Below are 56,161 nucleotides of genomic sequence, written 5' to 3' on the forward strand. Positions count from 1 at the left end.
CACGCGCATCGTGCGCCGGCATGAAGCGCCCGCCGCCGGCCGAGGGCGGCAGCAGCAGCTTGCCGCCTTCGCCGCGCACGGCCTCGGTGATCAGAAAAGATTTGGCCTCGGGGTGGTAAAGGCAGGTCGGGTGGAACTGGATGAACTCCATATTGCCCACGCGGCAACCGGCACGCCAGGCGGCGGCAATGCCGTCGCCAGTGGCGGTGTCGGGATTGGTGGAATAGAGGTAGACCTTGCCCGCACCGCCGGTCGCCAGGATGGTCTGGCCGGCACTGAAGGTCAGCACCTGGCCGCCGGCCGTGTCGAGCACATAGGCGCCGTGGCAGCGTTTGCCGGGCCGCTTGAGTTGGCGGTCGGTGATCAGGTCGACCAGCATGTGGTGCTCAAACAGCGTGATGCCCGGCGTGGCGCGTACCCGCTCCATCAACGTGCGCTGCACGGCTGCGCCGGTGGCGTCGGCCGCATGCACGATGCGGCGCTGGCTGTGGCCGCCTTCGCGGGTCAGGTGCAGCTCGCCCGGGTGTTCGCCGTCTTCCGAAAACGCCACACCCAATTGACGCAGCCAGGCGATGGCCTCGGGCGCACCGTGGACCACGGCCTGCGTGGCCGGCAGGTCGCACAGGCCGGCTCCGGCGATCAAGGTGTCTTCAACGTGCTGCGCCAGCGTGTCGCCCTCGGCCAGTACCGCGGCCATGCCACCCTGGGCCCAGGCGCTGGAGCCGTCATTGAGTTCGCGTTTGGTGACCACCGCCACGCGCCGTCCCGGGGCCAGCAGCAGCGCGGCGGCCAGGCCGGCCAGGCCGCTGCCGATGATGAGGACGTCGAATGTACGCAAATCCGGGTTGTGAGAGCTCATGGTGTCAGGTACCTAAACCAGCAGGGGCCGCGGAACCGGCTTTGCCGGGCCGCAGGCGCAGCGGCACCCTCGGGGGGCAGGGAGCTACACGCAGTGAGCGACCGTGGGGGCAATATCAGGCCGGCGTGTACGCGAGGCGCACATAAATGGGTGCGAAGGCCTCGGCCTGCGTGACTTCCAGCAGGCCTTCTTTGGAGAGCTCGAGCAGCGCGATAAAGGTCACGACCAGCACCGGCATGCCTCGCGCGGCGTCGAACAGCTCTTCGAACTCCAGGAACTTGCGGCCCTGCAGCTTGCGCAGCACGATGCTCATGTGCTCGCGCACCGAGAGTTCTTCGCGGCTGATCACGTGGTGCTGGATCAGGCGCGCGCGCTTGACGATGTCGCGCCAGGCTTCCTGCAGGTCGACCACGTTGACGTCGGGAAAGCGCGGCTGCAGCGATTGCTCGACATAGACCTGCGCGCGCAGGAAGTCGCGGCCGAACTGCGGCACTTCGTTGAGCTTGTGGGCGGCCAGCTTGATCTGCTCGTACTCGAGCAGACGGCGCACCAGCTCGGCGCGCGGATCTTCGGGCTCCTGGCCCTCGGCCACTTTTTTGGGCGGCAGCAGCATGCGCGACTTGATCTCGATCAGCATGGCCGCCATCAGCAGGTATTCGGCCGCAAGCTCGAGATTGGTGGCGCGGATCTCGTCGACGTAGGTCAGGTACTGGCGCGTGACCGCCGCCATCGGGATGTCGAGGATGTTGAAGTTCTGCTTGCGGATCAGGTAGAGCAGCAAGTCCAGCGGGCCCTCGAAGGCCTCGAGGAAAACCTGCAGCGCATCCGGCGGGATGTACAGGTCGTGCGGCATGGCAAACAGCGGCTCGCCATACAGGCGTGCCAGCGCGACCTGGTCTATCACCGCGGGCATGTCCGCGCCTGGCGCCTCAGGCTGCGCCAGGCCGGCGGGCGGCGGCAGTTCCTGGGGAGCGGGGGGGAAATGGGGCTGGGACATGAAAAAAGCAGCGGCTGCGGTCGTCGCGAAGGGCTGTGGCGCCCTTATTTGCCGTTGGGGTGGCTGCTGGTGCCGTAGACGTAAGGCTGCTGGGGCACGCGGGCCTCGCCGTACTCGGCCTGCTCGGTCCGGTCCAGGTTCTTGTCCCACAACAGGGCGCGCCCGGCGCGCTGTTCGGCCTCCAGCGTGGGCTTTTGGGCCTTGAGCTGGTCGATGAATTGCGTCGTGTCGGAGGTGTAGTCGGAGCGGCGGAAGATGTTGAGGAGGGCCATGGGGTCTAAACTGCCTGAAACGTATAGTGGGCTGATTTTACCGGGGTCTGCCATGCCTTCCTTGTTTTCGTCCTTTTCGGCCTTGTTACCAGGCCAAAAGGGCTTTCCCCCCGCCTTTTTATCAAGAAGGGTGCTTGCCTGTATGGGTCTGCTGTCATTTGTCCTGGGCCTGGTGGGCTGCGACCCGCAGCGCATCGCCGAACTCGAGGAAGGCGTGGCCACCGAAGCCGACGTGCGCGCCCGCTTCGGCGAGCCCGAAAAAATCTGGAGCGCGGCCGACATGGCCGAGACACCCCTGCCCGGCGCGGCCGCGGCGCCCGGCGCCCGCACCTTTGAATACAACCGCCAGCCGCAGGGCCAGGTCAATTACATGATCACGATAGGCGCCGACGGCAAGATGAGCGCGCTCAGGCAGGTGCTGACGCCACAAAACTTTGAGAAGGTGCTGCCCGGCATGCGCATGGAGCAGGTGCGCAAGATGCTGGGCAAGCCGATGAAGGTCACGCCTTACGCGCTCAAGCAGGAAACCCACTACGACTGGCGCTACCTGAACCCGCCATCGACGGCGCGTATCTTCACCGTGGTGTTTGACCCCGACCTCAAGGTCAAGGGAACGGCGTCGGTTGACGAGGAGAGCCTCAACCCCTCCGGCGGCACGCGCTAAAAGGCCCTGGCCCTAAACGATCTCGATTTTTGCCAGGAAGCCGGATCGCTCCATCACAGCCAGCGGCTGGGCATTGAGCCCGGCGACCACCAGCCGGCCGCCGCGCAGCACGATGGCCTTGTGCAGCTGCTCGAGCACATCCAGCCCCGAGGTGTCCAGCGACTGCAGCGATTGCACATCCAGCCGCACGACCAGGCCTTTGGGCGCGCTTTCCACCACGCTCAAAATCGGGTCGAGCTTGGCCACCGCGCCGAAGAACAGCGAGCCGTAGAGCCGGAAGCTCGCGGTGTCGGCGTCGCGCGAGACCTCGACCACCTGGAACAGGCTGCTCATGCGCTTGACGAAGAGCACGCAGGCCAGGATCAGCCCGACCTGCAGGGCCACCGTGAGGTCGAACACCACGGTCAGGAAAAACGTGCCCAGCATGATGAGCCGGTAGTGGTTGCTGGCCTGGGGCAGGCGGGCGAACTCGCGCCATTCGCCCATATTCCAGGCCACATAGAGCAATATGCCCGAGAGCACGGCCAGTGGCACGTGCACGGCAAGCGGCGCGGCGGCCAGCACGATGACGACCAGCGTGAGCGCATGCACCAGGCCGGAGACCGGCGACGTGGCGCCGGAGCGCACATTGGTCACGGTGCGGGCAATCGTGCCGGTGGCCGGCATGCCGCCGAAAAAAGGCACGACGAAGTTGGCCACGCCCTGGGCCATCAGCTCCTGGTTGGGGTCGTGGCGCGGCAGGCCCGAGACCTGGTCGGCCACGCGCGCGCAGAGCAGCGACTCCACCGCGCCCAGCATCGCGATGGTGATGGTGGGCGCCACCAGCAGGCGCACCGTTTCCCAGGAAAAATCCGGCAGCGCGAAGGAGGGCAGGGCGCGCGGGATGCCGCCGAAGCGCGTGCCTATGGTCTCCACCGGCAGCGACAGCGCGTAGGTGAAGGCCGTCAGTGTCACCAGCGCCACGATGGGGCCGGGCATGCGCGAGGCCATGCGCGTGGCGCGCTTGAGCTGCACGCCCTCGACCGCCTGCATCATGCGTATCAGTCGCATGGTGAAGCCGCCGGCTCCGCGCGCTTGCGTGTCGAACAGCCGGGGCCAGATGAACAGGCCCAGCAGGCAGATGAGGCCCAGGCCCAGCGCATAAGGGTTGAAGCTGTCCAGGTGGCCGCCGAGGACCTTGATCTGCGAGAAAAAATCGGCCGGCATCTTGGGCACGACCAGGCCCAGCAAATCCTTCACCTGCGACAGCGCGATCAGCACCGCGATGCCGTTGGTGAAACCCACGACGATGCTGACCGGCACATAACGCACCAGCGTGCCCAGCTTCAGCAGGCCCAGCAGGAACAGCAGCACGCCGGCGCAGGCGGTGGCGATCAGCAGGTTGGCCAGGCCGTAGCGCTCGAGGATGCCGTAGACGATCACGATGAAGGCGCCGGCCGGCCCGCCGATTTGCACCGCCGAGCCGCCCAGTGACGCGATCAGCGCGCCGGCGATGATGGCCGTCCAGATGCCGGCCTCGGGCTTGAGGCCGGACGCGATCGCAAAGGCCATGGCCAGCGGCAAGGCCACAATACCGACGGTGACGCCGGCCCCGGCGTCTTTCAGAAAGCGCTCCCGCGTGTAGCCCGCCAGCGCTGAAAACAGGCGAGGACGAAAGGACGCGAGGTAGGCGGGCCAGTGCATGGGTCCCCGATTGTGGCGCTGTGGGTGGGTGGACGAAGCGTCCTTTGCGTGACTTTTTTCCATTGTTCGCAATGTAAAGATTCGTTACATTAAAGGTATTAATTAGTTCTAATTAGTTACTTTTTTGGGGGCTTACGGACTCAAAGCTTGCCGCTTAGGTCAGGATACGCCTCGGCATGTTCGACATGCTTTTCTCGGGGGACGTGATTGCCTGTTGTTGTTTCTTCGCTGGTACTGCCGCGCTTGCCATCCCTTGCCGCCTTCCTGGCCGCTTTGCTGCTGGCCCACGCCATGGCGCTGGCGCAGGAAGTTCCTGTTTCCCCAGCGGTAGACGTTCCCGCCGGTATCCCCGCCGCAAACCCCGCAGCCGCGGTGACTGGCCCTTTCAAGGCCGGGCGCGGCGTCATGGGCGAGGGCCGGGTGCTGGTCGACAGCGTGGGCACCCTCAGCTTCGAGCAGGTACGCAGCAAGTTTGATGCCGGTGAGGGCAGTCCCGTCGAGTCAGGGGCCATCATGCCCACCGGGGGCGGGGCGGCGCTCTGGTATCGGCTGGCCTTGCCGGCGGTCGGTGAGCCCACGCCACTCATGCTCACAGTTCCCCATCCCAATATGGACAGCGTGGACCTGTACCGACCCGCGGCCGGGGCATCCGGCGCCGGCGCCTGGCAGCTCGAGCGCTCCGGCGACGCGGTGCCCGTCTCGGCCTGGCCGGTGCGCCATCTGACGCCGGCGTTCGAACTCCTGCTGCAGCCCGGCGAAACCCGGCCCACCTACCTGCGCGTGGCGCACAACTATCCCATCAGCGTGCCGTGGCAACTGTCCGACCCCGACAGCTTCCACGAACAGTCCAAGGAGGCGCACCTGCTGCTCGGGGTGTACATAGGCCTGGTGCTGCTGATCGCGCTGATGAGCGCGTTGCATGCCGTGTCCTGGCGCGACGGCATCCATCTTTTTTTCGCGGGCTATGTGCTGGTGGTGGCCGCGGGCCAGCTGGCGCTGACCGGGCTGGCCGGTGAATTCCTCTGGCCGGGCAGCGCCTGGTGGAACGACAGCGCGCCGGTCGCCATGACGCTGGCCACCGCCGCGCTGCTGCACCTCTTTTTACGGCAGATGGTGGTTGACCGCGACGCACCCTGGCTGTCGCGCGGCCTGCTGATGATGACGCTGATAGGCGCGGGCATCCTGGCGGCATTCCTGGTGATGGGCAACAAGTCCTCTTTCAACCTGGCCACGCCCTACTACCTGGGCAGCATGGCCGTCTATCTCAGCGTGGCCGGCTGGTATGTGTGGCGCCGGCCCCTGGTCGGCATGTGGGTGCTGGCCGCCATGGTTTGCCTGACGGTGGGTTCGGTGTTTCCCATCCTGCGCACGCAGGGCCTGCTGCCGCTGGGTGTCGCCACGCAGTACGGCGCGCAGATAGGCGCGGCATTCGAGATCCTGCTGCTGGTGGTGGCCTTGTACCTGCGCAGCCGCGAAAAGCGAGACAACCAGGCCCGCGTCGGCGCGCTCACGCGCGTGGACCCCTTGACCGGGCTGGGCAACCACCGCGTGTTGCTGCTGCGGCTGGACGCCCTGCTGGTGCGCCAGCGGCGCGACCCGGGCGCCGGCGCGGTGATGCGCGTGCGGCTGGGCAATGCCATCGACATCCGCCAGGATTACGGCATGGAAGCGGCGCAAAGCGCGGTGGTGCAGGCCGGGGCCTGCGTGGCGGGCGTGGCCAGCGACGGCGACACCGTGGCGCGGCACCGCGACGGCGATTTTCTGCTGATCCTGCAGGGCCACCTCACGCGCGACGAACTCACGCAGATGGCGCAGCGCCTGATCGCCCGCGGCCTGGCCGACAGCCCCAGCCTGCCGCCCGGCACCATGATGCAGTTCAGGATTGCCGTGGCTGAGGCGCCTTTCAACCAGCCCGACGCCGAGCAGTTGCTGCACGCCATGGGCGATGTGCTGAGGGAGCTGTCGGGCCGTTCCGGCACCGGCCTGCGCTTTATCAGCGCGGCGGCAGGCCGAAGCCCGGGCAGCGAAAACGCCCGACTGTCCGGGATTTAGTGGATGCGCATGCCCGGCATCGCGCCCGGCAAAGGCTCCAGCACATAAATACCCGGCTGGGCTTTTTCATCGGCATGGCTGGCGGCCAGCACCATGCCTTCGCTGATGCCGAACTTCATTTTTCGCGGCGCCAGGTTGGCGACCAGCACCGTGAGCTTGCCGACCAGGTCTTCGGGTTTGTAGGCCGAGGCGATGCCGCTGAACACATTGCGCATGCGGCCTTCGCCGGCATCCAGCGTCAGGCGCAGCAGCTTGGTCGAGCCTTCGACCGCTTCGCAGTTGACGATTTTTGCAATGCGCAGGTCGACCTTGGCGAAGTCGTCAATCGTGATGGCAGGGGCGATGGCCTCGCCGCCCGGCAAATCCGCAGGCGCGGCCGGCGCGCCTTCGGGCTGGGCCGGCGGTTCGAACAGTGCCTCGAGCTGCTTGGGGTCGACGCGCTGCATCAGGTGTTGATAGGGAGAGATCTTTTCAATCATCCCAACGACGGTCCAGTCCCTCATTGACGAGCCAACAAAGCTTTCAGCGAACTTTGCAACGTTTGGAAGAATCGGTGCCAGGTACCGTGTCAAAACAGCAAAACAATTGATCAGCACGGAACATGATTCGTGCAAGCGATCTTTATCTTCAATCTTTTTGGCAAGCTCCCACGGCTTCGTGGCATCTGCGTAAACATTGACAGCATCCGTAAGAAGCATGATTTCGCGAATCGCTTTGCCAAACTCGCGTTGTTCGTACAGAGCAGCGATCACATCTTTGGAAGCATGAAGGCGTTCAAGTAGAGCTGTGCCGTCTTGGCCAAAATGGGTGAGCAGATTTCCCTCAAATCGCTTGGTCAAAAAACCTGCCGCGCGACTCGCAATATTGACGTACTTGCCGATCAAATCGCTGTTCACCCGCGCCATGAAGTCATCCGCATTGAAGTCAATGTCCTCATTCTTCGCATTGAGTTTGGCGGCCAGGTAGTAGCGCAGCCACTCGGGGTTCATGCCCAGGCTCAGGTACTTGAGCGGGTCCAGCCCGGTGCCGCGGCTCTTGCTCATCTTCTCGCCGTTGTTCACGGTGAGGAAGCCGTGCACGAACACGTTGTCGGGCGTCTTGCGGCCGCTGAAGTGCAGCATGGCCGGCCAGAACAGTGTGTGGAAGGTGACGATGTCTTTGCCGATGAAGTGGTACTGCTCCAGGCCGGGCGTGGCCATGTAGGCGTCGTAGTTTTCGCCGCGCTTTTCGAGCAGGTTCTTGAGCGAGGCCAGATAGCCGACCGGCGCGTCCAGCCAGACATAAAAATACTTGCCCGGCGCGTCGGGGATTTCAATGCCGAAGTAGGGCGCGTCGCGGCTGATGTCCCAGTCGCCCAGGCCTTCGCTCTTGGTGCCGTCGGCGTTCTCGCGCACCGAGAACCATTCCTTGACCTTGTTGGCCACCTCGGGCTGCAGCTTGCCGTCCTGCGTCCATTTTTCGAGGAACTCCACGCAGCGCGGGTCGGACAGCGTGAAGAAAAAGTGCTCCGAGCTCTTGAGCACCGGCTTGGCGCCCGACAGGGCCGAGTAGGGATTGATCAGGTCGGTAGGCGCATACACCGCGCCGCAAACCTCGCAGTTATCGCCGTACTGGTCCTTGGAGTGGCAGTTGGGGCATTCGCCTTTGATGAAGCGGTCGGGCAGGAACATGTTCTTCTCGGCGTCGAAGAACTGCTCTATGGTTTTGGTGGCGATCAGGCCGGCTTTTTTGAGGTCCAGGTAGATCTGCTGCGCGAGCTGGTGGTTTTCCGGGCCGTCGGTGGAATGCCAGTTGTCGAAGCTGATGTGGAAGCCGTCCAGGTAGGGCTTGCGGCCCGCGGCGATGTCGGCCACGAACTGCTGCGGCGTCTTGCCGGCCTTTTCGGCGGCGATCATGATGGGCGCGCCGTGGGCGTCGTCAGCGCCCACGAAGTTCACCGCATTACCCTGCATGCGCTGGAAACGCACCCAGATGTCGGCCTGGATGTATTCCATGATGTGGCCGATATGGAAATTGCCGTTGGCATAGGGCAGGGCGGTGGTGACGAACAGGCGGCGCTGGGACATGGTTATCTTTGTGGCTTTTGGGAAGGCTAATCCTCGATTTTAAGTCGCCCGGGCGCCTCGCTGCCCTGCCAAGCCCCCATGACCCCAGTGGGCGCCGCCACGGCGTTAGACTTCAGGCCACCCCCGCCACGTCAGATTCAACGGAGTATTTCCCCATGTCCCTGGACACACAGGCAGTCCTGAATGCCGCACAAACCGTGCTCGACCCGAATACCGGCAAGGATTTCGTCAGCACCAAGGCCTTGAAAAACCTGCAGCTCAGCGGCAGCGATGTGTCCTTTGATGTCGAGCTGGGCTACCCGGCCAAGAGCCAGATTGCCGGCCTGCGCAAAAGCCTGATCGCCGCCGTCAAGGGCGTGCCTGGCGTCGGTAACGTCTCGGTCAATGTCACGGTGAAGATCGCCAGCCACAGCGTGCAGCGCGGCGTGCAGCTGCTGCCCAACGTCAAGAACATCATCGCGGTGGCTTCCGGCAAGGGCGGTGTCGGCAAAAGCACCACCGCCGTCAACCTGGCGCTGGCCCTGGCGGCCGAGGGTGCCAGTGTCGGCCTGCTCGACGCCGACATCTACGGCCCCAGCCAGCCCATGATGATGGGCATAGAGGGCCGGCCCGAGAGCGTGGACGGCAAGAACATGGAGCCCATGGAGAACTACGGCATCCAGGTGATGTCCATAGGTTTCCTGGTCGCCCAGGACGAGGCCATGATCTGGCGCGGCCCCATGGCCACCCAGGCGTTGGAGCAACTGCTGCGCCAGACCAACTGGAAAGACCTGGACTACCTGATCGTCGACATGCCGCCCGGCACCGGCGACATCCAGCTCACGCTGTCGCAGCGCGTGCCCATGACGGGCGCCGTCATCGTCACCACGCCGCAGGACATCGCGCTGCTCGACGCCAAGAAGGGCATCAAGATGTTCGAGAAGGTCGGCGTGCCCATCCTGGGCATCGTCGAAAACATGGCGGTGCACATCTGCAGCAACTGCGGCCATGCCGAACACATCTTCGGCGAGGGCGGCGGCAAGAAGATGGCGGCCGACTACAAGATGGACTACCTGGGCGCGCTGCCGCTGGACATGCAGATCCGCCTGCAGGCCGACAACGGCCGGCCCACCGTGGTGGCCGACCCCGACGGCGAGGTCGCCGGCATCTACAAGGCCGTGGCGCGCAAGATGGCCGTCACCGTGGCGGCCAAGGCCAAGGACTTCTCCGCCAAGTTCCCGACCATCACCATCAGCAAGAACACCTGAAGCGCACCAGGCGGCAAGGCGCACCCCCATGAACCTGCTGGCATCCCTGCGTTACCTGGCCGCGCTCGACGAGCACAAACATTTCGGCCGAGCGGCTCAGGCTTGCCACATCACGCAGCCGGCGCTGTCCAATGCGCTGCGCGCGCTGGAGCGCGAGTTCGGCACGGTCATCGTGCGGCGCGGGCGCAACTTCGAAGGCCTCACGCCCGAAGGCGAGCGCGTGCTGCTCAGCGCCCAGCGCATGCTGCATGAGCGCGAAATGCTGCAGCAGGAGCTCGACAGCGGCATCGGCAAACCGCAGGGCAGCCTCAGCATAGGCGCCGTGCCCACCGCCATGCCGGTTGCCGCGCGCTTTTGCGCGCTGCTGCAGGCGCGCTATCCCGGCATCTCGCCGACAGTGCGCTCCATGAGCTCCAACGAACTTGAAGCCGGCCTGGAAAGCCTGTCCCTGGACATGGGCCTGGGCTACACCGACCGGCTGCGCGCCAACGGGCCCAGCCTGCGCCAGATCAAGCAATACACCGAGCATTACTTCTTTGTCCGCCGCGCCGCCAAGGCGAGCAAGGACCTGATGCAGATAGGCGCCAAGATCACCTGGGCCGAGGCCGCGAAACACCCCCTGTGCCTGCTCACGCGCGAGATGCACAACCGCACCATCGTCGACAAGGCCTTCCAGGAAGCCGGCGAGGCCTGCGAGCCCGTCATCCAGACCAACTCCATCCTCACACTCGCGCTGTCGGTGGCCGAGGGCAATGTCTGCACCGTGATGCCAGGCGCGCTGGTCGGCGCGGTGCGCGGCTACCGCGAACTCGAAGCCCTGCCCCTGGTCAGCCCCGAGGTGCGCACCAGCATAGGCTTCATGGCCCAGGGCGGCGACCCCTCCCGCACCCTCGAAGCGGCACTGGCCCTGGCCCAGGACGCAGGCTGGCTGCGCCACGCAGCGGCCCACAGCGGCCTACTGAGCGTCTAGCTCCCCACAAACCCCAGCAAGGGGTTTCCCCTAGCCAAGCCAGGGCCGCGGAACCGGCTTTGCCGGGCCGCAGGCGCAGCGCCCCCTCGGGGGGCAGCGCATTACACGAAGTGAAAAGCGTGGGGGCTCTATTGATTTAGTTTTTGAATCGAGGCATGTCTCGATTCAATTTGACCGTGTTGCCGTGTGGCCGCGACACTTCGCGCACCTCGATCAGGGTGGGAAATACATAAGCAATAACACGGAGATGAAAGACATGTCAGGTTTCCTCGATAAAGAGCGCATCATTGCCGGCCCCGGTTTCAACCGCTGGCTGGTTCCCCCCGCCGCGCTGGCGATTCACCTGTGCATAGGCATGGCCTATGGTTTTTCGGTGTTCTGGCTTCCGCTGTCCAGGGCGCTGGGCATCAAGGAATCCATCAAATGCGGCCCTGAAGTCGGCTTTTTCGCCGAGCTGTTCACCACCAGCTGCGACTGGAAGATCTCCACGCTGGGCTGGATGTACACCCTGTTCTTCGTGCTGCTGGGCATTTCAGCGGCCACCTGGGGCGGCTGGCTGGAACGCGCCGGCCCGCGCAAGGCCGGCGTCGTCTCGGCCGTCTGCTGGTGCGGCGGCATGCTGATCTCGGCGCTGGGCATTTACCTGCACCAGTTCTGGCTCATGATCCTCGGCTCCGGCGTCATAGGCGGCATAGGCCTGGGCCTGGGCTACATCTCGCCGGTCTCCACGCTGATCAAGTGGTTCCCGGACCGCCGCGGCATGGCCACGGGCATGGCCATCATGGGCTTCGGCGGCGGCGCGATGATAGGTTCGCCGCTGGCGGCCGACCTGATGAAATTTTTCGCGACACCGACCAGCGTTGGCGTGATGCAGACCTTCGTCGTCATGGCGCTCGGCTATTTCGTCTTCATGATGGCCGGCGCTTTCGGCTACCGCGTGCCAGAAACCGGCTGGAAGCCCGAAGGCTGGACGCCGCCGCCCGCGAGCAACAACACCATGATCACGCAGCGCCACGTGCACGTGAAAAAAGTCTGGGGCATTCCCCAGTTCTGGCTGATCTGGATGGTGCTGTGCATGAACGTGAGCGCCGGCATCGGCGTGATCGGCATGGCCTCGCCCATGCTGCAGGAAGTCTTTGGCGGCTCGCTGATCGGCGTCGCCAAGAAGTTCGGCGAACTCGACAAGACCCAGCTGGCCGCCATTGCCGGCGTCGCCGCGGGCTTTACCGCGCTGCTGAGCCTGTTCAACATCGGCGGCCGTTTCTTCTGGGCCAGCCTGTCCGACAAGCTGGGCCGCAAGATGACCTATGTGGTGTTCTTCGTGCTGGGCGGCGTGCTGTATTTCAGCGTGCCGGGCAGCGCGGCGGCCGGCAGCATTTTGCTGTTCGTCGGCGCCTTCTGCGTGATCCTGAGCATGTACGGCGGCGGCTTTGCCACTGTGCCCGCCTACCTCGCCGACATCTTCGGCACCCAGATGGTGGGCGCCATCCACGGCCGCCTGCTGACGGCCTGGGCCACGGCCGGCATCCTGGGCCCGGTGGTGGTGAACTACATGCGTGAATACCAGCTCGGCCTTGGCATCCCGCGTGAACAGGTCTATAACCAGACCATGTACATCCTGGTGGGCATGCTGGTGATAGGGCTCATCTGCAACCTGCTGGTGCGCCCGCTGAACCCCAAGTGGTTCATGACGGACAGCGAACTCGCGGAAGAAAAACGCCTGGCACACGAAAAAGCCGCAGCCTCCGAATTGCACCGCACAAATGGCGGCAATGGCGGCAACAGCAGCACGGTCAGCCCCGCGATGGTGGTGCTGGCCTGGCTCGCGGTGGGCATTCCCCTGGCCTGGGGCATTTACCGCACGCTGCAAAGCGTGGCCAAGTTTTTTGCCTGAGCATTTCTTTACCGATTGATTGACGATTTTTAGTTTCAAGCCAAGCCGTCCCCGCGCCCGCGCGCGGGGACGTCGGCCAAGCCAACAATGAACCATCCTGGCCGCAGTCCTGAAGTCAAAGCCGTTGCCGTCGCCACGGTCGACGAAATGCGCGAGCGCATACGCCGCAAGAGCAAACTCAAGGGCCGCCAGGCGGACGACACGTCCCTGGACGAGGTGCGCGCGCTGATAGGCGCGCGGCCCCAGGCGGGCCACAGGCGCGACCTGCTGATCGAACACCTGCACACGCTCAATGACACTTACCGCTGCCTGCACGACAGGCACCTGGTGGCGCTGGCCAAGGAGATGAACATCCCCATGGCCGAGGTCTACGAGGTCGCCACGTTTTATCACCACTTCGAGGTGGTGCGCGGCGACGGCCAGGCCCCGGGCCTGACGGTGCGGGTCTGCGACGGCCTGGCCTGCGAGCTGGCCGGCGCGCAGGATCTGCTGGCGCGCCTGCCGGCACTGCTGGGAAGCCAGGACGTGCGTGTGATCGCCGCGCCCTGCATAGGCCGCTGCGAGCAGGCGCCCGCCGTGGCGGTGCACCAGCAGGCCGTGCCCTTTGCGACGCTGGAGGCTGTGCTTTCCGCGGTCGGCCAGGCCCCGGCGCCCGCGAGCATGGCGCAGGCCGCCGCCCCCTTTGTCGCCGCCGATTTCGCTGAACACAGCGTGACCGGCACCGGCGTGGACGCCATGCCCGAGTACACCGGCTACGCGCTATACCGCGCGAACGGCGGTTACGCGCTGGCCGCTGCTGTGGTCAACGGTGAAGAAGATGCCGAACGCATCATCAAGTCCATGGAAGACTCGGGCCTGCGCGGCCTGGGCGGCGCAGGTTTTCCGGCCGGCCGCAAATGGCGCATCGTGCGCGAGCAGCCGGCACCGCGCCTGATGGCCGTCAACATCGACGAGGGCGAACCCGGCACCTTCAAAGACCGCAGCTACCTCGAGCGCGACCCGCACCGCTTCCTCGAGGGCCTGCTCATCGCGGCCCAGGTGGTCGGCGTGGAAGCCTGCTACATCTACCTGCGCGACGAATACCATGACTGCCGCGCCATCCTGCAGGCCGAGCTGGCCAAATTGCGCGCCGACCCACCTTGCGAGCTACCGCTGATTGAGCTGCGGCGCGGCGCGGGCGCCTACATCTGCGGCGAAGAGTCCGCGATGATCGAAAGCATTGAAGGCAAACGCGGCGAGCCGCGCATGCGCCCGCCCTACATCGCGCAGGTGGGCCTGTTCGGCCGGCCCACGCTGGAGCACAACTTCGAGACCCTGTACTGGGTGCGCGACATCGTCGAAAAAGGTCCGCAGTGGTTCAGCGGCTTCGGCCGCAACGGCCGCAAGGGCCTGCGCAGCTTCAGCGTGAGCGGGCGCGTGAAACACCCCGGCGTCAAGCTGGCGCCGGCCGGCATCACCGTGCGCGAGCTGATCGCCGAATACTGCGGCGGCATGGCCGAAGGCCACGACTTCTACGCCTACCTGCCCGGCGGCGCCTCAGGCGGCATTTTGCCGGCCTCCCTGGGCGACATCCCGCTGGACTTCGACACGCTGCAGCCTTATGGTTGTTTCATAGGCTCGGCCGCCGTCATGGTGCTGGGCCACCAGGACCGGGCGCGCGACGCCGCCCTCAACATGATGAAGTTCTTCGAACACGAAAGCTGCGGCCAGTGCACGCCCTGCCGCGTCGGCACGGCCAAGGCCGCGAAGCTGATGCAGGCCGAGCACTGGGACGGCGACACACTCGAAGACCTCAACATCGTGATGACCGATGCTTCCATCTGCGGCCTGGGCCAGGCCGCGCCGAATCCGGTGCGCAGCATCCAGAAATATTTCCCGCACGAGATTGGAGCCACGGCATGAACGCTCCCGCGAAACTGGTTGAAGTGACGCCGCAGACCATCGAGTTCAAGCTCGACGGCAAGACCGTCCATGCCTATGAGGGCGAAACCATCTTCAAGGCCGCCGCGCGCCACGGCGTGGACATTCCCCATCTTTGCTACAAGGACGGCCTGCGGCCCGACGGCAACTGCCGCGCCTGCGTGGTCGAGGTCAAGGGCGAGCGCACGCTGGCTCCCAGCTGCTGCCGCAGCGCCACGGCCGGCATGGAAGTGCAGGCGCAGAGCGAACGCGCGCTCAAGAGCCAGAAGATGGTGGTGGAGATGCTGCTGTCGGACATGCCCGATACCGGCTACAAATGGAATGAAAAAGACGAGTCGCTGCAGCACGGCGAACTCAGCGAATGGGCGGCCCGCATGGAGGTGCAGGTGCGCCCCGAACTCAAGGCCCTGCGCCGCGAGCAGCCAAAGGCCGACGTCTCGCATCCCGCCATGGCGGTGAACCTCGACGCCTGCATCCAGTGCAACCGCTGCGTGCGCGCCTGCCGCGAAGAGCAGGTCAACGACGTGATCGGCTACGCCATGCGCGGCTCGCACAGCGAAATCGTGTTCGACCTGGACGACCCCATGGGCGACAGCACCTGCGTGGCCTGCGGCGAATGTGTGCAGGCCTGCCCCACGGGTGCGCTCATGCCGAAGTCGCAGGTCGGCTCACAGGTCGTCGACAAAAAGGTCGACTCGGTCTGCCCCTTCTGCGGCGTCGGCTGCCTGCTGACCTACAACGTCAAGGACAACAAGATCGTCAGCGTGGACGGGCGCGACGGCCCGGCCAACCATTCCCGCCTGTGCGTCAAGGGCCGTTTCGGCTTTGACTATGCGCACAGCCCGCAGCGACTGACGGTGCCGCTGGTCCGCAAGGCCGGTGTGGCCAAGGACCCCGAGGCGCTGCAACACCTCAACCGCGACAGCGCCGACTGGTCGGAAGTGTTTCGCGAAGCGACCTGGGAAGAGGCGCTGGCGCTTTCCGCCGGCAGCCTCAAGGGCCTGCGCGACACGCACGGCAAAAAAGCGCTGGCCGGTTTCGGCTCGGCCAAGGGCAGCAACGAAGAGGCCTATTTGTTCCAGAAGCTGGTGCGCATCGGCTTCGGCTCCAACAACGTGGACCACTGCACGCGGCTGTGCCACGCCTCCAGCGTCGCGGCGCTGCTTGAGGGCGTGGGCTCGGGCGCGGTGAGCAACCAGGTCAACGACGTGGAGCATTCGGACCTGATCTTCGTGATCGGCTCCAACCCCACCTCCAACCATCCGGTGGCCGCCACCTGGATGAAGAACGCGGCCAAGAACGGCGCCAAGATCGTGCTCGCCGACCCGCGCATCACCGACATCGGTAAACACGCCTGGCGAACGCTGCAGTTCAAGGCCGACACCGACGTGGCCATGCTCAACGCGCTGATCCACACCGTGATCGACGAGGGCCTGGCCGACCAGGACTTCATCAGCAAACGCGCCAGCAACTACGAGGCCTTGAAAGAGAACGTCAAGGGCTACAGCCCCGAGGCCATGGAGCCCATCTGCGGCATCCCGGCGCAAACCCTGCGCGAAGTGGCGCGCGAATTCGCCAAGGCCAAGGGCGCGATGATCCTGTGGGGCATGGGCATCAGCCAGCACGTGCACGGCACCGACAACGCGCGCTGCCTGATCGCGCTGGTCACGGTGACCGGCCAGATCGGCAAGCCCGGCTCCGGCCTGCACCCGCTGCGCGGCCAGAACAATGTGCAGGGCGCCAGCGACGCGGGCCTGATCCCCATGATGTTCCCCAACTACCAGCGCGTGGACAACGCCGGCGCGCACGCCTGGTTCGAGAAATTCTGGGACACCCCGCTGGACGAAAAGCCCGGCTACACCGTGGTCGAGATCATGCACAAGGCGCTTGCGCCCGACAGCGACCCGCACAAGATACGCGGCATGTACATCATGGGCGAGAACCCGGCCATGAGCGACCCCGACCTCAACCACGCGCGCCACGCGCTGGCCAGCCTGCAGCACCTGGTGGTGCAGGACATCTTCATGACCGAAACCGCCTGGCTCGCCGACGTCGTGCTGCCGGCCACCGCCTGGCCCGAAAAAACCGGCACCGTCAGCAACACCGACCGCATGGTGCAACTCGGCAAGCAGGCGGTCACGCCCCCCGGCGAGGCCAAACCCGACCTCTGGATCATCCAGCAGATCGCCCAGCGCATGGGTCTTACCTGGAACTATGCGGGCGAGCATTCGGGCGTCGCGGCCGTCTACGAGGAAATGCGCCAGGCCATGCACGCGGCCATCTCGGGCATCACCTGGGAGCGCCTGGAGCGCGAATCCAGCGTGACCTATCCTTGCCTCACCGAAGACGATCCCGGCGCGCCCACCGTCTTCATCGATCGCTTCGCCACCAACGACGGCCGGGTCCACCTGGTGCCCGCCGACATCATTCCGGCCAACGAGCGGCCCGACGCGGACTACCCCTTTGTGCTGATCACCGGGCGGCAGCTGGAGCACTGGCACACCGGCAGCATGACGCGCCGCGCCACGGTGCTCGATGCGATAGAGCCCATGGCCACGGCCTCCCTGTGCGGCGACGACCTGGCGGAACTCGGGCTGCAGGCCGGCGACGTGATCACGGTGCAGTCGCGGCGCGGCCAGGTCGCCATCCACGTGCGGCGCGACGACGGCACGCCGCACGGCGCGATCTTCATTCCCTTTGCCTATTACGAGGCGGCCGCCAACCTGATGACCAATGCCGCGCTCGACCCCTTCGGCAAGATCCCGGAGTTCAAGTACTGCGCGGTCGCGATACGCCGCGGCGGCCAGGTGTCGGCCACCCAGGGTTATGGCGAAGGGGTCGGCTCCCGTTAGGGTCTTTGCCGCGGGGAAGAAGGCCCGGCCGTACACTGCGGGCATGCCTGACTTCCAGCTGCGCTCTCCCGAAACAGACGCCGCCACGCCCCGGCCCTGCACGGCGGTGGCCGTCGTCATGCGCCGCGAGCGCCTAGACAACCGCTGGCAGCCCTGGCGCTGGGTGCTGGCCGACGTCGTGCCCCATGAGGACGGCTTCGGCGCTGCGCCGCGGTTGCTGCTGAAAGACGAACGCGAGGAGCGCTGGCTGCACCCGGGCTTCGGGGTCGAGCTGTTCACCGACGACGCCGAAGGTTATTACCTCAACGCCAGCACCGCGCAGCCCTGCTTCTGGGTGGTGTGGCGCATGGAAGAAGAAGCGCGGCTGGCCGACGAGCCCGTCGCCGTGCCCCAGATCGTCACCTTGAGCTACCACGATGCCGGCCGCTGGCTGGACGCGCAGGAAACCGTGGAGCAGGTGCCCGCGCCGCCCGAGGTCGTGCAGTGGCTGCAGGCATTCGTCGATAAACATCACGTGCTGGAGCCCAAGCGCCGGCAACGGCCGCAAAGTTTCAAGCCGCTGAGCGACCGCTTCGGCAACCCCGCCAGTGTGAGCACCGGCAAAAAAACCGGCGGAGGCGGCCATGGCTGAGGAAGCAGGCTTCCTGGGCCGCTGGGCGCGCCGCAAAGAGGAGGCGCGCCAGGGCAAGGCTTTGGATGAGCCGGCCGTTGCCCTTGTACCGGCCGCACCTCTCGCGCCTGAGGCGCCGGCTCAAGTCGAGCCTGCCGCGGAACCGGCGCTGCCCGATGCCGAGCTCCCTAAAGCGCTGACGCTGGAAGACGCCCGGCTGCTGACCCAGGACTCCGACTTCAAGCCCTTCATGGCCGGCGGCGTGAGCTCCGAGGTGCGCAACGCGGCCATGAAAAAACTCTTCGCCGACCCGCACTTCAACGTGATGGACGGCCTGGACACCTATATCGACGATTACTCCAAATTCGAGCCGATTCCCGAATCCATGCTGCGGCAGATGGCCAGCGCGAAGTTTTTGAAACTGTTTGGTGACGAGGATGAGGACAAAAAGGATGCTGCGCAGGACGACGCGGCCCCGTCGCGGGAAAGCGCCAATAACCCCACGGATGAAACCGTGGCACAGTCTTCCTATGAAAATCCGGACATAGCTCCCACCGAGCTTGCCGGCCCGCTCGATACCAGCCAACCCGTGCCTCCCGTGGCCGGTAGCCAACAAGACCATGCCCACACTGATTTGCGACTGCAACCAGACCATGCCGCTCCAGCCCCAGGCGTTGGGCGCGGCGCTCAATGAGAGCCTGACGCTGCATTCGGCGCTGTGCCGGCGCGAGGCCGGTGCCTTCCAGAAGGCCGTGCAATCAGGCGACGACGTGGTGGTCGCCTGCACCCAGGAAAAGCGCCTGTTCGCCGAGGTCGGCGCGCAGACTCCCGGCGCCACGTCGGTCGTGAAGTTCGTCAACATCCGCGAGACCGGCGGCTGGAGCAAAGACGCCGCAGCCGCGAGCCCCAAGATCGCGGCACTGCTGGCCGCGGCGCAACTGCCCGACGCCGAACCTGTGGCCACCGTCACTTACAAGAGTGCCGGCCGCTTGCTGATCGTCGGCGCGCTGGACCAGGCCGAGCAGGTGGCGGCGCTGCTGGCCGACACGCTGGAGGTGACGATCTTCGCGCAGGGCGTTTCCGCCGCCGCGCAGGCCGGCAATCCGGCCGGCCTTCCCGCGCAGGAGCGCAAATACCCCGTGGTCAGCGGCGAGCGGCTCGCGCTCAGCGGCTGGCTGGGTGCTTTCAAGGCCAGCTGGGACAAGACCAATCCCATAGACCTGGACCTGTGCACGCGCTGCAATGCCTGCGTCGCCGTCTGCCCCGAAGGCGCGATCGACCTGAACTACCAGGTGGACGTCGGCAAGTGCAGCTCCCATCGTGATTGCGTGGCCGTCTGCAAGGTGGCCGGCGCGATCGACTTCAACCGCGAGCCGCAAACGCTCACCGAGGCGTTTGACCTGGTGCTCGACCTGGGCGCCACGCCGCTGATCACCTTGCATGCGCCGCCGCAAGGCTATTTCGCGCTGGACGCCTCCGCCGGCCTGGCCTCGCCCGGCCTGCTGGCCACCGTGGTCAAGCTGCGTGACATGGTGGGCGAGTTCGAGAAGCCCAAGTTTTTTGCCTATAAACAAAAGCTCTGCGCCCACAGCCGCAACGAGACCGTGGGCTGCAATGCCTGCATAGACATCTGCTCGGCGGGCGCGGTCAGCAGCGAGAAAAAACGCCAGCAGATTGTCGTCAACCCGAATCTCTGCGTGGGTTGCGGCGCCTGCACCACCGTGTGCCCGACGGGTGCGCTCACTTACGCTTATCCGCGCGCGAGCGAGCAGGGCGTGCGCTTCAAGACCTTGCTGTCGGCTTATGCAAAAGCCGGCGGCACGCAGCCCGTGCTGTTGTTCCACAGCCAGGATGGCGGCCAGCAAGCCGTTGAGGCCCTGGGCCGCGCCGCGCGCCTGCAAAAAACCGTGCGTGGCGTGCCCGCCAATGTGATTCCGCAGGCGCTCTGGCACACAGCCAGCCTGGGCCTGGACCTCTGGCTCAGCGCCATCGCTTTCGGCGCCGCGCAGGTCGCCGTGCTGGTGACCGGCGAAGAAGCGCCGGCTTACCTTGACGGCCTCACGGCGCAGATGCGCGTGGCACAAGCCCTCATGAACGGCCTGGGCTATGCGGGCGTTCACTTTCACCTGCTGCGCGCGCAAGCCGGCGACATTGCCGGCCTGGACGCCGGCCTGCAAACCCTGGCCCGCAGCCGGCCCGCCGTGCCCGCGGCCCCCGCGCGTTTTGCCGTCGCGCAGGAAAAACGCAGCACGCTGGACATGGCGCTGGACCACCTGATGGCGCAGGCACCCGCAGCCCTGCCTGAAGCGATCGCACTGCCGGCCCAGGGCTCGCCCTTCGGCAGCCTGGCCGTCAATGCCGACAGCTGCACGTTGTGCCTGAGCTGCGTCAGCGCCTGCCCGGCCAGCGCCCTGCAGGACAACCCGGATCGCCCGCAGCTCAAATTCATCGAGAAAAACTGCGTGCAGTGCGGCCTGTGCGCCACCACCTGCCCCGAGGACGCGATCACGCTGCAGCCGCGCCTGCTGTTGTCGCCGCTGCGCAAGGAACCGAGGGTGCTCAATGAAAGTGCGCCCTACCATTGCATACGCTGCGCCAAGCCCTTCGGCACGCTCAAGGGCATCGAGTCCATGCTCGGCAAACTGGCCGGCCATGCGATGTTCCAGGGCGCCGCGGCCGACCGCCTCAAGATGTGCGGCGACTGCCGCGTCATCGACCTGTATTCCGCCGACAACGAAGTCAGGATCACCGACATCCGCTGAGCACCCGATCACAAGAACAAGACACAAGACGCCGCCATGACACCCGCCTCTCTCACCGCCTCCGCCCTGGACGAAGAAACCGCGCGCGCCGAGGTCTACGGCCTGCTGGCCGCGCTGTACTACGCCGCGCCATCGGCCGAACTCTATGAAAACCTGCGCGTCGCCGTGACGGCCGCGCCCGCCGAGGGCGCGATGCTGGAAGGCCCCTGGGGCGAGCTGGTGGCGGCGGCGCGCGCGCAAAGCCTGGAGGCCGTCACGCTAGAGCACGATGCGCTGTTCGGCGGCGTGGGCAAGCCCGAGGTGTACCTCTTTGGTTCTCATTACCTCAGCGGCTTCCTCAACGAAAAACCGCTGGCCGCGCTGCGCACCGAGCTCGCGGCGCTGGGCCTGGCGCGCGACGAAGCCATGCCCGAAACCGAAGACCATGTGGCCTATCTTTGCGAAGTCATGCGCTACCTGATCGCCGGCGACGACGTGGCCGTGGCCAACCTCACGCGTCAGCGCGAGTTTTTCGCGCGGCACCTGCAGCCCTGGCTGCCGCTGATGTGCGAGGCAGTCGCACAACACCCCAAGGCGCGTTTTTACGCGGCGCTGGCGACCTTCACGCAAGCCTTCATGAGCGTGGAGGCGCAGGGCTTCGACATGCTGGCCTGAGGGGTGGGTGAAGTTTTCTCAAATTGAGACCGCCTGCGGAAGGCCGCGCCACGCGGGCGCGCGGCGATCATAAGAGGGCCTATCGTTTTCCCTAGCCCCCCGGATTGAGTCGGGCAATCCATTGTGAAGCAGAGCCCTCTGACGTACAGTACTATGCAAACGGTTACATACCGAGCAAGCCTTCCCCTTGGAGAACACCATGCAGGACAGCCAGCCAAAACCCTCGCGACGGGGATTCTTTTTCGGCGCCGCCGCCACCGGTGCGGCCGCAGCAGCCGTCGTGGCCCTGCCCGGTGCGCCTGCCCTCCAGGCCGAACTCCCCGCGCCCAAGCCCGCTCCTGAAAAAGGCGGCGGCTACAGCCTCTCGGAACACGTCAAGCGCTATTACAAGACCACCCGCGTCTAGCCCGCTCGTCCGTCCGCTCTCGCCCGGCCCCGCTTTCACTTTTCCACGGAGAGCTTCATGCTGCTCACGAAAAAATCCTCCGAAGTCCATCCCGCGCACCGAGCCGGTTCCGCGCGTTTTGCGCAGAGCCTGTCGCGGGGCCTGTCCAATGCCTTGCCCACCATGGACCGCCGCGCCTTCCTGCGCCGCTCCGGCCTGGGTGTCGGCGTGGGCCTGGCCGCGACGCAGCTGACCCTGGTCAAAAAAGCCGAGGCCGCCGCGCCCGGCGCCACAGCGGACGGCACCGGCAAGATCGAAGTCAAGCGCACGGTGTGCAGCCACTGCTCGGTCGGCTGCGCGGTCGACGCGGTGGTGGAGAACGGCATCTGGGTACGCCAGGAGCCGGTGTTCGATTCGCCCATCAACCTCGGCGCGCACTGTGCCAAGGGCGCCGCATTGCGTGAGCACGGCCACGGCGAGTATCGCCTGCGCTACCCGATGAAACTCGTGAACGGCAAGTACGAGCGCATCAGCTGGGACACGGCCCTCAATGAAATCAGCGCCAAGCTGCTCGAGTTGCGCAAGGACAGCGGTCCCGATTCGGTGTACTGGGTGGGCTCCTCCAAGCACAGCAACGAGCAGTCCTACCTGCTGCGCAAGTTCGTGAGCTTCTGGGGCAGCAACAACTGCGACCACCAGGCCCGCATCTGCCACTCGACCACGGTCGCCGGCGTTGCCAACACCTGGGGCTACGGCGCCATGACCAATTCCTACAACGACATGCAGAACAGCAAGTGCGCGTTGTACATAGGCTCCAATGCCGCCGAAGCCCATCCGGTCAGCATGCTGCACATGCTGCATTCCAAGGAAACCGGCTGCAAGCTGATCGTGGTGGACCCGCGCTTCACACGCACGGCGGCCAAGGCCGACGAGTACGTGCGTATCCGCTCGGGCTCCGATATTCCCTTCCTCTTCGGCGTGCTGTATCACGTCTTCAAGAACGGCTGGGAAGACAAGAAATACATCAACGACCGTGTTTACGGCATGGACAAGGTCAAGGCCGACGTGATGGCCAAGTGGACGCCCGACAAGGTGCTCGAAGCCTGCGGCGTGGACGAAGCCACCACGCTCAAGGTGGCCACCATGATGAGCCAGAACCGTCCCAGCACGATTGTCTGGTGCATGGGCCAGACGCAGCACACCACGGGCAACGCCATCGTGCGCGCCTCCTGCATCCTGCAACTGGCGCTGGGCAATATCGGCAAGTCCGGCGGCGGCGCGAATATTTTCCGCGGCCACGACAACGTGCAGGGCGCGACGGACGTCGGCCCCAACCCCGACTCGCTGCCCGGCTACTACGGCCTCGCCGAAGGCTCGTGGAAGCACTTCGCCAAAACCTGGGGCGTGGACTTCGACTGGATCAAGGGCCGCTACGCTTCGGCCGCCATGATGGGCAAGCCCGGCATCACGGTCTCACGCTGGATAGACGGCGTGCTCGAGAAAAACGAACTCATAGACCAGGACTCCAACCTGCGCGGTGTCTTCTTCTGGGGCCATGCGCCCAACTCGCAGACCCGCGGCCTCGAGATGAAGCGGGCCATGGACAAGCTGGACCTGCTGGTCGTGGTGGACCCTTATCCTTCTGCCACGGCAGCCATGGCCGCCATGCCCGGCAAGGCCGAAGACCAGAACCCCAAGCGCGCGGTCTACCTGTTGCCGGCCGCGACCCAATTTGAAACCAGCGGCTCCGTCACTGCGTCGAACCGTTCCATCCAGTGGCGTGAAAAAGTCATAGAGCCGCTATGGGAAAGCCGCAGCGACCATATGATCATGCACCAGTTCGCCGAAAAACTCGGCTTCGCCAAGGAGCTGTCGAAGAACTACAAGATGCAGAAGGTCAAGGGCATGGACGAGCCCGTGCCGGACGACATCCTGCGCGAAATCAACAAGTGCGTCTGGACCATTGGCTACACCGGCCAGAGCCCCGAGCGCCTGCAGGCGCACATGCGCAACATGCACCTGTTCGACGTCAAGACACTCAAGTCCAAAGGGGGCAAGGACAAGGTTACCGGCTACGACACCACGGGCGACTATTTCGGCCTGCCCTGGCCTTGCTGGGGCAACCCGGAGCTCAAGCATCCGGGCTCGCCCAATCTTTATGACACCTCCAAACACGTCATGGACGGCGGCGGGAACTTCCGCGCCAATTTCGGCGTTGAAAAGGACGGCGTCAACCTGCTGGCCGAAGACGGCTCGTATTCCCAAGGCGCCGAGATCACCACCGGTTACCCCGAGTTCGACCACCTGCTGCTCAAGAAACTCGGCTGGTGGGACGACCTGACCGATGCTGAAAAAACCGCGGCTGAGGGCAAGAACTGGAAGACCGATGCTTCCGGCGGCATCATCCGCGTCACCATGAAGCTCCATGGCTGCCATCCCTTCGGCAACGCCAAGGCGCGCGCGGTGGTCTGGAACTTTCCCGACGCGATTCCGCAGCACCGCGAGCCGCTGTACGGCAACCGTGCCGACCTGCAGGCCAAGTACCCGACGCATGACGACAAGAAAGCCTTCTGGCGCATGCCCACGCTGTACAAGACCATCCAGCAGAAAAACATCGCCGACAAGGTGCATGAGAAATTCCCGCTGGTCCTGACCTCGGGCCGCCTGGTCGAATACGAAGGCGGCGGGGAAGAAACCCGGTCCAACCCCTGGCTGGCCGAGTTGCAGCAGGAGGCCTTTGTGGAGATCAATCCCAAGACCGCTTCCGATCGCGGCATACGCAACGGCGAGCGCGTCTGGCTGGCCAGCCCGACGGGTGCGCGCCTCAATGTGCAGGCCATGGTGACCGAGCGCGTCGGCCCGGACACGGTATGGATGCCTTTCCACTTCTCGGGCCGCTGGCAGGGCGCCGACATGCTGGCCTACTACCCCAACGGGGCGGCGCCGGTGGTGCGCGGCGAGGCCGTGAACACCGCGACAACCTACGGTTATGACAGCGTCACGATGATGCAGGAAACCAAAACAACCGTCTGCAACATTGAACGTGCGGCATAAGAGGAGCAAGACATGGCAAGAATGAAATTTGTCTGTGACGCCGAGCGCTGCATCGAATGCAACGGCTGCGTCACCGCCTGCAAGAACGAGAACGAGGTCCCCTGGGGCGTCAACCGCCGCCGCGTGGTGACGCTCAATGACGGCGTTCCCGGCGAGAAATCGATTTCGGTGGCCTGCATGCACTGCAGCGACGCGCCCTGCATGGCCGTCTGTCCCGTCAACTGCTTTTACCGCACCGACGAAGGCGTGGTGCTGCATGACAAAGACATCTGCATAGGCTGCGGCTACTGCTCTTATGCCTGCCCCTTTGGCGCGCCGCAGTTCCCGGCGGCCGGCACCTTCGGCGTGCGCGGCAAGATGGACAAGTGCACCTTCTGCGCCGGCGGCCCCGAGGCCAATGGCAGCCAGGCCGAGTTTGAAAAATACGGCCGCAACCGCCTGGCCGAAGGCAAGCTGCCGGCCTGCGCCGAGATGTGTTCCACCAAAGCCCTGCTGGCCGGCGACGGCGACGTTGTCGCCGATATCTTCCGCAACCGCGTAGTGCAGCGCGGCAAGGGCGCCGAAGTCTGGGGCTGGGGTACAGCCTATGGATCCAAACAAGCGGGCCAGCCGCCCGCGGGAGCCAAATCATGAAGCGCCTCGCGATGCTGATTTGCTTGGCGGCCGCGCTGGCCGCTTGCGGCGAAAAACCGCAGACCCTGGGCGCCGCGCGAAACGACGGCGCGGCTTTCCAGGGCACCGGCAACGCCTTCGCGGCGCCCGGCTGGACCAAAGGCGACAAGACCAGCTGGGAGCAGGGCCTCAAGGCCCGCGCGCAGAACAACCAGAACGAATACACCAGGACGGGTACGTCGAAATAGCGACCGGAGGCCTTATGTTGTTTGTCCGACCCGTTCTTTTTCTGCTGGCGGCCGGCCTTGTCGGGCTGGTGGCCGCGCAGGCCCCAGCGCCGGCAGCCGCGCCCCAGTCCCCAGGTGTCGCCGCGCCCGCACCGGCTGCAGCGGGTGGCATCCAGGGCCAGAATATTTTTGAGGTCAAACCCGACGCCAGCGCCGACCCCAACTACGCAAAGCAGTCCAACGGCGAACGCGCCAAGGTGCAGCCCGGCAACAACGCGCCCCTATGGCGCCAGGTGGGCGAGGGCGTCACCGGCTATAGCAGCCTGCCCAAAAGCGAGGCGCCCGAAGCCGGCAACCTGATCCAGCCCTTTGTGCAATACCCCGGATCGCGCCTGACCAACGCCGGCGAGGCCTGGCGCCAGGTGCGCAACCACTGGATCATTCCCTACGGCGGTTCGCTGTTCCTGATCGTGCTGCTGGCGATCGCGATCTTTTACTTCAGCAAAGGCTCTATCAAAACCCACGGCGCCGACACCGGCCGCAAGATAGAGCGTTTCACGCCTTTCGAGCGCGCGGCGCACTGGTCCAATGCGATCGCGTTTTCCATCCTGGCCATTTCCGGCCTGGTGATGGCCTTCGGCAAGTTCTTCCTGTTGCCTGTCATAGGCGGCGCGCTCTTCGGCTGGCTGACCTGGACGCTCAAAACCATGCACAACTTCGCCGGCCCGCTGTTCGCGGTGTCGCTGGTGATCGTGTTTTTCACTTTCCTGCGCGACAACTGGCCGCAGAAAGGCGACCTTCGCTGGCTGGCCAAGGGCGGCGGGCTGATCAAGGGCGACGAGCCGCCTTCGAACCGCTTCAACGCGGGCGAAAAACTCATCTTCTGGGGCGGCGTGTTCTTCCTCGGCATCGTGGTCGTGTCCTCGGGTTTTGTGCTCGACAAGCTGTTGCCCGGCCTGGTCTATGAGCGCGCCACCATGCAGGTCGCGCACATGGTGCATGCCGTGGCCACGGTGCTCATGATGTGCATGTTCCTCGGCCACATCTACCTGGGCACCATCGGCATGCAGGGCGCCTACAAGGCCATGCGAACCGGTTATGTCGACGAGACCTGGGCCAGGGAGCACCACGAATACTGGTATGACGAGGTCAAGGCCGGCAACATCCCGGCCCAGCGCAGCACGCCGCCGGTGGATCCGCCGGGCCAGATCGCACAGGCATAGAAAGGACTCCACGATGAAAAAACTCCTGATCCTGGCCACGCTGGCCGCCGCGTCGGCCACGGTGCTGGCCAAGCTGCCGCCGTTGAGCGACGAGGCCAAGGCCAAAGCCGCCGAAACCGCCGCCAAAACCGCGTGGACCGGCAAGGTCGATGCCTACCAGCTGTGCAAGTCGCAGGACAAGGTGGCCGCCGCTTATTACAAATCCGCCAAGGCCGCCGGCAAGGAGACCAAACCGCCGGCGCCTGCGCCCGCCTGCGCTGACCCGGGCCCCTTTGCCTATACACCGCCGCAAGCCAAGCCGCTGGAAGCCGCGGGCGCGCACTCGCCGGCCGGCACCGCCGCCAGCCCGCCCAGCACCAAGCAACCCGATGCGGTCGGCAACCCCGCCAAGAAGTCCTGATCCCGCTCCTTCCCCAAAAAGCCGATCCCGCAAGGGGCCGGCTTTTTTTGTTGTAGTCTTGCCGCATGCCCGTTTCGACACCTTCCCTGCCGCGCCTGACCCATGCCCAGGCGCCCCTGACCTGCGAGGTTGAAGCCGTCAATGAATACGGCGAAACGCAGCGCATCTCCATCCCGGCCGAGCGCGCGCTCACGGTGTATGTCGACAAGCGCGAGCTCGTGACGCTGATGACGCTGGGCGCGCACCCTGAGCTGCTGGTGCTGGGCTATCTGCGCAACCAGCGCCTGGTCAAGGATGCGGCCGACATCGACTCCATCACCGTGGACTGGGATGTCGGCGCCGCGGCCGTCAAGACGCGCCACGGCATCGAAGACATTGAAGAAAAAACCGCCAGGCGTGTGGTCACCACGGGCTGCGGCCAGGGCAGCGTGTTCGGCGGCCTGATGGACGAGGTGGAGGGCATCGTGCTGCCTCGCGATGCGCGCATCAGCCAGGGCCAGCTTTACGCCCTGGTCAACACCATCAGGCTCAAGGAAACGACTTACAAATCCGCCGGCTCGGTGCACGCCTGCGCGCTGTTCGCGATGACGGCGGGTGATCCCGAGATGCTGTTGTTCGTGGAAGACGTGGGCCGCCACAACGCGATAGATACCATCGCCGGCTGGATGTCCATGCAGAACAACTCCTCTGTGAACGAGGCCGATAAAGTTTTTTACACGACCGGCCGCCTCACCAGCGAAATGGTCATCAAGTCCGCGCAGATGGGTGTGCCCATCGTGGTCTCGCGCAGCGGCATTACGCAGATGGGCCACCAGGTCGCGCAGGCCGTGGGCTTGTGCGCCATAGGCCGTGCCACCAACAAGCGCTTCGTCTGCTACGCCAACCCGCAGCGGCTCACGCTGCAGCCCGAACTTGCCGGCGCCAGGCCGGCCTCTTTTTCCACCGTGCCGACATGACCGCTACCGATACCGACGTCCAGCCCACGCTTCCCGGAATTCCCGAAGCCTTGACTATGCACGGCAAGCCGGGCGCCGGCCTCTCGCTGCTGCGCTGGGTGGGCGAGGGCCTGCGTGCGGGCGTGTTCTTGAAACCTCGCGTGGCGGGGAGCGCACCCACGCCGCTGCAGGTGCTGATCCTGACGGTGCTGGTGCTTGGCCTTGAACTGGCGCTGGCCCGCCTGGAAGTGGCCGGCCCCGCGCGCCTGGACCTGCAGGCCTGGCTGTCGGGCTGGTGGACCGCGGGCGTGTTCCTGGGCCTGGCCTGGTGGGCGCTTCCCGCCCTGGACACCGCGCCGGCCGCCGGCCCGGATGAACCCGCCAAAAGTCTGAGGGGCATCGCCGCCTGCTTCGTCCTGTGGCTGCTCTCCTCGCTTCCTGCGACGCTGCTGTACCAGGGGGTCATCGCTGCCTTCGCCCAGGGTTGGGTCAAGAGTTCGGTGTTCTCGTCGCCCTGGATTTACTGGGGTTTTTACGGCCTGTTCATCACCTGGGGTGTGGGCACGGCCGTCGTGCTGGTCTGGCGCTTTGCCGGGCCGGGCTGGCGCACGGCGATGTTCGCGCTGGTGCTGGTAGTCTGCAGCGGCCTGATGGCCTGGCAATTCGAGGTCCGCACCTGGCAGCAAGACTACGCCGCGCGCGGCGATGCCGACGACGGGCCCCGGCTGCAGCTGAGCCAGCAGACCTTCGAGGTGCAGCAGGCGCTCTGGGAAAAGACCATGGCCGCCATCGCGCATGAGCGCCCCGGCGTCACCGACGTGTACGCCCTGGTGTTCGCCCCCTATGCCTCGGAAGACGTGTTCCTGCGCGAGAGCACCCTGGTCAGCCGCGTGCTGGCCGAGCGCTTTGACGCCGAAGGCCGCGTGGTGCACCTGGTCAACCACGCCACCACCACGCAAACCCACCCCTGGGCCACAGAGTTGAACCTGGAGCGCGCCATCGACGCGATTGCCCAGCGCATGGACCGCGAGAAGGACGTGCTGGTGGTCTATATGACCTCGCACGGCGCCAGCGACTTCAAGCTGGCCGCCTCCCACTGGCCGCTGGAAGTGCCGCCCGTGAGCCCCGCAGAATTGCGCGAGGCGCTCGACAGGTCGGGCGTGCGCAACCGCGTGATCGCGATTTCGGCCTGCTATTCCGGCGGCTGGGTCGACGCGCTGGCCGGCGACACCACCCTGGTCATGACGGCGGCCGATGCCACCCACACCTCCTACGGCTGCGGCCGCCGCTCCGAGCTCACCTTCTTCGGCCGTGCCCTGTTTGACGAGCAACTGCGCAAGACGCATTCCTTCGAGCAGGCTTTTGCCCGGGCCGTCCCGCTGATCAAGCAACGCGAGATTGACGCCGGCAAGGAAGACGGCTTTTCCAACCCGCAGATCCGGGTCGGCGCCGGCATCGCGCCGGTGCTGCGTGCGCTGGAAAAACGCCTGGACGCGCTGCCACCGGTGGCAGCTGGCGCGCCCGTGGCCGCCGCCAGCGCCGCCCGCCCCTGAGTGAGCGCATAACCCGGTTCCAAACCCGGCCATCGCCCAGGGCCGCGGACTTTGCGTTATGGTCGGCGCATGAACACCCTTTTCCTCAAGCTCGGCTGGAAAACCATGCTGCGCGACCTGCGCGCGGGTGAGCTGCGCCTGCTCATCGTGGCTGTCACCCTGGCCGTCGCGGCGCTGACGGCCGTCGGCTTTTTTGCCGATCGCCTCAAGGGCGGCCTGCAGCGCGATGCACGCCAGCTGCTGGGCGGCGACGCAGTGGTCCGCAGCGACGGCCAGACGCCGGCCGCGTTTATCGCGAAAGCCCAGGCGCTGGGCCTCAAGGGTATTTCCACCGTCACCTTTCCCACCATGGGACGCGCTACCGAAGCCGATGGCGGCGCCAGCAAGCTGGTGGCCTTCAAGGCCGTGCCCGGAGGCTATCCCCTGCGCGGCAGCATGAAGGTGGCCGGCAGCCCTGAGGAGCCCGGCGCCGACACAAGCGAGGTGCCCGCCCCCGGCACGGCTTGGGCCGATGCCTCGCTGCTCGACGCGCTGGGCCTCAAGCTGGGCCAGACGCTGCTGATGGGCGACGCCGGCTTCAAGCTCACGCGCATCATCGTGCAGGAACCGGATCGCGGCGCGGGTTTCATCAGCTTTTCCCCGCGCGTCATGGTCAATGAGGCCGACGTCAAAGCCACCAACCTGATCCAGCCCGCCAGCCGCACCAATTACCGCTTTGCCGTCGCCGGCGACGACAAGGCGGTGAAGGCCTATGTCAAATGGGCCGACGCTGAAATCAAGAAACCCTTTGAACAGTCGGGCGTGCGTGGCGTGCGCCTGGAGTCGCTCGAGTCGGGCAGCCCCGAGATGCGGCAGACGCTGGACCGCGCCGAGAAATTCCTCAACCTCGTCGCGCTGCTCGCGGCCCTGCTGAGTGCGGTGGCGGTGGCGATTGTGGCGCGCGGCTTCGCCGCCAAGCACCTGGACGACTGCGCCATGCTGCGCGTGCTCGGCCAGCCGCAGCGCACCATCGCGCTGGCTTATACGTTTGAGTTCGTGCTGGCGGGCCTGTTTGCCAGCGCGCTCGGCGTGGTCCTGGGTTTTGCCGTGCATTACGGTTTTGTGCTGCTGCTGGCCGGCCTGGTCGAAACCGCGCTGCCGGCCGCCACCTTCTGGCCCGTGCTGTTCGGCATGGGCATGGGCCTCACGCTGCTGCTGGCTTTCGGCCTGCCGCCCGTGCTGCAGCTGGCCCAGGTGCCGCCGCTGCGCGTGATCCGCCGCGATGTCGGCAACCTGAAACCCGCTTCGCTGGCCGTGCTGGGCGTGGGCATGGCCGGTTTCGCGGCCTTGCTGGTGGCCGCCAGCAGCGACCTGAAGCTGGGCCTGATCGCCGTGGGCGGCTTTGCCGGCGCGGTGCTGGTGTTCGCCGTGGCGAGTTTTGCCGCCGTCAAGCTGCTGCGCGCCAGCGTGCATGAGACGACCGCGCCGCGCTGGCTGGTGCTGGCCACGCGCCAGCTGTCGGCCCGTCCGGTGTACGCCGTGGTGCAGACCAGCGCGCTGGCCGTCGGCCTGCTGGCGCTGATGCTGCTGGTGCTGCTGCGCACCGACCTCATCAGCAGCTGGCGTAAGGCCACGCCGCCCGATGCGCCCAACCGCTTTGTCATCAACGTGCAGCCCGAGCAGGGCGAGGCCTTCCAACAGGCGCTGCGTGACGGCGGCGTGAAAAAATTCGACTGGTACCCCATGATCCGCGGCCGCCTGGTGGCGGTGAACGGCAAGCCCGTCACGCCCGACGATTTTGAAGACGACCGCGCCAAGCGCCTGGTCGACCGCGAGTTCAACCTCTCCAACAGCGCTGAGATGCCTTCGCACAACCAGGCCAGTGCCGGGCGCTGGACACCTGGCGAAAAAGACGCCGTCAGCGTCGAGGACGGCCTGGCCAAGACCCTGGGCCTCAAGCTAGGCGACACCCTGCGCTTTGACATAGGCGGGCAGACCAGCGAGGCCAAAATCACCAGCCTGCGCAAGGTCGACTGGGGCTCGATGCGCGTCAACTTTTTTGTGATGTACACGGTGGCGAAATTGCCCGCCGACGTACCGGTGTCCTTCATCAGTGCCTTCCGCGCGCCCGAGCCCGTTGCTGCCGGTCCCGGCCAGCCGCGCCCGCAGAGCTTTGACAACACTTTGGTCAAAGCCTTTCCCAACATCACCAACGTCGACATGAGCAGCACGCTGGCCCAGGTGCAGCGCGTGTTGGACCAGGTGATACGCGCGGTGGAATTTTTGTTCGGCTTCACGCTCGCGGCCGGCCTGGTCGTGCTGTTCGCCGCCATCACCGCCACCCGCGAAGAACGCGCCCGAGAGTTCGCCATCATGCGTGCGGTGGGGGCGCGGGCCTCCTTGCTGCGGCAGGTGCAGCGGGCCGAGCTGGCGGGGGTCGGTTTACTGGCTGGATTTTTGGCTTCCATCGTCGCGCTGGCTGTGGGATGGGGGTTGGCGCGGTTTGTGTTTGATTTCAGCTGGACGGGGTCTTGGACTGTGCCTTTGATGGGTAGCCTGGCTGGGGCTGTATTGGCTTTGGCTGCTGGGTGGTGGGGGCTACGGTCTGTTTTGAATACGCCTGTTGTGGAGACTTTGCGGAAGGCTCAATAGAGGCCGGTCTTGCTCCGGCGGTGTGCGCTTTTCTGAGTGTTGCTGGCCGGGGGTAGCCCGGCGGCTACTCACTTTTAGCGAAACCCGCAAAGCGGGTTTTCTTTTGTTCGCCAAAAGGCGCGCTACGCGCGCGGGGTTTGCTCACTTCGCGCAGCGAAGTTACGCAAACACCAAAAGTAAGCAAAAGAAAAGGCGACCCTGGTTGCTGCGTCCCTTCGCTTCGCTATGGGCAACCTGCGGTGCTCGGTCCAGACGGGGTCTCGCTAAACTCGCTACGCTGCGCTTCGCTCAAACAACGCGATCCCTGATCCGTCTGGCCCTGCGCTCCTCGGCGCATCCACAAGGGGTGGGGAAGGAATACCGAATACCTGAAGAAACAAGGACTCGCCACGGCGAGTCCTTGTTTGTCTTGGTTGTTTCTTTGTCTTTTGTCCCCGCTCCCGCATGCCCCGTCCTGGCTGGGCCGAGGAGCGCAGAGACAAGCGGATCAGGGCTGGCGTTGTTTGAGCCGAAGGCGAGTTTAGCCAGACCCCGCTTGGCTCGAGCACCGCAGGTTGCCCGAAGCGAAGCGTAGGGACCCAGACTGCGGGTCGCCTTTTCTTTGCTTACTTTCTTTTGGCGAAGCAAAAGAAAGTGAGTTGCTGCCGGCAACCCCGGCCAGCAAGATCAAGAGAAGGGCACACCGTCGGAACAAGAACAAGCCCATTAACCCTCTCAACCAATGCAACCACCCAACATTCGATAATCCACGTATGCAGATAGAAGAACGCCCCCCCGGAACCCCCCCATTCGAAACCCCCTACGCCTGGATAGGCGGCGAGGAGCGCGTCAAGGCCCTGGTTGAGCGCTTCTATGATTTGATGGACCTGGAACCGGGCTACAAAGCCCTGCGCGCCGCGCACGGCAGCACACTCGACAATGCCAGGCAACGCCTGTTCTGGTTTTTGTGCGGCTGGCTGGGCGGGCCGCAGTACTACACCGACCGCTTCGGCCATCCGCGCCTGCGCATGCGCCACATGCCGCAGCAGACCGGCGGCGGCTCCATCGGGATTGCCGAACGCGACCAGTGGCTGGCCTGCATGGACCAGGCCATGCGCGAGACCGGGGTCGATGAAGGCTTGCGCACGCGGCTGAATGCATCGTTTTTCCAGACGGCGGACTGGATGCGCAACCGGGGCGAGTGACGCTTTTTGAGTCAGGCCCGACGCGTGAGCGCTATTTCTCCACGGGCCTGGAGCATTCCGATGCGCAGGGGAGCAAGCCCAAAGTTCGCTTGATTCCTACAGCGCCGATGTAGTCCGATTTGAGCCCTCTTGTATAGGTGATGTGCATTTCCTCGCCATAGTGCGGCTGGTCGAAGTCCCAGGCCCAGTAGGTTCTATCGTTGGTGTCGAACAGGAAGAATTGCCCCGTGCCGGGCAGCGAGATGTTTTTGTTGAACTGCTTACCCAGCACCTTGCTTTGCTGCTCAAGCGTGCGCCTTAAGCGGTCGTGCGGCTGCCCTTGAACTACTTGGGGACTTTCCTGGTTGTCTCTTGCAGCTCTTTGCGCAGCCGGAACCACGGGCTCTTCCTCTCCCAGCCCCAGCAGGTTCCAGTAGATGTGCTGGTACGCGTAGCCTTCCCGTCCCAGTTTCCAGATACGCGCCGGCAGCCCGGTGTTATCAAAATCGCTCGCCTCGCCGTTGGGCCCGGAGAAAATGGAAAGGCCTGCCGGGCTAAAGTATTTGTGCGGCCATTCGACCTGAACAAATGGGGCATTGGTGCGGGGGTTGGCAATCTCGCTCGCCAGGGTTTTGCAGGCGGGGTGGCGACATTTTGTGATGGGCTGTAGACGGACTGTTGCGCTGCAGACAGTCCGCAAGTCATAGCCGTCTGAAGTGAGTTTCTCCAGGCGATGGACTACCAGACTTTCTAGGTCGCCCTCGTCCGCAACCAGGTAGTTCACACCTGCGTACCTGACAAAACGCGGGTCGCTCAAGATGCCAATATTACCCAGGTTTGCCTTCAGCCGCAGTTTGTCTGATGGTTGACGGGCTGACCTGTTGATTTCGTAGACCTCGGCATAGGCAAATCGCCCTGAGCCTTGAATATTCCAGACAAAAAGATCGTCCACGCCGTCGTTATCGGCATCCACCATCTGGCTTCCCTGCGAATATTCATTGAAACCCAGAATCTGAAGTTTTGCATCCTCAAGAATTGCGATCTCTGCCTTGGTCAAGGATCTGGCAGGACTGGCGAAGCGGCTGGCGGCTTTGGCGTCGACCAGACCCGCAAGCCCGGCGCACACCTCGTCAGCAGGAGTTGCCAACGCACTTGTGTTGAAGGACACAAGAAAACCCAAGGCGATAAAAATGGTTAACCAGCGCATTTGTCTTCTTTCTGTGTTCTCAATGACGTGGCTCAGCCCTGCGCCAGCAACACCACCAGCGCCCCGGCCCCACCCTCGGCCGGCCTGGCCTGCACAAAGGCCAGCACTTCCTGTTTCTGGATCAGCCAGCTTTGCACCTTGCCCTTGAGCACCGGCGTCTTGCCGGGCGAGCCCAGTCCTTTGCCGTGCACCACGCGCACGCAGCGCCAGCCCACCTTGTGGGCGTCCTTGATGAAAAGCGCCAGTGCTTCGCGCGCGTCTTCGCGGCGCAGGCCGTGCAGGTCGAGCTGGCCCTGGATGCTCCAGCCGCCGCGGCGCAGCTTGCGCACCACGTCGGGTCCCATGCCGGGCCGCCGGAAGCTCAGGGCCTCGTCGGTGTCCAGCAGGGTCTCGACGTCGAATTCGTCGGAGATCGCTTCGCGCATCACTGCGAGCTCGTCGCGCTGCTGCTGCACCGGGATGGGCGCGGCCTGTTGCAGCGGCAGCGCGGCCTTGTGGCCGGGCAGGTGTTTGGCGGGCAGGGCCTTGACGGCGCCGACCGCGCGCGAGAACAGTTCTTTTTCGGCCCTGGCTTTGGCCGCCGCGGCGGCTTTGGCGGCGGCGGCTTCTTTTTCAAGCCGGGCCCGGGTTTCGATCGCCCGCTTGACGGCCTTGAGGTCCTGCAGGCTTTTGAGGGCGGGCGCTTTCATGGCTCAACCTTACAGCAATCCCAGCTCAGCCATGGACACGGCCTGGGTGCTCGTCACCACGAAGTGGTCCAGCACGCGGATGTCCACCAGCGCCAGCGCCGACTTGAGGTTGCGCGTGAGCGCCTCGTCGGCGCGCGAGGGCTGGGCCGAGCCGCTGGGGTGGTTGTGGGCCAGCACCACGCTGGCGGCGTTCAGCGCCAGGGCGCGGATGACGACCTCGCGCGGGTAGACCGAGGTTTGTGTCAGCGTGCCGCGGAACAGCTCTTCGAGCGCGATCATCCGGTGCTGGCTGTCCAGGAACAGCATGGCGAACACCTCGTGCGTGCGGTTGCCGAGCTGCAGCTGCAGGTAGTCGCGCACCGCCTGGGGTGTGTCGAACACGGTTTTCTGGCTGAGGCTTTCGGCCAGCGCGCGGCGCGCCAGCTCCAGCACGGCGACCAGCTGCGTCCGCTTGGCCGCGCCGCCCAGGCCCTTGATGCGTTTGAGGCTTTCGGCCGTGGTGTGCAGCAGCCCGGCCACGCCGCCGAAGGTGTCCAGCAGCTCCTGGCCCATCTGCAGCACGTTTTTGCCGGGGATGCCGGTGCGCAGCAGCAGGGCCAGCAGTTCGGCGTCGCTGAGGGCGCCGGGGCCGCGCGCCAGCAGTTTTTCGCGGGGGCGGGTGTCTTGGGGCAGGTCTTTCAGGATCATGGGTCGATCTCTTCTTATGGGTTGGCGGGAGGGAGCCAAGGGACTCCTCCCGCAAAAAAGGCCAAAAAACCGGGTTTGGCCCGGCCGGGCCGTCCTTTCTACAATAGAGGCAGTTTACAAACACCGGCCCGCCGTTCCGGCCGGCCCCGAAAGCCCCCGTCTTATGCCCACCACCGTGGAACTCTCCGCCCCTCCTTTGGTCCAGCCGGGCTCTTTCCTGACCCTGCACTATCGCATGGCCGGGCCGTCCGTGAACGGGAAACCGGGCGCCGACATCATCAACACCTTTGAGGGCAAGCCTGCCACGCTGAGCCTGGGCACGGGCGAATTGTCACCGGCCATCGAGCAGCGCCTGCTGGGCCTGCCCGAGGGCGCTCGCGCCACGTTCGAGCTGCCGGCCGGCGAGGCCTTTGGCGAGCGCAACCCCGAACTCGTGCAGTGGGTGGCGCGCAAGCTGCTCAATGAGCTGGGCGACCCGGACGAGCAGTACAAGGTCGGCGATGTGGTGCAGTTCCCCACGCCCGACGGCATGGGCCAGTACGCCGGCGCGGTGCAACAGGTCAAACCCGGCGGCGACGCGGTGCAGTTCGACTTCAACCACCCGCTGGCCGGCCAGCCCGTGGTGTTTGAAGTGCAAGTGATTGGTGTCCTATGACTGAACCCAGGCAACTCCCCCAGGAAATCCTGCTCGCCGAGCCGCGCGGTTTTTGCGCCGGCGTCGACCGCGCGATCGAGATCGTCGAGCGCGCCCTGACCAAGTTCGGAGCCCCGATTTACGTGCGCCACGAGATCGTGCACAACACCTACGTCGTCAACGACCTCAAGCAAAAGGGCGCGATCTTCATTGAAGAACTCGACGACGTGCCGCCCGGCGCCACGCTGGTGTTCAGCGCCCATGGCGTGAGCCAGGCCATCCAGAAAGAGGCCGAGCGCCGCGGCTTCCAGATCTTCGACGCCACCTGCCCGCTGGTGACCAAGGTGCATGTCGAAGTCGCCAAGCTGCACAAAGAGGGTTACGAATTCATCATGATCGGCCACAAGGGCCACCCCGAAGTCGAAGGCACCATGGGCCAGCTCGACAGCGGCATCCACCTGGTGGAAGACGTGGCCGACGTCTGGCGCATCAGCCCCGGCCAGACGGAGCGCCTGGCGGTGGTCACGCAGACCACGCTGAGCGTGGACGACGCGGCCGAGATCAGCGCCGCCGTGAAGCAGCGCTTTCCACAGGTGCGCGAGCCCAAGCAGCAGGACATCTGCTACGCCACGCAGAACCGGCAGGACGCCGTCAAGGTGCTGAGCCCGCAGGTCGACATCCTGATCGTGGTCGGCAGCCCGACCAGTTCCAACAGCAACCGCCTGCGCGAACTCGCCGCCAAGCTGGGCACCGAGGCCTATATGGTCGACGACGCCAGCGAGCTCAAAGAGTCGTGGTTCGAGGGCAAGGGCCGGGTCGGCCTGACGGCCGGCGCCTCGGCGCCCGAGATCCTCGTCAAGCAGGTGATAGACCGCATCAAGGCGCTGGGCGCGGTGTCGGTGCGCAAGATGGACGGCATCGAGGAAACCATCAAGTTCCCGCTGCCCAAGGGCCTGAAGCTCGACGCGCAGGGCCATGTGCTCGAAATCAACGACAGCCAGCTTCACCAACTCACCTGATTCCCTTCCTTCATGACCGATCGCGACAACATCGAGCGCTGCCTGCGCACCTTCAAGGCCGGCTACGGCCATTTCATCCACCAGACCCCGTTGTGGCAATTGCCCGGCAAGGCGCTGGGCGTGGAATGCGCCGAAGTCTGGCTCAAGCTCGAGCACCTGCAGACAGGCGGCAGCTTCAAGGCGCGCGGCATGCTGAATCGCCTGCTGTCCAACCCCATCCCCGCCAGCGGCGTGATCGTCGCCTCGGGCGGCAATGCCGGCATCGCCACCGCGGCCGCGGCTCGTGAACTGGGCGTGCGCTGCGAGGTGTTTGTGCCCGAGGTCTCCACCCCCGCCAAACGCGCCAAGCTGGCCGCGCTGGGCGCCGAGGTCGTGGTGACGGGCGCGGCCTATGCCGATGCGCTCAAGGCCTGCCTGGCCCGCCAGCAGGAAACCGGTGCGCTGCTGACCCATGCCTACGACCAGCCTGAAGTGCTGGCCGGCGCCGGCACCCTGGCCGCGGAGATCGAGCAGCAGGGCGGCGTGCCCGACTCGGTGCTGGTCAGCGTGGGCGGCGGCGGCCTGATAGGCGGCGTGGCCGGCTGGTTTGAACAGCGCAGCCGCGTGGTGGCGCTGGAGCCCGAGCTCGCGCCCACCCTGTACAAGGCCCGCGAGGCCGGTGAACCGGTGGACGTGGCCGTCAGCGGCATCGCCGCCGATTCGCTGGGTGCCAAACGCATAGGCAGCCTTTCCTGGGAAGTCACGCAAGCCCATGTGCGCGACGCGCTGCTGCTGACCGACGAATCCATACGCGCGGCGCAGCTCTGGCTCTGGAAAGAGCTCAAGCTGGCCGTCGAGCCCGCCGCGGCCCTGCCGCTGGCCGCGCTGCAAAGCGGCCGCTACCGCCCGCGCGCCGACGAAAAAGTCTGCCTCATCCTCTGCGGCGCCAACCTGGACCCGGCCAGCCTGAACTGAGCCGAACGGGCCCTGTCCGCCGCAGCTGTACAAAATACAATGGCCCCATGCTAGACATCAACCTGCTCCGCAAAGACCTGCCGTCGGCCATCGCCCGGCTGGAAACCCGCAAAACCCCGCAAGCCTTCCTCAACGTGGAGGCCTTCCAGGGCCTGGAGGCCGAGCGCAAGGCCCTGCAGATCCGCACCGAGGAGCTGCAGAACCAGCGCAACACGCTGTCCAAGCAGATCGGCCAGCTCAAATCCAAAGGTGAAGACGCCAGCGCCGTGATGGCGCAGGTCAGCGCTTCCAAGGCCGAACTCGAAACCTCGGCTACCCGGCTGGAGCAGATCCAGGCCGACATGCAGTCCCTGTTGCTGGCCGTGCCCAACCTGCCGCACGAGAGCGTGCCCCAGGGCATCGGCGAGGCCGGCAACGTCGAAGTGCGCAAATGGAGCCCGATTGAAGGCCCCGGCGGTGAGCCCGCGGCCTTTGCCTTCGAAGTGAAAGACCACGTCGACGTCGGCCAGCCCCTGGGCCTGGACTTCGAACTCGGCACCAAGCTGACCGGCTCGCGTTTTACCGTCATGAAGGGCCCGCTGGCGCGCCTGCACCGCGCGCTCGCGCAGTTCATGCTCGACGTGCAGACCCAGGAGCACGGCTACACCGAGTGCTACACGCCCTACATCGTCAACGGCGATTCGCTGCGCGGCACCGGCCAGCTGCCCAAGTTCGAGGAAGACCTGTTCGCCGCGAAAAAGGGCGGGCAAGAGGGCGCGGCCGAAGCCGAAAGCACCGCCCTGTACCTGATCCCCACCTCGGAAGTGCCGCTGACCAACTTCGTGCGCGACGAGATCGTCGCCGAGTCCGACCTGCCGCTGCAGTTCACCGCCCACACGCCCTGCTTCCGCTCGGAAGCCGGCAGCTACGGCCGCGACACGCGCGGCATGATCCGCCAGCACCAGTTCGACAAGGTCGAGATGGTGCAAATCACCCACCCCGACAAAAGCTACGAAGCGCTGGAAGCCATGACCGGCCACGCCGAGGTGATTTTGCAAAAGCTGGGCTTGCCGTACCGCGTCATGCTGCTGTGCACCGGCGACATGGGCTTCGGCGCCGCCAAGACCTACGACCTCGAAGTCTGGCTGCCCGCGCAGAACACCTACCGCGAGATCAGCTCGGTCTCCAACTGCGAAGCCTTCCAGGCGCGCCGCCTGCAGGCCCGTTTCAAGAACGCCCAGGGCAAGAACGAATTCGTCCACACCCTCAACGGCTCAGGCCTCGCCGTAGGCCGAACCCTGGTCGCCGTGCTCGAGAACTACCAGCTCGCCGACGGTTCCGTCACCGTGCCGGAAGTGCTGCAGCCTTATATGGGTGGCATTAAGGTCTTGGCTCCGGCCGGAAAGTAGGCCGTCCACAGCTGTTAGAATCCCCATTCCACATTGGAGAGGTGGCAGAGTGGCCGAATGTACCTGACTCGAAATCAGGCGTACCGCAAGGTACCGTGGGTTCGAATCCCACCCTCTCCGCCAAAATTGCATCCAGAGAAATCCAGGTTGATCTGAGAAATGCCTTGAAAGCCCCGCTAGCCGGGGCTTTTTCGTTGCCGGCCGCTCTATTGACGCCTGAGTTTCGCTGCCAAACCAAACAGCCTTTCCCGAACTTAACGCGGAATCCCGTAAAAGGCATCACCCAAGCGCTGTGGCATGCTTGTGGGCATGGCCGTCGGCGACAAACTCAAGAGTTGGGCGAAGCGCATCAAGCGCGACGCGGTGACGCTCTGGTTTGCCGGCAGGCACCCGGCAACGCCCTGGTATGCGAAGGCGCTTGGCGTCTTTGTGGTGGCCTACGCGCTCAGTCCCATCGACCTCATTCCGGACTTCATCCCGGTGCTGGGCTACGTAGACGATGTCCTGCTGCTCCCTGCACTGATCTGGCTGGCCATCAGGCTCTTGCCGCCCGAGGTCGCCGCCGATTGCCGCAAGCAGGCCGATGAGTGGATGAAGACGCAGGGGGCCAAGCCGAGCAGCCGGGCCGGTGCATTCTTGATCGTGCTGGTTTGGATAGCAGCCGGGGCGGCCCTCTGGGTCTGGCTTGTTCAACCCCGGTTGTAGCCATCGTCTGATGGCTTTCCTGCATGCGCAAGGCTGGTATGTCGGCTCATTGCAGACTTCCTCCAATTAGAGGAGGCGCTTAGCGGGCCCACCTGTCACCATCTGCGGCAAAGGCTGGGATGTCTATGAAACTGTTCTGCGCGCTCGCGCTGCTATCGGCATGCGGGTTGGCTGCCGCTCACTCTGGCGGCACGGATGCGCAGGGGTGTCACACGAACCGCAAGACTGGTGATTACCATTGCCACGGCGGCAAGAAAACGGCTGCGGTGGCGCCGACAACTCCAACGCCGCCGGCCGCGGCACCAGTCGCCCCGGCAAAGGGCGGCGGGCCTACTTGCCATGTCGGCCCGCGCGGCGGGACGTACACGATTACCAAGAGCGGCCGCAAGAACTACGCAGGCTGCTGATGCGATGAACACTGCTCACGCCTGCCGTCTCCTGTCTCTCGCAATGTGCCTTGGCTGTCTGCTGGGCGTCACCGCTTGCGCGACTGCAACGCCGGAGAGCGGGGTTGAGTACTTCAAGCGCCGCGCCGGGGTGGACCTGACAGCTTATGAGCGAGACGTCGCGGTCTTTTTGGGATCCGCGAACAGGTTCAACGAACAGCCAAATCTATCGTCCGGAAAAATACGGTTGGCGTTGCTTTCCGTCTATCCGCCTGGAACACCCAAGGAAAAAATTTTTCCCAAAAATGAAATTCAATCGATCCGGATATACGAAGCACATCAGGTCTGGATGGGCGGCGGCAAGTACACCTCCCACGTTCGAGATGGCGCAACGCGCGAATTTGAAGCAGTGGTGGATAGTCCGCAGGACAAGTATTTTCGATTGGTGGACAACGTGATCTTCCTTGCCCCTTGGCGGCATCAGCTCAGCTTCGACTTCAGTGCTGAAAACACTCTTCTGGACATAGCAGTCCATCACTCGTCAGGGAAATAAGAGATAAAAATATCCCGGGCAGCCGGGTCGGCGCATTCCTGATCGTGCTGATGTGGACAGGCGCCGGTGCGGCCCTCTGGATCCGGCTTGTTCAACCCCGGTGTCCGAAGCCCGGCTTTTACGCGCCTTTGACTTTGGGGCTGGGGGCGTTGTCTGCTTCAGGTTGGTCGCCGGCGCCCTGCAAATGCGCAACCAGCAAGCCCCACAGGAAATAGGCGAATATGCCGGGATAGGGTTGCCTGAGTGTTACTTTGAAATTGCTGTCGACCAGCACCATGAAGGCCGTCAGGCCCGCCAACCACCAGATTTCAGCGGGCAGGGATTGCCGCTGTTGCCAGACCTTGCGCACGGTAAAGCCTATCAGTGCCACCACGGGCAGCAGCCCGATCAGGCCAAAGTTGTAGACGAGGTCGAGATACCAGTTGTGCGCACTGGTGATGACTTCCCGTGAAGGCGGCTTCGTATGGCCGAACAGCAAGGTGCGTGGGCTCTGCGCTATCCAGCCGCCGTACAGCTTCCAGTCATCGAGGCGCTGGGCCATGTTGCCCGGCAGTTTCCCCTCGGCCACGTCACGGAACTTTTGCACATAGGCATTGGCGTTGCCGAACCTGTCCGTGTCTCCCTTGACGTGGCCGTAGTACAGGCTGCCCAGGAATACCGCCGCCGCAATGCCGGCCGCCACCGATAGAAGGCCTGTCGCATGGCCGTGGGAGCGCTTCAAGATCGCCGTGCCGAAAAACAGCAGCATGAATCCCGCGTAAAGGCCAATGGCCAGGAAGGAGCCGCTGGCGAGTACATACATTCCCGTGATGGCCGCCAGGACGCGCATGAGGGCCTTTTGCCTGTCCCACTGGTGCACCATGACGAAGCCGAATGCCACGGCAAGAACGATGGGCACAAACTGGATGTGCTGGTAAATGCTGAATGCATATAAGTAGTTCGTAAGCATCAAGCCGCCTTGAACCCAGCCGGCAAGCAGTTGCAGGGGCAAAAGCACCAGCAGCACCCAAAGAAATGCTTTCGCAATCGCTTCGCGCTGCGCGCCCAGAAGCAGCCCGAGCATGAAGCCCATGGTGGGCAGCAGGGTCTGCGCGGCGTACAGGAGCTTTGCCGTTTTGCCATCCGGCGCCTCTCCCGCGAAGGCGAAAGACACGGCGATGGCGGCCATGAAGGAGGCTATGAAGATCATCGCCGGCCTGGCCGGTCCAAAGCGGCGCGCATGCGCAAAGATGCCCAGCAGGCAGGCCGCGATGGAAATCGGCAAGGGTAGCGACCCCAGGATTCCGCGCGAATCGTAAATCGGGTCCAGGTCCCGATAAATGCCGTGGGAGAGCTGGATAAACAGTGGAAACAAAAGCGTTACAGCGAGCAACCAGGTCCAGGCGGGGGATGTTTTTCGGATCATGGCCTATTGTTGCAGGACGTCGCGGCAATGCCCGGTGGCATCGGCTCCGCGTCTTCCGGCACGCTCTCACGCATCGCTTCCGCAGCCAAAAAAGCCCGGCACAAACCGTGCACTGAAGTTGGCAGCGCCCCTCAGCGCCCCACCCATGGCGGCAGACTACCGGCCCAGTCCACCAGCAGCTTGATGAACTCCGCCACCGCCGGCGCGGCGTCGTCGGTGCGCCAGAGCGCATACACATCGCCGTTGATCTCGGGCGCCTTGGCCTGCGATCCTTTGGCCCCGGTCCGCGTTGCGGGTCCAAGCCGGCAAATGCCGACGGCGTCGGCCCTGAGTTGCGCCATGGACGCGGGCACCAGCGCCACGCCGAGGCCGGCGGCCACGAGGTTCAGTGCTGCCGGCACCTCGACGACCTGCTGCGCGATCTTCGGCGCAAAGCCTGCCCACAGGCAGGCTTCGAAAAGGCGCGCGGCAAAAGGCGAGGAGTCCAGCCGCAAAAAAACAAAATCCTCGTCGCGCAGATCGGCAAGGCGGAGCGGGCGGCGTTGGGCCAGCCTGTGGCCGGGCGGCAGGGCCACGACCACCGGGTCGCGCCACAGCAGCGCGGCGCTGAGCTGGCTGTCCTTGAGCGGGTTGCGCGAGACGCAGAGGTCCAGCCGCCCGTCGCGCAGGGCCTGCAAATGGTCGGACGGTTTCATTTCGTGCAGCACGAGCTCGACGGCCGGCCGCTGCAAGCGGAACTGCTGGATGAACTGGGGAAAGGGCCCGAGAAAATGCGAGCCGGCCAGCCCCACCTGCACGCGTCCCTGCAGGCCGCTGGCGACGCGGGTCACGTGGCTGCGTGCTTCCTCCAGCCGCGCCAGCACGGCCTGCGCATGGGGCAAGAAAGCCTTGCCGGCCTCGCTGAGCACCACGCTGCGGCTGGTGCGGTGAAACAGCCTGGCCCCGAGCTCGGCTTCCAGGGCGGCGATCTGGAAACTCAAGGGTGGCTGCGACACATGCAGGCGATGGGCTGCGCGGGTAAAGCTCAGTTCTTCCGCGAGCACGGCGAAGTAACGGATCTGGCGCAGTTCCACGGGGGGCCTTTATGGTGAGTGGCGATCTATCTGGTTTCAGTATTGATCTATCCTGATTATGTATTTGTTTGTATGGATAAGAGCGCGAAGAATCGGGGCCTGAACCGTCACCAGGAAACACACACCCATGCAAGCCGCTGAAGGCCAGGCGCCAGACAACTACCGCAACTACCGGGTCGGGCTGATCGTGCCCAGCTCCAACACCACCATGGAAACCGAGATCCCGGCCATGCTGCGCGCGCGCGAGCAGGTGCTACCCGAGCGTTTCACTTTTCATTCCAGCCGCATGCGCATGAAGTCGGTGACGCGCGAGGAACTGGCGGCGATGGACCGCGACTCCGACCGCTGTGCGCTGGAGCTGTCGGATGCGCGCGTGGATGCCATGGGCTACGCCTGCCTGGTTGCCATCATGAGCATGGGCCTGGGCTACCACCGCGAGTCGCAGCGCCGCCTGCATGAGGTCACGGTGGCCAACGGCCTGCCCGCGCCGGTCATCACCAGCGCCGGCGCTTTGGTCGAGGGGCTGCAGGCCCTGGGCGCCAAGCGCGTGTCCATCATCGCGCCCTATATGAAACCGCTGACACGCATGGTGATCGACTACATCGAGAACGAAGGCATTGAAGTGATAGACAGCGTTTCGCTCGAAATCCACGACAACCTGGCCGTGGGCGCGCGCGACCCCAAGGCGCCGGCCGAGTTGTGGAAGCAGCTCAACGTCAAAGGCGCCGACGCCATCGTGGCCTCGGCCTGCGTGCAGATGCCCTCGCTGGCCTCGGTGCCGCTGATCGAGGCGGCCAGCGGCCTGCCCGTGGTGTCCAGCGCGGTCTGCACCACCTACGCGCTGCTGAAAAGCCTGGGACTGGAGCGGCGTGCGCCGAATGCCGGTACGCTGCTGTCGGGCCGCTATTAATTATTGTGAGTGACTGGCCGTTAGTCATTCACCATTCATCGCTATTCGTCGATATCCAATTATCACAACAAGGAGGCTGACCATGAACGCTTTTCCCCCAACATCCACCCTTCGCCGGCTGCTTGCCGTCACCAGTGCCACGCTGCTCGCGGGCCTTGTGAGCGGCGCCGCATGGGCCCAGGCCTATCCCAGCAAGCCCATCACGCTGGTGGTGCCCAACCCGCCGGGCGGCTTTGTCGACGCCTCGGCACGCATCCTCTCGGACTCGCTGGCCAAGGTCACCAGCCAGGCGGTAGTGGTAGACAACCGCGGCGGCGGTAGCGGCAACGTGGCCTACCAGTATGTGGCGCGCGCCAACCCCGACGGCTACACGCTGCTCAATTCCTACTCGGCCTACCACGTCGGCAATCCCGCCCTCACGCCCAAGCTGCCGTGGGCGCAAAAGGATTTCGTGCCGGTCGCGCTGATCACGGTGGCCACCAACGTGATCACGGTCCACCCGTCCATCCCGGTGAACAACCTGGGCGAGTTCATCACTTACCTCAAGGCCAATCCCGGCAAGCTCAGTTATGCGAGCCAGGGCAACGGCTCGCTCTCGCACATCGGCACCGAGATGTTCAAGCTGCAGACGCAGACCAGCATGGTGCACATTCCCTACCGCGGCTCCGGTCCGGCGCTGCAGGACGTGCTGTCGGGCCAGGTGCAGGTCTTCATCACCACGCCGCCTTCGGTGATGGGCCATGTGCAGACCGGCAAGCTCAAGGGCCTGGCCGTAGCTGGCAAAACCCGCCACCCCAGCCTGCCCGCCGTGCCGACCGCCACCGAAGCCGGCCTGAAGGGCTTCGAACTGGAAGCCTGGGTCGGTATCTTCGCCCCCGCGGGAACACCGGCCGACGTGGTGAGCAAACTCAGCGGCCAGATCAAGGCCGCCCTTGAATTGCCCGAAACCAAAACTCGCGCCGACGGCGCCGGCGTCGAACTGCGCTACCAGCCGCCCGCCGCGCTGGACGCCCTGGTCAAAAAAGAAACGGCCTTCTGGGCTAAAACCATCAAGACGGCGGGCATCAAGGCTGAGTGAGGTTCGGGCCGCGCCCCTGGGAGGGCGGTCGCCGGGAACCGGGCCGAGGCCCGGTTTTTTGTGCCTGGCGGTTTGGCTCTCTGCGCGCTCCAGGCGGCCAAAAAAAAGCCCGGGACAAACCGGGCGTGGAAGCTGGCAGGGCCAGCAAGGGAGGGAGCGGCTCATGACAAGCCGCGCTTTGAATATAGCTTCCCGGTTCTTCGGGCCTTGTAGGAGAATGCCGAAAATGCATCCCTTGATGGTTTCCAATCCCAACTCGGTGGTTGATGAGCTGATAGAGCGCATCGCGGCCATCGTGATGCGGACCTATGAGGTGGAGCAATTGCTGCCGCGGGGCAGCCAGGAGCGGCTTTCGCTGGCGGCCCATGAACTCATCAGCGCGATCTCGACGGACACCGGGCAGATCGATTTTTCCTGCGAACTGACGCTGGAAGCCGCGGAGCGCTGCAGCTCTTTTCTCGTCAAGGTGCAAGGCCAGGCCGCGTATGAAAGCCCGGTCTGGCGCATCAACGAGATCTATGAGGTGGTGGTGGATCCGCTGGACCGGGGGCCGACCGGGTTCGGCTCCCTGCAATAAGGAAACGAGCTCGCCGCAACTGCCGGCTTGTGCTCTCAATAGGTCTTAAGTACCAGCTTTCTCCTTGCCTTCTCTCTATTGTGTGTATCAGATGGGCCAATGAAGATGTTTTCCTACACGGCTTGCCGGGGCTCAAGGTCTAAAGTGGCTGTATAGGCACTGGCATCCTCGCAACGGCGAGGTGAACCGGAGCCGCCAAGGAAGAAAAATGCTCGCACTGCTTAAAGTGAAGCTCCAGCCATCGGGTGAATACATCCTCAAGGAAGCGGGTCAGGACATGACCTTTAACCAGACCATAGGCCCCGTCTCGGACGCGGGCCAGTTCTACAAGCGCGTCGCATCGCGCATCGCAGAGCTGTCGCGCGCCGGCATGCAGATCAAATACATAGACCATTCCGAAGAGGATTCGGGGCCCGGGGTGCTCTGAGCCCTTGCCGACCCGGCCATGTCTAGGCCAGGTCGAAATGCAGCAGCTTCACGGGATGAAGCTGCTCCTCGCTGAAGTTGGCCTTGTCCATGGCGGCTTTTTCGAGGTCTTCACGTCCCAGTTCCACCAGAACCACCTCGTTGTCATGGGTGCGCAGGTAAATGCGCAGCGTGATGTCCTTGGCTGACAGCAGCATCGGATGTCGTGCGGTTTCAAGGCCTGCGGGACCGGCCGCGGCCCGGCGCGACCGGCATGGTCACGGCCAGCTTGCGGGTTTGCCGAAAAGCCAGGGCGCGCGCCTCGGGATTCTGGTAGCGCGAGGGCCACAGGGTCTCGGGCGTGGTGTCCAGGGCTGCGGCCACCATTTGCTCGGCCGCCAGCCAGGGGCTGACGAGCACGCGCTGGATATGGCTGTAGCCGTATGCCTGGGCGATTTTACGAAGGCTGGTGCCCCGCTTGCGCAAGGCAGCAATGACGTCGGCGGGGTGCATATCTTCCTGTGAGATTGTTGCTTTATTTGTGCTCATGTCCACTATTCTGAGCTTGAAAGCACTGAAGTCAAGCCTGTTTATGCCCATGGTTATGAGTGTTGCTTATATTTCTATGCAAATTTCGTAGAGGGCTGGGATTCCCGTTTGCGCTTCTGTGTTCATTGACACAAAATAGTGTTCATGAGCACAAAAGAGACGGCCCCGACCGTACAGGACCCCCACCAGCCGTATCCGTTCGCTTCCGTATCGCCCGTCAAGGCCGACGAGCCGGTGGCCTGGTATCGCTACCATGCCGCGGCGGCTGCGGACAAGGCCGAGGTGAAAACCGTGCGCACCGAGGCGCGGACGGTGTTCATGCAGCAGTTCGGCCAGCGCTGCCGGGCCGCGCGCGGCGCCCGCGAGATCAACGATGTGGCCGCGGCGGTGGGCGTGCACCGAAACACCATCTGGAACGTGGAGCGCGGCGACAGCCTGCCAGACGCGTTCGAGCTCGAGGTGCTGGCCCGCGAATACAACACCACGCCGACGCAGCTGCTGGGCGGTGAGGGGCAGGATGCACCCCGCTCCACCGCGGTGCCGCACGGCGTGCGCGCGGTGCAGGCCGATGAATTGATCTACGTGCCGCTCTTCGACCTGCGCGAACAGGCTGAGGGCGCCGCCTTCACCGACGCCGACTCGGTGCTGGCCATGCGGCCCTTCGACGCGCAGTTCATCCGCTACGACCTGGGCATCGCGCACGACGACCTGGCGATGTTCGGCGTGGTGGGCACGGCCATGGAGCCGTGGCTGCATGCCAAGGATGCGGTGCTGGCCGACCTGCGCGACCGCGATGCGCTGACCGAAGGCGTGCACCTGATACGCCTGGACGGTGCGTTGCTGATGAAAAAACTGCAGCGCCTGCCGGGAAAAATCCTGCGGGTCAGCAGCTACAACCCGACCTACGAGCCGTTCGACATCCAGGGCCACGAGTCGGCCGACCGCGACTTCGCGGTGCTGGGCCGGGTGCGCTGGGCCGGCGTGACCTTCAACTGATCCTCCCTGCATGGAAGACGGCTGCGCGCCGCGCGTGCTGTTGCGTCTTTGCCGCGCCGCGCGCCGGCAGGTGCGGGCAGGTTCGGGCAGCGGGCGGAGCCGGCCGACAGGCCCTAAACTCGGCCCATGGACTCCCCCTCAACGACACGGCTGATCCGTAGCGTCGCCGACCTCTCGCGCGAGGAGTGGGTGGAGATGCGGCTGATCCACACCCTCATGCGCTATGCGCGGCCAGCCCTGCATTCGGCGCTGGTGTTGATCGTGGTCATGGTGGCTGTTCTCTACCACCATGTGGACACGCTGGCCCTGGGCCTCTGGGCGGCGGTGGCGGTGGCCGTGACCGTGGTCCGCTATGGCGTCGTCGGCATCTACCACCGCAGCCTGGCGGGCGTCAGCGGCCCGCGCCTGCGTGCCTTCATGGCGCGCTACGGCTGGACCTGGTCGGCCAGCGCCCTGGTCTGGGGCGCGTCCATGTTCGTCTATTTCCTGCGCGCGCCCGTGTACGACCAGTTTCTGTGCATGGTGGTGCTGGTGGGCATGGCCGGCTTCGCGGTGGGCACGTTTTCGTCCTGGCTGCCCTGCTTCAGGGGTTATGTGAACGGCCTGGGCATCTCGGTCGTGGCCGCGCTGCTCTACGATCTGATGATGGAGCGCGGGTTGCCTTCCACCTTCAACACCTACGGCATGCTGGCGCTGGTGCTGATCTACTGGGCCGTGATCCGCATCTCGGGCCAGCGCTTTCACGAGGTGCAGCGCGTCAACCTCGAACTGCAGTACGACAACTCCTCCCTGATCAAGTCGCTGACCGAGCAGAGCCGGGCGGCCCTGGAGGCCGTGGAAATCAAGAACCGCTTCATCGCCAGCGCCGCCCACGACCTGCGCCAGCCCGTGCATGCGCTGGACCTGTACGCCGGCTGGCTGGCCGCGGAGCCCGAATTCGTCGAGCAGATTACGCCCAAGATCGTGCGTTCCACCAAGGCCGTCACGGATCTGTTCAATTCTCTGTTCGACCTGGCCGGGCTGGAAACCGATCCACTCAGGGTCAACCTGCAGGAGGTGGAACTGGCGGGGCTGCTGCAGGACCTCGAGGCGCAGTACGCGCCTTTTGCCCGCGAGCGCGGCCTGCGCCTCAGGATACGCGCGGCGCCGGGCAAGGTCAGGTCAGACCCGGTGCTGCTGCAGCGGCTGGTCGGCAACCTGCTGTCCAACGCGCTGCGCAACACACACCGCGGTGGTGTGCTGATGGCGGTACGCCGACGGGGCGGCGTGCCCCGCATCGAGATCTGGGACACCGGTGTAGGCATCGCAGCTGAGCACCAGCAGGCGATCTTCCAGGAGTTCTATCGCATTCCCTTGCAGGGGACGGAGGAGGGCTTTGGGTTGGGGTTGGCCATTGTTTCGCGGCTCAGTGAGGCCTTGGGCCATCCTGTGGGGTTGGCTTCCCGGGCTGGGAGGGGAAGTGTTTTTTGGGTGGAGTTGAGGGGTTAGTGCCTGCGCGCCCTCTGCTGAGTTCTGCTGGCCGGGGGTAGCCCGGCGGCTACTCACTTTTCTTTTGCTTCGCCAAAAGAAAAGTAAGCAAAAGAAAAGGCGACCCTGGTTGCTGCGTCCCTCCGCTTCGCTGCGGGCAACCTGCGGTGCTCGGTTCAGGCGGGGTCTCGCTAAACTCGCTTCGCTCAAACAACGCGATCCCTGATCCGTCTGGACCTGCGCTCCTCGGCGCATCCACAAGGGGTGGGGAGGGAATACCAATACAGAAGAAACAAGGACTCGCCGTGGCGAGTCCTTGTTTGTCTTGGTTTGATTCTTTGTATGTTGTCTCCGCTCCCGCTCCCGATTGCCCCGTCCTGGCTGGGCCGAGGAGCGCAGAGACAAGCGGATCAGGGCCGGCGTTGTCTGAGCGAAGCGAGTTTAGCCGGACCCCGCTTGGCTCGAGCACCGCAGGTTGCCCGTAGCGAAGCGTAGGGACCCAGACTGCGGGTCGCCTTTTCTTTGGTGACTTTCTTTTGGCGAAGCAAAAGAAAGTTACTTGCCGCCGGGCAACCCCCGGCCAGCAGGCCTAAGCCAAGTTAACCGATCGACCAGGCCGCAGGCGGCCCGGAGACTGATTAGAGCAATCCCTGTGTGCGAGCCAGGTGGCTAGCCTGCGACCGGCTCTTGACGTTGAGGCGCCGGAACAAGCGCCACAAATGAACCTTCACTGTGTGCTCACTGATCTGCAGTTCTTCAGCGATGTCGCGGTTGCTCATGCCCTTGTCCAGCATCACGAGCAGCTGCTTTTGCCGCTTGGAGAGCTTTTCGGTCGGGGTGGAGGGTTCCGGGTCCAGGTCTTCGCTGAGGAAGACGCGCAGCACGTTGGAGATCTCGGTGGCGCCTGCGGACTTCTGGATGTAGGCGTCCGCACCCGCTTCGATCGAGAGATCCTCGTAGTCCTGGGCCGGCGCGGCCGACAGAACCACCAGGGGCACGCCGGGGAATTGCTGCTTGAGCTCGCGCACGCCGGAAACACCATTGGTGTCGGGCAGGCGCAAGTCCAGGCAGATCAGTTCGGGAATGCCCTGTTCCTGCACGGCGGGCATGACGGCGGCGAGCCGGTCCAGCTCGGTCACGGTGGCCTTGCTGCTCAGGCGGCGGATCAACATAACAACCGCTTCGCGCATGAGCGGGTGGTCATCTATTACAAAAATACTCATTAATCAGGTCTAAAGTATTGGTCCTATTAGCCATCGAGCATAACTGCTGTGTGTCAACTTTGGGGCATAAATAAACGGGCAATTGCGGTATTTTTTCAGAACGCTGATCCAAAAAAACAACAAGGCCCGGGCCGTGGACCGTTCCTAGGAAGCCGCCGACTCCGCAAAAAACCGCAAGGCCGCCGCCACGTCGGTGTCGCTGACGCCCGGCAAAGCCTGGACTTGTCCCTGCGCCAGCAGCCCCGCCAGGGCCGCCTGGCCGTCTTGCTGCAACGCGGCAATCATCTGCGCGGCGTCCCGCGGCGCTTCAAAGCCGCGGCTTTGCAGCAGCACCCGGGCCTCGGCGTCCTGCAGCTTGAAATAAAACAGGCCGTCCTTTTCGCGGTACTGCTTGAAGGCCGGCGTGGCGCTTTTGGCCGCCTTGGCTTTGCCGGGCGCGGCCGGGAGGGTGCCAAGGTTGCGAAGGCCCACGGCGCGCCGCAGCTCGGCCATGAAGGGCGTGGCCTCGGCACGGGCCTTTTGCGCGCCGGCCTGCAGGATGGCTTCGATCTTGCCGGGGTCGGCCATCAGGGCGTGGTAGCGCTCGCGCATGGGCGCGACTTCGCGGTCTATGCGCTCGAACAGCAATTGCTTGGCGTCGCCCCAGGCGATGCCTTCGGCGTAAGCCTTGCGTAACGCTTCGGTTTCCTCGGCGCTGGCGAAGGCCTGGTAGATCTGGAACAGCGCCGAGCCCTCGACGTCCTTGGGTTCGCCGGGCGCGCGCGAATCGGTGACGATGCCGGCGATCAGCTTGCGCATCTGCTCGCGCGGCGTGAACAGCGGAATCGTGTTGTCGTAGCTCTTGCTCATCTTGCGCCCGTCCAGGCCGGGCAGCAGGGCGACCGACTCCTCGATCACCGCCTCGGGCAGCACCAGGTGCTCGCCGTAGAGGTGGTTGTAGCGCTGGGCCATGTCGCGCGCCATCTCGATGTGCTGGATCTGGTCGCGCCCGACCGGCACCTTGTGCGTCTTGAACAGCAGGATGTCCGCGCCCATCAGCACCGGGTACATGAAAAGCCCGGCGGTGACGTCGGCGTCCGGGTCGTTGCCGGCTGCCTCGTTCTTGTCGACCGAGGCCTTGTAGGCATGGGCACGGTTCAGCACGCCCTTGCCGGTGACGCAGGTCAGCAGCCAGGTCAGCTCGGGGATCTCGGGAATGTCGGACTGGCGGTAGAAGGTCACGCGCTCCGGGTCCAGGCCGGCGGCCAGCCAGCTGGCGGCGATCTCCAGCGTGGACTGCTGGATGCGGGCGGGCTCGTCGCACTTGATCAGCGCGTGGTAGTCGGCCAGGAAATAAAAGCTGCGCACGTCGGCACGGAAGCTGGCCTGGACCGAGGGCCGGATGGAGCCGACGAAGTTGCCCAGGTGGGGCGTGCCGGTGGTGGTGATGCCGGTTAGGAAGCGGGTGGTTTTGTCGGAAGACATCATGGTGTTGAATAGAGGTGGATCGCAGGAAGGCCGCCAGCCTCAACGAAGCAGGAACATGAAGGGGCTCAGAAGCAGGCTGATGATGGCATAACCGGCCGTCATCAGCGGGCGCAGCCAGACCGTTCCCACGATGCCAATGACGGCCAGGCCCAACACCACAAAAAAGCCCCAGGGTTCGACGCGCGACAGCCATTGCGCCAGCTTCATGGGCAACAGGCCGATGAGGATGCGGCCGCCATCAAGCGGTGGCAGCGGGAAAAGGTTAAACGCCCACATGGCGAGATTGACCATGACGCCCGCCTGCGCCATTTTGAGAAAGAACAACTCCTCCACACCCAGGGCTCCCATCGTCAGCAGGCCGAATGCCCAGAGGAAGGCCTGGGCGAAGTTGGACATCGGGCCTGCCAGCGACACCCAGATCAGGTCCCGCTTGGGGTTGCGTAGCCGGCTGAAATCCATGGGCAGGGCCTTCGCATAGCCAAAAAGAAGCGCCCCCGAGGTTGCGAAGTACAGCAGCAAGGGCACGGCGATGGTGCCAATGGGGTCGATGTGCCGGAGGGGATTCAGGCTGATGCGCCCCATCTCTTCCGCGGTGGTGTCGCCGAAATAACGGGCGGCCTCGCTTCGGGCCACGCCGTACATGGTGATGGCGAACAGCACTGGCAAGGCGTAAATGGCGACGGTCTGAATCAGGTTGGCGATATCCATGCTGAATTATGACCCCCACGGTCGCTCACTTCGTGTAGCTCCCGAGGCCTTGCAGGCCGCGGCTCGCGAGACGCTTCGCCCCTGTCGCCCGTCCAAGCCTGCGCAGGCAGGCTTGGAGCCGCGGGCTCCAGCCCCTCGGGGGCCGCTGCGCCTGCGGCCTGGCAAAGCCAGTTCCGCGGCCCCTGCTTGAAGGGAAGTCCGCGAGCTAAAGGCCCAGCAAGGCCAAGTCGCCCCGGCCCTGCCGCACCACCACGGGCTCGCCGCCTTCGCCCATGGGCGTCAGGTCTATCACCGTGGTGGCTTCCTGGTGGCAGGCGCCGGCGTCTATCACGGCGGCCAGTTCATGCTCCAGCAATTCGCGTATCTCGTGCGCGTCGTTGAGCGGCTCGCCGCCGCCGCGCGGGATCAGCGTGGTGGCCAGCAGCGGCGCGCCATGCAGCTCGAGCAGCGCCTGCAGCACCTTGTGCTCGGGCACGCGCAGGCCTATGGTCTTGCGCGAAGGGTGGCTCACGCGGCGCGGCACTTCCTTGCTGGCTTCGAGGATGAAGGTGTAGGGCCCGGGCGTGGCGGCTTTCAGCAGGCGGAACTGTTTGTTGTCCACGCGCGCGTAATTGGCCAGCTCGCTCAAGTCGCGGCACAGCAAAGTCAGGTGGTGCTTGTCGTCCACCCCGCGTATGCGGCGCAGGCTGTCGGCCGCGGCCTTGTCGTCGAGGTGGCAGACCAGGGCATAGCTGGAATCGGTCGGCACGGCCGCGATGCCGCCACGCTCCAGCAGCGCCACCGCCTGCTTGAGCAGCCGGGTGTGCGGATTGTCGGGGTGGACTTCAAAAAACTGGGCCATGGTGTCAGATGCTTCTCAGAGCGGCGGATTCAAGACTCGACGGGTTCGATCGGCACGCGGCTCTGGCGCACCGCCAGCCAGGCGCCCACCGCGCCGCAGATGGCGATCATCGCCATGCCCAGCATGGACCAGCGGTCCGGCACGTGCGAAAACGCGATCCAGCCGCCCAGCATGGCGAAGCCGATCTGCGCATAGATGAAAGGCGTGAGCGTGGACACCGGCGCGCGGCCATAAGCCAGGATCATCATGAAATGGCCGACCGTTCCCATCAGGCCCATGAGGCACAGGCTGGCCCACAGCGTCCAGGAGTCCAGCGAGGCCCAGACAAAGGGCAGGGCCAGCGAGGCGGCCAGCGTGCCCACCCAGCCGGTGTAGAAATGCATGGTCAAGGGGTCTTCGGTGCGCGCCAGCCGGCTGGTCAGGATCTGGAACCAGGCATTGCAGATCACCAGCCCCAGCGGCAGCAGCATGGCCCAGTTGAAGTCGTCGCCGTCGGGCCGGATGATGATGATCGTGCCCGCGAAGCCGCCCACCACCAGCGTCCAGCGCAGCCAGGACACGCGCTCACCCAGCGTCAGCGAGGCCAGCAGCGTGATGACCAGCGGCGTGATCATCACGATGGCGGTGAACTCGCCCACCGGCATGTGCCTCAGGCTGAAGAACGCAAAAAGGCTGGTGAACAGCAGCAGCAGGCCGCGCAGCAGCTGGAACTTCGGGTGCGCCGTGCGCAGCACCGAGAGGCCGCGCGTAGGCAGCACCGCCAGGGTGGTGGCTATTGCCTGGAAGGCATAACGGAACCACAGCGCCATCAGCAGCGGCACGCTGTTGGAAATGACCTTGGTGGTGGTGTCCAGCACCGCGAAACAGCCGACCGCGCCCACCAGGAGCGCAATGCCGGTCGGGGCGTGGGAGTAGTGGTTTTTGGCGGAACCGGCCATCACTGGATGCGGTCCGCCAGCAGTTCCCAGACCGGTGTCAGTTCACCCGGCAGGAAGGGCAGGGTGCCCAGGTCGGTGTGGCTTTCGTCGGGGCTGTGGAAGTCGCTGCCGCGCGAGGCGGCCAAGCCGAATTCCTTGGCCGTTTCGGCGTACTTGAGGTATTCCTGGGGCGTGTGGCTGCCCGTGACCACCTCCACGCCGCGCCCGCCGTGGGACTTGAACTCGGTGAACAAGGCGTATTCCTCGTTAGGGGTGAACTTGTAGCGGCCCGGGTGGGCGATCACCGCGACACCCTGGGCCTGGGTGATCCAGGTCACGGCGTCGCGCAGCGTGGCCCAGCGGTGCGGCACGTAGCCGGGCTTGCCTTCGGTCAGGTATTTGCGGAAGACTTCGTTGGTTTCGCGGCACACGCCGCTTTCGACCAGGAAGCGCGCGAAGTGCGTGCGCGAGATCAGCTCGGGGTTGCCGACGAACTTCAGCGCGCCCTCGTAGGCACCCTTGATGCCGGCCTTGGCCAGCGAGTCCGACATTTCCATCGCGCGCTGCTCGCGCCCGCCGCGCGTGTTGCGCAGGCCTTGCATGATGTCGGGGTTTTCGGCGTCAAAACCCAGGCCCAC

General features: G+C 64.9%; 52 protein-coding genes and 1 tRNA gene (2 of these 53 cut by a window edge). 35 read left to right on the forward strand and 18 right to left on the reverse strand.

Going from position 1 to position 56,161, the window contains the following annotated elements; translation table 11 throughout:
• From nadB to AC1D0O_RS05515, 3 genes are all read right to left on the reverse strand, one after another.
• Window positions 1-859, reverse strand: the 5' portion of a protein-coding gene (nadB, locus tag AC1D0O_RS05505; RefSeq protein WP_477652532.1) for an L-aspartate oxidase. 752 nt of this gene lie to the left of the window's left edge; the window shows 859 of its 1,611 coding nt (coding positions 1-859); it begins with the start codon at window positions 857-859; its stop codon lies beyond the left edge, outside the window.
• A 115-nt stretch (window positions 860-974) separates the two neighbouring features.
• Window positions 975-1,856 (reverse strand): segregation and condensation protein A, encoded by an 882-nt coding sequence (locus AC1D0O_RS05510; protein ID WP_477652533.1) that lies wholly within the window; start codon window positions 1,854-1,856, stop codon window positions 975-977.
• 44 nt (window positions 1,857-1,900) lie between these two features.
• Complete coding sequence (locus tag AC1D0O_RS05515) at window positions 1,901-2,128, reverse strand: DUF3460 family protein (RefSeq protein WP_477652534.1); 228 nt, start codon at window positions 2,126-2,128, stop codon at window positions 1,901-1,903.
• 142 nt (window positions 2,129-2,270) lie between these two features.
• Between AC1D0O_RS05515 and bamE the strand changes: the two genes are divergently transcribed.
• Window positions 2,271-2,792 (forward strand): outer membrane protein assembly factor BamE domain-containing protein, encoded by a 522-nt coding sequence (gene bamE / locus AC1D0O_RS05520; protein ID WP_477652535.1) that lies wholly within the window; start codon window positions 2,271-2,273, stop codon window positions 2,790-2,792.
• 12 nt (window positions 2,793-2,804) lie between these two features.
• Here bamE and AC1D0O_RS05525 read toward each other — a convergent pair whose 3' ends face one another.
• Window positions 2,805-4,475, reverse strand: a complete 1,671-nt coding sequence (locus tag AC1D0O_RS05525; RefSeq protein WP_477652536.1) for a SulP family inorganic anion transporter — start codon at window positions 4,473-4,475, stop codon at window positions 2,805-2,807.
• A 243-nt stretch (window positions 4,476-4,718) separates the two neighbouring features.
• Between AC1D0O_RS05525 and AC1D0O_RS05530 the strand changes: the two genes are divergently transcribed.
• Entirely contained in the window at window positions 4,719-6,527 is a 1,809-nt protein-coding gene (locus AC1D0O_RS05530) for a sensor domain-containing diguanylate cyclase (RefSeq protein WP_477652537.1), read from the forward strand.
• Here the strand turns inward: AC1D0O_RS05530 and metG are convergent.
• The gene (gene metG / locus AC1D0O_RS05535; RefSeq protein WP_477652538.1) at window positions 6,524-8,593 is read right to left on the reverse strand and encodes a methionine--tRNA ligase; all 2,070 of its coding nucleotides are present in this window, start codon (window positions 8,591-8,593) and stop codon (window positions 6,524-6,526) included. The two genes, AC1D0O_RS05530 and metG, sit on opposite strands and share 4 nt — an antisense overlap.
• Window positions 8,594-8,748: 155 nt before the next feature.
• Between metG and apbC the strand changes: the two genes are divergently transcribed.
• From apbC to AC1D0O_RS05630, 19 genes are all read left to right on the forward strand, one after another.
• Window positions 8,749-9,840, forward strand: a complete 1,092-nt coding sequence (apbC, locus tag AC1D0O_RS05540; protein WP_477652539.1) for an iron-sulfur cluster carrier protein ApbC — start codon at window positions 8,749-8,751, stop codon at window positions 9,838-9,840.
• Between the two features lie 28 nt (window positions 9,841-9,868).
• A complete protein-coding gene (locus tag AC1D0O_RS05545; RefSeq protein WP_477652540.1) occupies window positions 9,869-10,810 on the forward strand; it encodes a LysR family transcriptional regulator in 942 nt (313 codons plus the stop codon).
• A 256-nt stretch (window positions 10,811-11,066) separates the two neighbouring features.
• Window positions 11,067-12,704, forward strand: coding sequence for an OFA family MFS transporter (locus AC1D0O_RS05550; RefSeq protein WP_477652809.1), 1,638 nt, complete (start codon window positions 11,067-11,069; stop codon window positions 12,702-12,704).
• An 87-nt stretch (window positions 12,705-12,791) separates the two neighbouring features.
• The gene (locus tag AC1D0O_RS05555) at window positions 12,792-14,606 is read left to right on the forward strand and encodes an NADH-ubiquinone oxidoreductase-F iron-sulfur binding region domain-containing protein (protein ID WP_477652541.1); all 1,815 of its coding nucleotides are present in this window, start codon (window positions 12,792-12,794) and stop codon (window positions 14,604-14,606) included.
• Window positions 14,603-17,476: a formate dehydrogenase subunit alpha gene (fdhF, locus tag AC1D0O_RS05560; protein ID WP_477652542.1), complete on the forward strand. Its 2,874-nt coding sequence runs from the start codon at window positions 14,603-14,605 to the stop codon at window positions 17,474-17,476. The genes AC1D0O_RS05555 and fdhF overlap by 4 nt, the downstream gene beginning before the upstream one ends.
• Before the next feature lie 43 nt (window positions 17,477-17,519).
• Window positions 17,520-18,107, forward strand: coding sequence for a DUF3305 domain-containing protein (locus AC1D0O_RS05565; RefSeq protein WP_477652543.1), 588 nt, complete (start codon window positions 17,520-17,522; stop codon window positions 18,105-18,107).
• Window positions 18,100-18,780: a DUF3306 domain-containing protein gene (locus AC1D0O_RS05570; protein ID WP_477652544.1), complete on the forward strand. Its 681-nt coding sequence runs from the start codon at window positions 18,100-18,102 to the stop codon at window positions 18,778-18,780. Before AC1D0O_RS05565 ends, AC1D0O_RS05570 begins: the two co-directional genes overlap by 8 nt.
• A complete protein-coding gene (locus AC1D0O_RS05575; RefSeq protein ID WP_477652545.1) occupies window positions 18,707-20,848 on the forward strand; it encodes a 4Fe-4S binding protein in 2,142 nt (713 codons plus the stop codon). The genes AC1D0O_RS05570 and AC1D0O_RS05575 overlap by 74 nt, the downstream gene beginning before the upstream one ends.
• Window positions 20,849-20,884: 36 nt before the next feature.
• Window positions 20,885-21,502, forward strand: coding sequence for a TorD/DmsD family molecular chaperone (locus AC1D0O_RS05580; RefSeq protein ID WP_477652546.1), 618 nt, complete (start codon window positions 20,885-20,887; stop codon window positions 21,500-21,502).
• 199 nt (window positions 21,503-21,701) lie between these two features.
• The gene (locus AC1D0O_RS05585) at window positions 21,702-21,908 is read left to right on the forward strand and encodes a hypothetical protein (protein ID WP_007873617.1); all 207 of its coding nucleotides are present in this window, start codon (window positions 21,702-21,704) and stop codon (window positions 21,906-21,908) included.
• 57 nt (window positions 21,909-21,965) lie between these two features.
• Window positions 21,966-24,941, forward strand: a complete 2,976-nt coding sequence (locus AC1D0O_RS05590; protein WP_477652547.1) for a formate dehydrogenase subunit alpha — start codon at window positions 21,966-21,968, stop codon at window positions 24,939-24,941.
• 12 nt (window positions 24,942-24,953) lie between these two features.
• Window positions 24,954-25,574 carry a formate dehydrogenase FDH3 subunit beta gene (fdh3B, locus tag AC1D0O_RS05595; protein WP_477652548.1) on the forward strand — a complete coding sequence of 207 codons (621 nt, stop codon included), beginning with the start codon at window positions 24,954-24,956 and terminating at the stop codon, window positions 25,572-25,574.
• Window positions 25,571-25,801 (forward strand): hypothetical protein, encoded by a 231-nt coding sequence (locus tag AC1D0O_RS05600; RefSeq protein WP_477652549.1) that lies wholly within the window; start codon window positions 25,571-25,573, stop codon window positions 25,799-25,801. The genes fdh3B and AC1D0O_RS05600 overlap by 4 nt, the downstream gene beginning before the upstream one ends.
• Before the next feature lie 14 nt (window positions 25,802-25,815).
• On the forward strand, window positions 25,816-27,003 hold the full coding sequence (locus AC1D0O_RS05605; RefSeq protein ID WP_477652550.1) for a formate dehydrogenase subunit gamma: 1,188 nt from the start codon (window positions 25,816-25,818) through the stop codon (window positions 27,001-27,003).
• 13 nt (window positions 27,004-27,016) lie between these two features.
• Window positions 27,017-27,403: a hypothetical protein gene (locus AC1D0O_RS05610; protein WP_477652551.1), complete on the forward strand. Its 387-nt coding sequence runs from the start codon at window positions 27,017-27,019 to the stop codon at window positions 27,401-27,403.
• 65 nt (window positions 27,404-27,468) lie between these two features.
• Window positions 27,469-28,359 (forward strand): formate dehydrogenase accessory sulfurtransferase FdhD, encoded by an 891-nt coding sequence (locus AC1D0O_RS05615; protein WP_477652552.1) that lies wholly within the window; start codon window positions 27,469-27,471, stop codon window positions 28,357-28,359.
• On the forward strand, window positions 28,356-29,891 hold the full coding sequence (locus AC1D0O_RS05620) for a C13 family peptidase (RefSeq protein ID WP_477652553.1): 1,536 nt from the start codon (window positions 28,356-28,358) through the stop codon (window positions 29,889-29,891). Before AC1D0O_RS05615 ends, AC1D0O_RS05620 begins: the two co-directional genes overlap by 4 nt.
• Window positions 29,892-29,960: 69 nt before the next feature.
• Window positions 29,961-32,522, forward strand: a complete 2,562-nt coding sequence (locus AC1D0O_RS05625; RefSeq protein ID WP_477652554.1) for an ABC transporter permease — start codon at window positions 29,961-29,963, stop codon at window positions 32,520-32,522.
• A 752-nt stretch (window positions 32,523-33,274) separates the two neighbouring features.
• Window positions 33,275-33,706, forward strand: coding sequence for a group II truncated hemoglobin (locus AC1D0O_RS05630; protein ID WP_477652555.1), 432 nt, complete (start codon window positions 33,275-33,277; stop codon window positions 33,704-33,706).
• Window positions 33,707-33,737: 31 nt separating this feature from the next.
• Here AC1D0O_RS05630 and AC1D0O_RS05635 read toward each other — a convergent pair whose 3' ends face one another.
• From AC1D0O_RS05635 to radC, 3 genes are read right to left on the reverse strand one after another with little or no spacing between them, the layout of a single operon-like run.
• Window positions 33,738-34,892, reverse strand: a complete 1,155-nt coding sequence (locus tag AC1D0O_RS05635; RefSeq protein WP_477652556.1) for a hypothetical protein — start codon at window positions 34,890-34,892, stop codon at window positions 33,738-33,740.
• Between the two features lie 32 nt (window positions 34,893-34,924).
• Complete coding sequence (locus tag AC1D0O_RS05640) at window positions 34,925-35,581, reverse strand: Smr/MutS family protein (protein ID WP_477652557.1); 657 nt, start codon at window positions 35,579-35,581, stop codon at window positions 34,925-34,927.
• Window positions 35,582-35,590: 9 nt separating this feature from the next.
• Complete coding sequence (gene radC / locus AC1D0O_RS05645) at window positions 35,591-36,268, reverse strand: RadC family protein (RefSeq protein ID WP_477652558.1); 678 nt, start codon at window positions 36,266-36,268, stop codon at window positions 35,591-35,593.
• 163 nt (window positions 36,269-36,431) lie between these two features.
• On the opposite strand from radC, the gene AC1D0O_RS05650 reads away from it, so the two are divergent.
• The 8 genes from AC1D0O_RS05650 to AC1D0O_RS05685 all read left to right on the forward strand — a co-directional run bounded on the left by AC1D0O_RS05650 (window position 36,432) and on the right by AC1D0O_RS05685 (window position 41,907).
• Window positions 36,432-36,923: an FKBP-type peptidyl-prolyl cis-trans isomerase gene (locus AC1D0O_RS05650; RefSeq protein ID WP_477652559.1), complete on the forward strand. Its 492-nt coding sequence runs from the start codon at window positions 36,432-36,434 to the stop codon at window positions 36,921-36,923.
• Window positions 36,920-37,921: a 4-hydroxy-3-methylbut-2-enyl diphosphate reductase gene (gene ispH, locus AC1D0O_RS05655; protein WP_477652560.1), complete on the forward strand. Its 1,002-nt coding sequence runs from the start codon at window positions 36,920-36,922 to the stop codon at window positions 37,919-37,921. The genes AC1D0O_RS05650 and ispH overlap by 4 nt, the downstream gene beginning before the upstream one ends.
• A 12-nt stretch (window positions 37,922-37,933) precedes the next feature.
• Window positions 37,934-38,875, forward strand: a complete 942-nt coding sequence (locus AC1D0O_RS05660) for a threonine/serine dehydratase (RefSeq protein ID WP_477652561.1) — start codon at window positions 37,934-37,936, stop codon at window positions 38,873-38,875.
• 47 nt (window positions 38,876-38,922) lie between these two features.
• Window positions 38,923-40,263, forward strand: a complete 1,341-nt coding sequence (gene serS / locus AC1D0O_RS05665; protein ID WP_477652562.1) for a serine--tRNA ligase — start codon at window positions 38,923-38,925, stop codon at window positions 40,261-40,263.
• Between the two features lie 35 nt (window positions 40,264-40,298).
• Window positions 40,299-40,386 (forward strand) — tRNA-Ser (locus tag AC1D0O_RS05670).
• A 186-nt stretch (window positions 40,387-40,572) separates the two neighbouring features.
• Window positions 40,573-40,968 carry a YkvA family protein gene (locus AC1D0O_RS05675; protein WP_477652563.1) on the forward strand — a complete coding sequence of 132 codons (396 nt, stop codon included), beginning with the start codon at window positions 40,573-40,575 and terminating at the stop codon, window positions 40,966-40,968.
• Window positions 40,969-41,093: 125 nt separating this feature from the next.
• Entirely contained in the window at window positions 41,094-41,375 is a 282-nt protein-coding gene (locus tag AC1D0O_RS05680) for a YHYH domain-containing protein (protein ID WP_477652564.1), read from the forward strand.
• Between the two features lie 4 nt (window positions 41,376-41,379).
• Window positions 41,380-41,907, forward strand: coding sequence for a hypothetical protein (locus tag AC1D0O_RS05685; protein ID WP_477652565.1), 528 nt, complete (start codon window positions 41,380-41,382; stop codon window positions 41,905-41,907).
• A 118-nt stretch (window positions 41,908-42,025) separates the two neighbouring features.
• Here the strand turns inward: AC1D0O_RS05685 and AC1D0O_RS05690 are convergent, their stop codons facing one another.
• Entirely contained in the window at window positions 42,026-43,261 is a 1,236-nt protein-coding gene (locus tag AC1D0O_RS05690; protein ID WP_477652566.1) for an O-antigen ligase family protein, read from the reverse strand.
• A 182-nt stretch (window positions 43,262-43,443) separates the two neighbouring features.
• On the reverse strand, window positions 43,444-44,385 hold the full coding sequence (locus AC1D0O_RS05695; protein ID WP_477652567.1) for a LysR substrate-binding domain-containing protein: 942 nt from the start codon (window positions 44,383-44,385) through the stop codon (window positions 43,444-43,446).
• A gap of 127 nt (window positions 44,386-44,512) precedes the next feature.
• Between AC1D0O_RS05695 and AC1D0O_RS05700 the strand changes: the two genes are divergently transcribed.
• The 4 genes from AC1D0O_RS05700 to AC1D0O_RS05715 all read left to right on the forward strand — a co-directional run bounded on the left by AC1D0O_RS05700 (window position 44,513) and on the right by AC1D0O_RS05715 (window position 47,377).
• Complete coding sequence (locus AC1D0O_RS05700; RefSeq protein WP_477652568.1) at window positions 44,513-45,295, forward strand: maleate cis-trans isomerase family protein; 783 nt, start codon at window positions 44,513-44,515, stop codon at window positions 45,293-45,295.
• Window positions 45,296-45,377: 82 nt separating this feature from the next.
• Entirely contained in the window at window positions 45,378-46,373 is a 996-nt protein-coding gene (locus tag AC1D0O_RS05705; RefSeq protein WP_477652569.1) for a Bug family tripartite tricarboxylate transporter substrate binding protein, read from the forward strand.
• 226 nt (window positions 46,374-46,599) lie between these two features.
• Complete coding sequence (locus AC1D0O_RS05710) at window positions 46,600-46,950, forward strand: hypothetical protein (RefSeq protein WP_477652570.1); 351 nt, start codon at window positions 46,600-46,602, stop codon at window positions 46,948-46,950.
• A gap of 208 nt (window positions 46,951-47,158) precedes the next feature.
• Window positions 47,159-47,377 (forward strand): hypothetical protein, encoded by a 219-nt coding sequence (locus tag AC1D0O_RS05715; RefSeq protein WP_477652571.1) that lies wholly within the window; start codon window positions 47,159-47,161, stop codon window positions 47,375-47,377.
• Between the two features lie 22 nt (window positions 47,378-47,399).
• Here the strand turns inward: AC1D0O_RS05715 and AC1D0O_RS05720 are convergent, their stop codons facing one another.
• Window positions 47,400-47,573, reverse strand: coding sequence for a hypothetical protein (locus tag AC1D0O_RS05720; protein WP_477652572.1), 174 nt, complete (start codon window positions 47,571-47,573; stop codon window positions 47,400-47,402).
• Between the two features lie 16 nt (window positions 47,574-47,589).
• The gene (locus AC1D0O_RS05725; RefSeq protein ID WP_477652573.1) at window positions 47,590-47,904 is read right to left on the reverse strand and encodes a helix-turn-helix domain-containing protein; all 315 of its coding nucleotides are present in this window, start codon (window positions 47,902-47,904) and stop codon (window positions 47,590-47,592) included.
• A 144-nt stretch (window positions 47,905-48,048) separates the two neighbouring features.
• Between AC1D0O_RS05725 and AC1D0O_RS05730 the strand changes: the two genes are divergently transcribed.
• Entirely contained in the window at window positions 48,049-48,900 is an 852-nt protein-coding gene (locus AC1D0O_RS05730) for an XRE family transcriptional regulator (RefSeq protein WP_477652574.1), read from the forward strand.
• 126 nt (window positions 48,901-49,026) lie between these two features.
• Entirely contained in the window at window positions 49,027-50,388 is a 1,362-nt protein-coding gene (locus AC1D0O_RS05735; protein WP_477652575.1) for a sensor histidine kinase, read from the forward strand.
• A 617-nt stretch (window positions 50,389-51,005) separates the two neighbouring features.
• Here AC1D0O_RS05735 and AC1D0O_RS05740 read toward each other — a convergent pair.
• The 6 genes from AC1D0O_RS05740 to AC1D0O_RS05765 form a co-directional block, all read right to left on the reverse strand.
• Window positions 51,006-51,590 carry a response regulator transcription factor gene (locus tag AC1D0O_RS05740; protein ID WP_436157339.1) on the reverse strand — a complete coding sequence of 195 codons (585 nt, stop codon included), beginning with the start codon at window positions 51,588-51,590 and terminating at the stop codon, window positions 51,006-51,008.
• A 144-nt stretch (window positions 51,591-51,734) separates the two neighbouring features.
• Complete coding sequence (locus AC1D0O_RS05745; protein ID WP_477652810.1) at window positions 51,735-53,054, reverse strand: tryptophan--tRNA ligase; 1,320 nt, start codon at window positions 53,052-53,054, stop codon at window positions 51,735-51,737.
• Between the two features lie 42 nt (window positions 53,055-53,096).
• Window positions 53,097-53,765, reverse strand: coding sequence for a site-2 protease family protein (locus tag AC1D0O_RS05750; RefSeq protein ID WP_477652576.1), 669 nt, complete (start codon window positions 53,763-53,765; stop codon window positions 53,097-53,099).
• 205 nt (window positions 53,766-53,970) lie between these two features.
• Window positions 53,971-54,606, reverse strand: a complete 636-nt coding sequence (locus AC1D0O_RS05755) for an L-threonylcarbamoyladenylate synthase (RefSeq protein ID WP_477652577.1) — start codon at window positions 54,604-54,606, stop codon at window positions 53,971-53,973.
• A 29-nt stretch (window positions 54,607-54,635) separates the two neighbouring features.
• Window positions 54,636-55,544: a DMT family transporter gene (locus AC1D0O_RS05760; RefSeq protein WP_477652811.1), complete on the reverse strand. Its 909-nt coding sequence runs from the start codon at window positions 55,542-55,544 to the stop codon at window positions 54,636-54,638.
• Window positions 55,544-56,161, reverse strand: the 3' portion of a protein-coding gene (locus tag AC1D0O_RS05765; RefSeq protein ID WP_477652578.1) for a 3',5'-nucleoside bisphosphate phosphatase. It continues 243 nt past the right edge of the window; only the last 618 of its 861 coding nucleotides appear in the window; its start codon lies beyond the right edge, outside the window — the gene reads right to left on this strand; it ends in the stop codon at window positions 55,544-55,546. Before AC1D0O_RS05765 ends, AC1D0O_RS05760 begins: the two co-directional genes overlap by 1 nt.

The organism is Polaromonas sp. P1_F2 (genome assembly GCF_056405735.1).

Excerpts from the sequence above, each read along its gene's own strand:
- AC1D0O_RS05635 (WP_477652556.1), bottom strand. The coding sequence starts at position 34,892 with ATGCGCTGGTTAACCATTTTTATCGCCTTGGGTTTTCTTGTGTCCTTC.
- AC1D0O_RS05525 (WP_477652536.1), bottom strand. The coding sequence starts at position 4,475 with ATGCACTGGCCCGCCTACCTCGCGTCCTTTCGTCCTCGCCTGTTTTCA.
- AC1D0O_RS05620 (WP_477652553.1), top strand. The coding sequence starts at position 28,356 with ATGACCGCTACCGATACCGACGTCCAGCCCACGCTTCCCGGAATTCCC.
- AC1D0O_RS05725 (WP_477652573.1), bottom strand. The coding sequence starts at position 47,904 with ATGAGCACAAATAAAGCAACAATCTCACAGGAAGATATGCACCCCGCC.
- AC1D0O_RS05720 (WP_477652572.1), bottom strand. The coding sequence starts at position 47,573 with ATGCTGCTGTCAGCCAAGGACATCACGCTGCGCATTTACCTGCGCACC.
- AC1D0O_RS05640 (WP_477652557.1), bottom strand. The coding sequence starts at position 35,581 with ATGAAAGCGCCCGCCCTCAAAAGCCTGCAGGACCTCAAGGCCGTCAAG.
- fdh3B (WP_477652548.1), top strand. The coding sequence starts at position 24,954 with ATGGCAAGAATGAAATTTGTCTGTGACGCCGAGCGCTGCATCGAATGC.
- AC1D0O_RS05610 (WP_477652551.1), top strand. The coding sequence starts at position 27,017 with ATGAAAAAACTCCTGATCCTGGCCACGCTGGCCGCCGCGTCGGCCACG.
- AC1D0O_RS05650 (WP_477652559.1), top strand. The coding sequence starts at position 36,432 with ATGCCCACCACCGTGGAACTCTCCGCCCCTCCTTTGGTCCAGCCGGGC.
- bamE (WP_477652535.1), top strand. The coding sequence starts at position 2,271 with ATGGGTCTGCTGTCATTTGTCCTGGGCCTGGTGGGCTGCGACCCGCAG.
- AC1D0O_RS05705 (WP_477652569.1), top strand. The coding sequence starts at position 45,378 with ATGAACGCTTTTCCCCCAACATCCACCCTTCGCCGGCTGCTTGCCGTC.
- AC1D0O_RS05685 (WP_477652565.1), top strand. The coding sequence starts at position 41,380 with ATGAACACTGCTCACGCCTGCCGTCTCCTGTCTCTCGCAATGTGCCTT.
- AC1D0O_RS05630 (WP_477652555.1), top strand. The coding sequence starts at position 33,275 with ATGCAGATAGAAGAACGCCCCCCCGGAACCCCCCCATTCGAAACCCCC.
- AC1D0O_RS05750 (WP_477652576.1), bottom strand. The coding sequence starts at position 53,765 with ATGGATATCGCCAACCTGATTCAGACCGTCGCCATTTACGCCTTGCCA.
- AC1D0O_RS05660 (WP_477652561.1), top strand. The coding sequence starts at position 37,934 with ATGACCGATCGCGACAACATCGAGCGCTGCCTGCGCACCTTCAAGGCC.
- AC1D0O_RS05700 (WP_477652568.1), top strand. The coding sequence starts at position 44,513 with ATGCAAGCCGCTGAAGGCCAGGCGCCAGACAACTACCGCAACTACCGG.
- AC1D0O_RS05575 (WP_477652545.1), top strand. The coding sequence starts at position 18,707 with ATGCCCACACTGATTTGCGACTGCAACCAGACCATGCCGCTCCAGCCC.
- AC1D0O_RS05735 (WP_477652575.1), top strand. The coding sequence starts at position 49,027 with ATGGACTCCCCCTCAACGACACGGCTGATCCGTAGCGTCGCCGACCTC.
- radC (WP_477652558.1), bottom strand. The coding sequence starts at position 36,268 with ATGATCCTGAAAGACCTGCCCCAAGACACCCGCCCCCGCGAAAAACTG.
- metG (WP_477652538.1), bottom strand. The coding sequence starts at position 8,593 with ATGTCCCAGCGCCGCCTGTTCGTCACCACCGCCCTGCCCTATGCCAAC.
- AC1D0O_RS05625 (WP_477652554.1), top strand. The coding sequence starts at position 29,961 with ATGAACACCCTTTTCCTCAAGCTCGGCTGGAAAACCATGCTGCGCGAC.
- AC1D0O_RS05680 (WP_477652564.1), top strand. The coding sequence starts at position 41,094 with ATGAAACTGTTCTGCGCGCTCGCGCTGCTATCGGCATGCGGGTTGGCT.
- AC1D0O_RS05745 (WP_477652810.1), bottom strand. The coding sequence starts at position 53,054 with ATGTCTTCCGACAAAACCACCCGCTTCCTAACCGGCATCACCACCACC.
- apbC (WP_477652539.1), top strand. The coding sequence starts at position 8,749 with ATGTCCCTGGACACACAGGCAGTCCTGAATGCCGCACAAACCGTGCTC.
- AC1D0O_RS05515 (WP_477652534.1), bottom strand. The coding sequence starts at position 2,128 with ATGGCCCTCCTCAACATCTTCCGCCGCTCCGACTACACCTCCGACACG.
- AC1D0O_RS05615 (WP_477652552.1), top strand. The coding sequence starts at position 27,469 with ATGCCCGTTTCGACACCTTCCCTGCCGCGCCTGACCCATGCCCAGGCG.
- AC1D0O_RS05605 (WP_477652550.1), top strand. The coding sequence starts at position 25,816 with ATGTTGTTTGTCCGACCCGTTCTTTTTCTGCTGGCGGCCGGCCTTGTC.
- AC1D0O_RS05590 (WP_477652547.1), top strand. The coding sequence starts at position 21,966 with ATGCTGCTCACGAAAAAATCCTCCGAAGTCCATCCCGCGCACCGAGCC.
- AC1D0O_RS05600 (WP_477652549.1), top strand. The coding sequence starts at position 25,571 with ATGAAGCGCCTCGCGATGCTGATTTGCTTGGCGGCCGCGCTGGCCGCT.
- AC1D0O_RS05730 (WP_477652574.1), top strand. The coding sequence starts at position 48,049 with ATGAGCACAAAAGAGACGGCCCCGACCGTACAGGACCCCCACCAGCCG.
- AC1D0O_RS05555 (WP_477652541.1), top strand. The coding sequence starts at position 12,792 with ATGAACCATCCTGGCCGCAGTCCTGAAGTCAAAGCCGTTGCCGTCGCC.
- AC1D0O_RS05740 (WP_436157339.1), bottom strand. The coding sequence starts at position 51,590 with ATGAGTATTTTTGTAATAGATGACCACCCGCTCATGCGCGAAGCGGTT.
- AC1D0O_RS05545 (WP_477652540.1), top strand. The coding sequence starts at position 9,869 with ATGAACCTGCTGGCATCCCTGCGTTACCTGGCCGCGCTCGACGAGCAC.
- ispH (WP_477652560.1), top strand. The coding sequence starts at position 36,920 with ATGACTGAACCCAGGCAACTCCCCCAGGAAATCCTGCTCGCCGAGCCG.
- AC1D0O_RS05755 (WP_477652577.1), bottom strand. The coding sequence starts at position 54,606 with ATGGCCCAGTTTTTTGAAGTCCACCCCGACAATCCGCACACCCGGCTG.
- AC1D0O_RS05710 (WP_477652570.1), top strand. The coding sequence starts at position 46,600 with ATGCATCCCTTGATGGTTTCCAATCCCAACTCGGTGGTTGATGAGCTG.
- AC1D0O_RS05550 (WP_477652809.1), top strand. The coding sequence starts at position 11,067 with ATGTCAGGTTTCCTCGATAAAGAGCGCATCATTGCCGGCCCCGGTTTC.
- AC1D0O_RS05570 (WP_477652544.1), top strand. The coding sequence starts at position 18,100 with ATGGCTGAGGAAGCAGGCTTCCTGGGCCGCTGGGCGCGCCGCAAAGAG.
- AC1D0O_RS05510 (WP_477652533.1), bottom strand. The coding sequence starts at position 1,856 with ATGTCCCAGCCCCATTTCCCCCCCGCTCCCCAGGAACTGCCGCCGCCC.
- AC1D0O_RS05675 (WP_477652563.1), top strand. The coding sequence starts at position 40,573 with ATGGCCGTCGGCGACAAACTCAAGAGTTGGGCGAAGCGCATCAAGCGC.
- AC1D0O_RS05585 (WP_007873617.1), top strand. The coding sequence starts at position 21,702 with ATGCAGGACAGCCAGCCAAAACCCTCGCGACGGGGATTCTTTTTCGGC.
- AC1D0O_RS05565 (WP_477652543.1), top strand. The coding sequence starts at position 17,520 with ATGCCTGACTTCCAGCTGCGCTCTCCCGAAACAGACGCCGCCACGCCC.
- AC1D0O_RS05760 (WP_477652811.1), bottom strand. The coding sequence starts at position 55,544 with ATGGCCGGTTCCGCCAAAAACCACTACTCCCACGCCCCGACCGGCATT.
- AC1D0O_RS05715 (WP_477652571.1), top strand. The coding sequence starts at position 47,159 with ATGCTCGCACTGCTTAAAGTGAAGCTCCAGCCATCGGGTGAATACATC.
- serS (WP_477652562.1), top strand. The coding sequence starts at position 38,923 with ATGCTAGACATCAACCTGCTCCGCAAAGACCTGCCGTCGGCCATCGCC.
- AC1D0O_RS05580 (WP_477652546.1), top strand. The coding sequence starts at position 20,885 with ATGACACCCGCCTCTCTCACCGCCTCCGCCCTGGACGAAGAAACCGCG.
- fdhF (WP_477652542.1), top strand. The coding sequence starts at position 14,603 with ATGAACGCTCCCGCGAAACTGGTTGAAGTGACGCCGCAGACCATCGAG.